Raw genomic sequence first — 52531 nt, 5'->3', positions numbered from 1 at the left:
TGCCGTTCACCGCCACGCCCTCGATCGCCAGCAGGCCGTGCAGCAGCCGCTGCCGCAGGGCGCCGAGCCGCTCCTCGCGCTCCTCCCGGTCGGCCAGGGCGAGCGTGGCGGCCTTGGCCATGCCCACGATCAGCGGCACCGGCAGGGTGCCGGCCCGCAGGCCCCCTTCCTGGCCGCCGCCGTGTTGCTGGGGGTTGAGCGTGAGTCCTTCGCCCACCACCAGCGCGCCGATGCCCTTCGGCCCGTAGAACTTGTGGGCGCTCATGCTGAGCAGATCGATGCCGAGGGCGTCGGGTTGCAGCGCCAGGTGGCCGAAGGCCTGGGCGGCATCGCAATGAAACGCCACACCGCTGGCGCGGCAGAGCGAACCGATCGCCGCCAGCGGCTGCAGCACGCCGATTTCGTTGTTGGCGGCCATCACGCTCACCAGGATCGTGTCGTGGCGCAGCGCCGCCACCAGATCGCCCAGATCCAGCAGGCCATCGGCGCCCACCGGCAGCACGGTGAGAGCAAAGCCGCGCCGTTCCAGCTCGCGCATGGTGTCGAGCACCGCCTTGTGCTCCGTGGCCACCGTGATCAGGTGACGGCCCAGGTGCTGGCGCGCTTCCGCCAGCCCCTTGAGCGCCAGGTTGTTGGCTTCGGTGGCGCCGCTGGTGAACACGACGCGCTCGATCGACACGCCCAGCTGCGCCGCCAGCTGCTCCCGCGCCCGCTCCACCGCTGTTGCCGCCTCCAGCCCCGGCCGGTGCAGGCGGCTGGACGGATTGGCGAACAGCTCGCTCCAGTAGGGCGCCATCGCTTCCACCACCGCCGGCTCGCAGGGGGTGGTGGCCTGGTAGTCCAGGTAGGGATGGGTCACGGGATCGCCTGGGGCTGGGAAGAAGGGTCGGGACGCTGCGGCGACCCCGCTTCCCTTGTAGCAGTGGCGCCGCACGATCACAGCGGCGTTGTGGCTTCGATGTTGGCGCGCTGGCCGGGAAGAAGCGTGGAGAATGGCGGCAGGCGCCAGATCCTTGGCTTGCTGTCCTGCCCCTGCGCTCTCCTGCTGATGCCTCGCTGCGCACTGGCCCTCAGCTCCATGGTCCTGGTGGTGGCCGCGGCCCATGGCCAGGGCGTTCCGGTGCTGATCCCTTCCCAGAACCGCCCGCCGGGCATGGCACTGCTGGTGGAGCGTGTGGTGCCCGGGGGCGTGCAGGCGCTGGGGGTCTATGCCGTCACTGCTGATCCGGCTCGCCCCGGTCTGCTGCGCATCAAGGTGTGGGAGGAGCTGCCGAACGATGTCAAGGTGCGCAGCGAAACGATCGGCTGCTCCGCCACGGCGCCGATGCGGGTCACCAATGACGGCCGCCAGCTGATCCTGCGCCAGCTCAACCCCGGCGGGGTGATCACCAGCGTCAACCGCCGGGACCATCTCGTCTGGTGGGCCTCGTGTCACCCACAGCATGCGGGCCAGGACCCGGAAGGGCTGCGTGCCGTGGCGCTGCAGCTGGGCTACAGCGGCAACCTGCAGGAACGGGAGCAACTGCTGCCCGCAGGATCGCTCTGAAGCCGGCCCGCAGCCGGGTTGGCGGCCCTGGATAGATTTCCGGCACCACCGGTGGGTCCATGAGCCAAGCCATCCCAGCAGCCGCACCCGACGGCGACGCCGCCCCGGACCACCCCTTTGCACAGGGTCTGGAGCCCACTGCCGCGGCCCATTCCGGCGAGGCCAGCGCCGCCACCCCTGTGGCCGCCCAGCCGCCGCGCCTGCTGCTCGTCGACGACGAGCCGGGGCTGCGCACCGCGGTGCAGGCCTACTTGCAGGACGAGGGCTTCGAAGTGGTCACCGCCAACGACGGCGAAGAAGGCTGGAAGGTGGCCCAGGAGATCGTGCCGGATGTGGTGCTCACCGACGTGATGATGCCCCGCCTCGATGGCTACGGCCTGCTCAGGCGCCTGCGGGGCGATGAGCGGCTGGGGGGTACGCCGGTGATCTTCCTCACCGCCAAGGGCATGACCGCCGACCGCATCGAGGGCTTCCAGGCGGGCGTCGACGATTACATCCCCAAGCCATTCGACCCTGACGAGCTGGTGGCCCGGGTGCGCAACATGGTGCGGCGCCAGGAGCGGCTGCTGGCCGAGGCCGCCCGCTACGCCGATGCCGACATCGGCCAGATGGCGCGCCAGATCACCGAGATCCGCTCGCTGCTGCAGGGGGGTGGCGGCAAGAAGGCGCCGACCGGCGTCAAGCTCGACTTCACGCCCCGCGAGGCGAGTGTGCTGCAGCTGGTGGCCGAAGGCCTGATGAACAAGGAGATCGCCCGCCGTCTGGAAACCTCGATCCGCAACGTCGAGAAGTACGTGAGCCGCCTGTTCACCAAGACCGGCACCACCAGCCGCACCGAACTGGTCCGCTACGCGCTCGAAAACAGCCTGGTGGAATGAGATAGCCACCGGCAGCTCCAGCACCGGTCGTGGCCCGGGCAGGGTGTCCTTCTCCTCAATCCCGCGCAAGCCCGTGCCTGCAGGGTCGCTCAACCAGGGCTGGATCTACACCCACCGGGCCGGCAGCGCCGCGGCGGGCCAGAAGATCTCCGCCTTCTACGCCGCCCGCTACCGCCATTCCGATCAACAGGTGTGGCAGGCGCGGCTGGAGGCCGGCGAGATCCACAGGAACGGCCAGCAGCTCCGGGCCGATGGCAGCCTCGCGCCGGGGGATCGGCTGGCGTGGCATCGGCCCCCCTGGCAAGAACCGCCGGTGCCGGATCAGTGGCAGGTCGTCCATGACGACGGCGACATCCTGGTGATCGACAAGCCCAGCGGCCTGCCGGTGCTGCCGGCCGGCGGCTTCCTGGAGCACACCGTGCTGCGTCTGATCGAGCGGAGACAGCGGCACTCGGCCGCCACTGCCACCACCGGCGTGCCCCGGCCCGTCCATCGGCTCGGCCGCTTCACCTCCGGGTTGCTGGTGCTGGCCCGCCAGCCGGCCACCCGCGCCTGGCTCAGCGCCCTGCTCCGCGAGAGCACCGCTGCCCCCGAGAGCGGCTGTCGCAAGCTCTACCGCGCACTCACGCAGGCAGGCCCCCTGCCGATCGCGGTGGGCGAGCGGCTGGAGATCCACACGCCGATCGGCCGCTGGCCCCATCCGCTGCTGGGCCAGGTGTGGGCGGCCGCCTCCGCTGCGGACTCTGCGGCGGCGCCCCTGCCGGCCTGGAGCGAGCTGCACCTGCTGCAGGTGCGCCCGCAGGCCCATCTGGTGGAGGTGGCGATCCGCAGCGGTCGCCCCCATCAGATCCGTATCCATGCCGCCAGCGTCGGCACGCCGCTGCTGGGCGATCCCCTCTACCTGCCCGGCGGCCAGGCCCGCCCCCAGGCCCTGCCGGGCCTGGGGGGCTACCAGCTGCACGCCCACCGGCTCGTGCTGCCCCGGCCCGAAGGCACCTGGCTGGAGCTGGAGGCGCCGCTGCCGCCAGCTCTGGAGCTCGCCCCGGCAGCTGGCGGCTGATGCTCAGTGGCCGGCGCTCAGTGGCCGGCCTCGAACCAGCGGGCCAGCACCGACACATCCTCTTCGGCGTGGCCGGCGGCGATGAGCGTGTCTTCCATCGCGGCCACCTGGGCGGTGAGCGGCAGCTCCAGCCCGGCGGCGGCCGCTTCCGCCAGGGCGATCGCCAGGTCTTTGCGGTGCAGGGCGAGCCGGAAGCCCAGCGGGTAGTGATCGCTGAGCATGTTGCCCGCCCGGTGGCGCAGGGCCCAGGAGCCGGCCGCACCCCCTTCGAGCGCGGCGCACACCTGTGCCATTGGCAGTCCAAGCCGTCGGCCCAGCGCAATCGCTTCGGCCACGGCGGCATAGCTGCCGGCCACCAGCACCTGGTTCACCGCCTTGGCCTGCTGGCCGGCGCCCACGGGGCCGAAGTGGCTGATCGAACTCCCCACCGCCTCCAGCAGCGGCCGTGCCCGCTCCAGCGCCGCCGCGCTGCCGCCCACCAGCACCGCCAACCTGCCGGCGCGGGCCCCCTCGGTGCCGCCGGTCACCGGTGCATCGAGGTAGGTGATCCCATCGGCCTCCAGGCGGTTGGCGAGGGCGCGGCTGGTGGCGGGAGCAATCGTGGAAAAGTCGATCACCAAGGCGCCGGGGGTCAGGGCCGCCAGCGCTTGCTCCAGCAGCACCGCCTGCACGGCCGGTCGTCACTGAGGCAGAGGCACAGCACCGCAGCAGCGGCGGCGGCCTGCGGCACCGAGGCGGCCCGGTGGGCGCCGGCTGCCGCCAGCGGCAGCTCCCGCTGGCGGCTGCGGTTGTGCACGGTGAGCGGGTGGCCCGCCTGCAGCAGCCGGGCTGCCATCGGCGCTCCCAGGGCGCCGAGGCCGATGAACGCCACCGGCTCCCGGTTCGGCGTTGACGCCCCAGCCCCGGCGGTGGCGCTCATGCCCGCTCGAAGGCGATCAGGCGGGAGAAGTAGAAAGGCGCCTGGTTGAGGCTGCGGCGCAGCGGCTGGAAGCCGGCGGCGGCGGCGGCGGCCACGATGCCGTCTTCACGCAGGGTGTAGGCGCGGGTGGTCTTGCTGGGGCCGGGGAACAGCTGGCCGATCCCCTTGAGCAACGCCAGCAGAGGCGTGTAGGGGGCGAAGCTCACGATCAGCCGCCGCTCCGCCAGGCCGGCCAGATGGCGCACCATCTCCTCGGCGGCGGCCTGGGGGTAGTGGATGAACACATCGAGGCACACCACCGTGTCGTAGCGGCCGCTGAGGCTCTCCAGATCGGAGGTGTGGAAGGTCAGCCGGGCGGGATCGATGCCGGCGGCGGCGGCGCGGCGACCAGCTTCCTGCACCATGGCTTCCGAGAGGTCGCTGGCCGAGATGCGGCCGGCCCCCAGCTGGGCCAGCGGCAGGCTGAGGCTGCCCACCCCGCAGCCGGCGTCGCAGAAGCTGCGGCCGGCCAGGTCGCCTTCCTCCTGCAGCCAGGCCAGCACCTGATCCACCGTCTTCTGGTGGCCGATGCGGATGTTGCGCTGCACCTTGTTGACGTCGTCACTGTCGCTGTAGATGCGATTCCAGCGCTCGAAGCCGGTGCTGTTGAAGTAGTCGCGCACCTCCAGCTTCTCCGCTGCCTTCTCGCTGGTGGTGGGCGCCGCGTCGGTGTCCAGCAGCGGTTCGGCGGCCATGCGCTCAGGGGGTGTGGGTGGCCGGATCCTAAGGAGTGCGGGTGGCTGCGCCGGCACGGCGCCAGCGCAGGGGGTCCACGTCGCCACCGCTCCAGCGCAGGGCCTCCGCCAGCGGCTGACCCAGCAGCAGCTCCTGCACGGGGCGGTGATCACCCAGCACGCGCCGGGGCAGCACGGTGGCCGCGGCGATCGCCGCGCCCGGCGCCCGGCTCCAGCCCGCCAGCCGCACCACGCCCTCCAGCAGCGGCAGCGTCACCCCCGCCAGGGTGCCGTCCTCCAGCCGGCAACTGCCGTTTTCCACCAGCAGGCTGCGGCTGTCCCAACGGTGCCGCCCCTCCGGCAGCCCGTAGGGCGCCAGGGCATCACTCACCAGCACAACCTGCCGGGGCGCGAGCCGCTGCAGCAGCACCGCCTGTGAAGGCGCCACATGCACCCCGTCGGCGATCAGGCCCATGGCCACGTCGCCGCGCAGCACCGCCGCCGCCACCGGCCCCGGCGCCCGGTGGTGCAGGCCGGGCATGGCGTTGAAGGCGTGGGTGAGCATGCCCACGCCCGCCTCGAAGGCGTGCTGCGCCTGCCGCTCACTGGCTTCGCTGTGGCCCAGGCTCACCACGATCCCCTGCGCACACAGGGCGGCGATCACCGCTTCGGCCCCGTCCAGCTCCGGCGCCAGCGTCATCAGGGCGATCTCGGATTCGAACCCCTCGATTCGCGCCTGCAGAGCCGCGAGGCTGGGCAGCGCCAGGTGCGCCTCCGGGTGGGCTCCCCGCCGCGCCTTCGCCAGGAACGGACCCTCCAGGTGCGCCCCCAGCAGCCGGGCCCGGCCAGGGGCGGGAAGGGCGCGGGCCGTCCGCAGCACCGCCAGGGCCTGGCGCAGCGGCGCCACGCCGCAGGTCACCAGGGTGGGGCTGATCGCCTCCACGCCATCGCGCCACAGCAGTTCCAGCAGCTCCAGCAGGCGGGGCAGATCCGCGTCGGTGAGCTCCGGAAAGGCCAGTCCCAGCCCGCCGTTGATCTGCAGGTCCACCCCGGCCGGGCTGAGCCAGTCGCCGATCCAGTCGTCGCCGGCGGCGGCGCTGCCCGCCTCCAGTGGTTCAAGGCAGGCGATCGTTCCGGCCGTGTCCACGCCGACGCGCCAGTGCCCTGGGCTGCAGGGCGGCACGGCCTCCGGGAGGCGAACGTTGCTGAGCCAGCGCATCAACGTCAGCGGCGGGCCGCGGTCGGCGGGAGAATGCCATCCTCGCTGCCCTGCCCCCTGTGGTTGCTGTGTCTGCTTCCGCTGCTGCCGCCGGCCCTGGGCAGGCCGCCTGTCCCCGTGTGGCCGTGGTGATGGGCAGCGACTCCGACCTGCCCACGCTGCAGCCGGCGGTGGCCGTGCTGGAGCAGTTCGGGGTGGCGGTGGAGGTGCGCGTGCTCTCCGCCCATCGCACGCCGCTGGAGATGGTGGCCTTCGCTGAAGCCGCCGCCGGCCGGGGGCTCAAGGTGATCATTGCCGGCGCCGGCGGTGCCGCACACCTGCCCGGCATGGTGGCGGCGCTCACGCCTCTGCCGGTGATCGGCGTTCCGGTGCAGAGCCGGGCCCTGTCTGGGGTGGATTCACTCCATTCGATCGTGCAGATGCCGGCCGGCATCCCGGTGGCCACCGTGGCGATCGGTGGCGGCACCAATGCGGGCCTGCTGGCGGCACAGATCCTGGCCACCGCCGATGCCGAGCTGGCTGACCGTGTGCTCGCCCATCGCCGTGCTCTCCACGACCAGGTGACCACCAAGGACCGGCGTCTGCAGGAGCTGGGCAGTGCGGCCTACCTGCAGGGCATGGGGAGCTGATCGATGGCTGAACGCTTCACCATGCCGCTGCCGCTCTGGGTTCGCTTCGGGCTCACTCTGCCGCTGCTGGTGCTGAACATGTTCGTGCTGCGGCAGGTGCTGGTGCCGCTGGCGCCCTTCCCCTCCCTGTTCCTGGGCGCTGCCCTGATCGCCTTCCTGCTGGACATCCCCAGCCGCTGGCTCACGCAGCGCGGCATGCCGCGCGTGTTGGCGCTGCTCCTGGTGCTCGGGCTGGGGCTTGCCCTGCTGGTGCTGGCGAGCCTCTGGCTGCTGCCGCGGCTGGTGCAGCAGCTCGGCGATCTGCTCAATGCCCTGCCCGGCTGGCTGGTGCAGGGGCAGATGCTGCTGGATCAGACCCAGCTCTGGGCCGCCGCCCATGGCCTGCCCGCTGATTTCAGCGATTTCAGCAGCGAACTGCTCACCGGCTCCACCAAGTTCGCCAGCCAGCTCAGCCAGCGCCTGCTTGGGCTGCTCGGCGCCACGCTCAACCTCACGATCAACACCTTGATCGTGGTGGTGCTGGCTGTTTTTCTGCTGGTGGGCGGCGAGGCGATCCCACGCGGTCTGGCCCGCTGGCTGCCCTCCAGTTGGCGGGCGATGGTCCTGAACACCCTGGTCACCACCTTTCGCGGCTACTTCGGCGGCCAGGTGGTGCTGGCCCTGATCCTCAGCGTGGCGCAGATCGTGGTGTTCACCCTGCTGCAGATCCCCTACGGCGTGCTGTTTGCCGTGGCGATCGGCTTCACCACCTTGGTTCCCTATGCCAGCGCGCTGACGATCCTGCTGGTGAGCGGCCTGCTGGTGCTTGAAGACCCCCGCACAGGCGTGGAGGTGCTGGTGGCGGCCATCAGCGTGGGGCAGGTGGTGGATCAGGTGATTCAGCCCCGGCTGATGGGCCAGATCGTGGGTCTGCAGCCGGCCTGGCTGCTGCTCAGCCTGCCGGTGGGTGCCCGGGTGGGCAGCCTGCTGGGGCTCGGTGAATTGCTGGGCCTGCTGCTGGCGGTGCCAGTGGCGAGCTGCCTGAAAACCTTTCTCGATGAACTGGCCCGGCGGCTGGGGCTGCCGGAGCCCCAGCCGCTCACCCCCCCGCCTGCTTCGGTCGGAAGCCCGCTGCCGTAAGCGCTTCCAGCGCCGGCCCTACCTGATCGCCCTGCAGCTCGATCACCCCGTCCTTGAGGGTGCCGCCGGTGCCGGCACGGGCCTTGAGCTGCTTCAGCAGGGTGCGGGCGTCATCTTCCGGCAACTCCAGGCCGGTGATGGCGGTGACGGTCTTGCCGCCTTTGCCCGCCTTGGTGCGCTGCACCCGCACCCGTTGCTGGTTGCGGGGTGCGGCCGGGGACACCGGGCCCGCCGGCCGTGCCGTGCTCTCGGCGCGGCTGAATTCCTGCCAGCTTCCCTTGCCCATGGCGATCGTGGTGGCGACGCTTCCATCACAGCGCACCTGCCGGGCATGGACCTGCCACCCCTCCGTCTGGAGATGCTTCGCCTCGATCTGGACACGCGCCAACCCCTGCCCTGCCCGCCCGCGGGGCTGACTCCCTCGCCGCCGCCAGACGCCGCCATCGGCGGCACCGGACCGCCGGCGCCGGGCCAGGTGCGGGCCTTGCGCTTCGTGGTGCCCGGGCAGGCGCCCTGCGTCCCGCCGGCCGGTCCCCCCAGCCAGCGTGCCCCGTCGACCTGGCCGCGGCTGACGCCGCCACCACCGCTTCCCCCCTGAGCTGGTCAGCAGCGCTGACGCCCGGGAGTGTGGCAGCGACTTCCGCTTCCTAGGCTGGCCCGATACCGCCCGGCACCGGTGACCAGCACCTTCCCCCCGCTCTCCCCTAATCCCGCCGACCTTCAGGTGTCCGTGCGGCCCACTCCCCAGGGGCGCTTCGGACGTTTCGGCGGGCAATACGTGCCGGAAACGCTGATGCCCGCCCTGGCGGAGCTGGAGCAGGCGGCTGCGGAGGCCTGGGCCGATCCCGCCTTCACCAGCCGGCTCGACCACCTGCTGCGCACCTATGTGGGCCGCCCCACGCCGCTCTACGAAGCCGAGCGGCTCACCGCCCACTACGCCCGCCCGGAAGGAGGCCCGCGCCTCTGGCTGAAGCGCGAAGACCTCAACCACACCGGTGCCCACAAGATCAACAACGCCCTCGGCCAGGCCCTGCTGGCCCTGCGCATGGGCAAGAAGCGGGTCATCGCTGAAACCGGCGCCGGCCAGCACGGCGTGGCCACCGCCACCGTCTGCGCCCGCTTCGGCCTCGAGTGTGTGGTGTACATGGGCGCCGAAGACATGCGCCGCCAGGCGCTCAACGTGTTCCGCATGCGCCTGCTGGGCGCCACGGTGCAGCCGGTCACCGCCGGCACCGCCACCCTCAAGGACGCCACCAGCGAAGCGATCCGTGACTGGGTGACCAACGTGGAAACCACCCATTACATCCTCGGCTCGGTGGCCGGCCCGCACCCCTACCCGATGCTGGTGCGTGATTTCCATGCCGTGATCGGCCAGGAGGCCAAGCGCCAGTGCCAGGAGGCCTTCGGCCGTCTGCCCGATGTGCTGGTGGCCTGCGTGGGTGGTGGCTCCAACGCCATGGGCCTGTTCCACCCGTTCGTGGAAGACACCTCCGTGCGGCTGATCGGCGTCGAGGCCGCCGGCGAGGGCGTGGCCACGGGACGCCATGCCGCCACGATCACCGAAGGGCGGATCGGCGTGCTGCATGGCGCCATGAGCTTGCTGCTGCAGGACGGCGAAGGGCAGGTGCAGGAGGCCCATTCGATCAGCGCCGGCCTGGATTACCCGGGCGTCGGCCCCGAGCACAGCTACCTGCGGGATGTGGGCCGGGCGGAGTATGCCGCCGTCACCGACGACGAGGCGCTCACTGCCCTGCGCCTGGTGTCTGAGCTCGAGGGCATCATCCCGGCGCTGGAAACCGCTCACGCCTTCGCCTGGCTGGAGCAGCTCTGCCCCACCCTGGCGCCGGGCACCGAAGTGGTGGTGAACCTCTCCGGCCGCGGCGACAAGGACGTGAACACCGTGGCTGACCGGTTGGGGGATCAGCTGGCCGGCTGAGGCTCCCAGGGCAGCCGGGGCAGGTTGCTGAGCGCATCGCGCTGGCTGTCTGCCCAGATCCGGGCCATCTCGCCGAGCAGCTTGGAGCCCCGCTCCAGGCGCAGGTGCTGGGAGATGGCCAGCGAATTGCGCGGATAGAGCGCCACCTCGAACGGGGGCCCCACCGTGAGGTTGGAGCGCCGGGTGATCACCTGGGAAATCAGGCAGAGGCGGGTGGCATCCTCCAGCGACATCCCGTAGTCACCCACCACATCGAGGGGAGGCTTGCCGTATTTGCTCTCGCCGATCTGCAGGAACGGCGTTTCCGGCGTGGCCATGATCGCGTTGCCCTGGGCGTAGATCCGGTAGAGGCCGTGGTCGTTGCCGGCGATCTGGCCGCCAAGGATGAAGGTGGCCTCACCGCTCGCGCCCACCTGCTTGAGGGCGCTCTCGTTCTCGTTCTGCACCGCCACGCTCAGGCGGCCGATGTAGGCCGCCGCCTCGAACAGATGACGGCAGCTGAGCAGGTCCGGTCCGGCGGTCCGGTCATCAGCTGCAGCGCTGGCCGGCGCCCCCACGGCCGCCGGAGTGGCGGCGGCGCTGAGGTCGCGGCGGATCCAGTTGAGGATCGCCTGGGTGGTGGCCAGGTTGCCCGCCGCCAGAAGTACGAACAGCCGGTCAGGTGCCGGCTGGAACACGTGCAGCTTCCGGTAGCTGGAGATGTAGTCCACCCCCGCATTGGTGCGGGAGTCGGCGCACATCACCAGACCCTCCTTGAGCAGGAAACCGACGCAGTAAGTCATGGCGCCATGCTCTCAAGCCGCCGGCCGCTCAACTGAGCAACCGCTGCAGGCTGGCGGCCACCGAGCGCACCGCCGCCCGGGCGGTGGCGTAGGCCATCCGCATCGGCCCCACCAGGGCCACGTGCCCCTGGCTGCCGTCGCCGGTGCGGTAAGTGGCCTGCACGAGTGCGCAGTCCTGCAGGGCGGGATGGGGATTTTCGGCACCGATCCAGACGCCTTCGCTGGGTCTGCCGTCAGGTTGCAGCAGCAGATGGGGGTCTTCCTCCACCAGCTGCACCAGCGGCCGCAGCGTGGCGGTGCGGCTGAATTCCGGCTGCCCCAGCAATCCCCCCAGCCCGAGCGCGAGGGCGCCGTCGGCATCGCCCGGACGGGCCATGCGGTGGCTGCGGAGCGCCTCGCGCAGCAGCCAGCCGCTGCGCTGCAGCTGAGGCGGCAGGGCGTTCCAGGGGATTGGCTGGCCCGGATGCAGGCTGAGCTGATCCATCACCCAGCGCTCGAGCGGCAGCAGCTCGGGGGCCGCCGCCGGTGGCAGATGCAGGTTCAGGCAGCTGGTCATCACGGCGTTCTCCACCAGGAACACCAGCAGGCGGTCGCCGCTGGGCACCAGGCGCACGGCCTGAAGGGCGGAGCGATCGCCCTGGGGGCGTGTGATCAGGCTCAGCAGGCCGGTGAGATCGGCCAGCCGCCGCGCCAGATGCAGCAGCAGATCGTCGAGGGCAGCCCAGCGCAGGCTCAGCCCCAGCAGTTCCTGCTCCAGTTGCAGCGCTCCGGCACCGGGGGGTGGCAGCAGGCTGTCCACGTAGAGGCGGTAGCCGCGCTGGCTTGGAATACGCCCGGCGGAGGTGTGCGGCTGCACAAGCAGGCCCTGTTGCTCCAGCGCCCCCATGGCCGAACGCACCGTGGCAGGTGAGGTCTGGAAGCCGAAGCGTTGCACCAGGGTGCGGCTCCCCACGGGCTCGACCGTGTCCACGTAATGCTGCACCGTTGCCTGCAACACCTGCTGATGGCGGCGGCTGAGGTGAGGCAACGAGGGGCTAGTCAACGGATGGTGCGCGAACCGTAACCGATACCAACGACGCCGCTGGCCAACAGGAACACCATTTCGTCTGGGCAACAAGGCCGCTAGGTGTTGGTTCGGGTTTCATGGCTGATCGCTTGGATGGCAGCAGGCAGAAGCCAGTGAAGCGTTGGCAGCGGCCGCAGTCGACAGCGAATCCAACCTGACCCTTGAGGACACCAGCGTGCCCAGGATCGCGGAGACCACTCCGCTCACAGGCGCGGCCCCTGTTGCTCATGGAGTGGTGCGGCTGGAGCAGGCGATCGCCCTCCACGATCTCCATCACCAGCACGTGCAAAAGAGGAGCGGGGTCCGAACCCGCCGGGTCGGCCACAACCTGCTCGTTGCGCAGCTCAGCACCATCAGCGCCACAATCGTGGAGCTGCTCCGGCGTCAGGTGATGGAGCCGATCTGGGCCAGCCCGGCTTACCGCCGCCGCTCCGCTGACTGCGGTAAGACGAGGACCTGTACCGCGCCATCGGTCTGGTAGCGCTGCTCAGTAACGCGGCACCGACCGATCGACCTGGACGCTCCAGGCATCGATGCCCCCCTCCAGGTTCCAGACCCGCTCGAAACCCTGCTGCTCCATCAACCAGCAGCCGAACTGCCAGCTGCGCATGCCGGCATGGCAGAGCACCACCACCTCACGCTCGCGGTCGAGCAGCGCGTCGATCCGGCTGACCCATTCCGAGGAGCGGCTCAAGGGCAGATGGATCACTCTCTGCTGCAGCGCGGCCATGGCCAGCTCTGCCGGTTCCCGCACATCCACCAGCTGCAGATCGGCACCCTCGTTGAGCCGCTGCTGCAGCTCCCGTGCCTGCAGCGGGGCCGGGGTGGGGGTGGTTTGGCTTTCCTGGGGCATGGGTGCGGGCATGGGCGTGGTGGCTGGCCGGGTGTGCGTTGACGATGCACGGAGGCGGCTTCATGCATAAGGATGAGGCCATTCCTGCGCGCTACGCATGAAGATCCGCCCATTCCTGGCGGCGATCCTGGCCGTGGCCGTCACGCTGCTGCTGATCGGAGCGGCGGGCTGGGTGGTGCTCTGGCGCAGCAGCCCTCTCGCCCTGCAGCACCAACCCCTCACCCTGCCACTGGCGGCTCGCTTCATCCCCCGGCAGGCCTCGCTGAGCCTGCACCTGCTGGTCCCGCCCGACCAGCTCGGGGCCTACGCCCGGGCCGTGGCGCCGCCCCGCCAACGCCGCCATGCCGCCGCCGCCCTTGAGCAGCTGCGGGACGGGGCCTTCGCCGCTGCCGGCCTCGACTACGCCGAGGAACTGGCCGGCTGGGTGGGGGAGGAGTCCAGTGTCGCGCTGCTCACCCCGGCGGGTGCGTCACAGCCGGCGGGCTGGCTGCTGGCCCTGCGCAGCCGTGAGTCGGAGGGGGCTCGGCGCTTTCTGCAGCGCTTCTGGCAGACCCGCAGCCTGGCCGGCAACGAGCTGCAGGTGAGCACCTATCGAGGCATGGGGCTGATCAGCGGCCGGGGCGCCCTGCTGGGCCAGAACGCCCTGCCCCTGGCCACCGCCTTGATCGACGACCGGCTGGTGCTGATCGCCTCGGGTCGGGGGGTGCTGGAGCAGGCGCTGGATGTCTCCCAGATCGACGAACTCAACCAGGCCGGCGACCCCCGCCTCGCCACCGCCGTGGCCACCCTCGGCCAGGGCGTGGCCCTGGTGGTGGCCCGCCCCGACAGCTTCACCCCTTGGCTGGCTGCTTCCCCTTTCGTCGCAGCACAGCAGGAGGTGCTCGGCCTGGTGGCAGCTCTGGCGCCCCGAGGCCGCACCCTCGACCTCAACGGCCGCCTTGAGCTGCGCCACGCCCCCGCAGCACTGTCGCTCACGCCCACGCCGGATCTGCTGGCGGGCCTGCAGGGTCCCTCGGACAGCCTGGCGATGATCCAGAACCCCGCTCTGCTCTCAGCTCCTGCTGCACCAGGAACAGCTGCCTCAGCGGCAGCCATCGCCGTCGCCCAGGCGATCCCTGAGGCCACCGCCTCCAGCCCGGATTCCGCCGGCTCCGATGGGGACGCCACGGACAGTGCCGCTGCCGATGGTGACGGAGACACCACCATCCCCAGCCCTGAAGCCACCAGCAGCGTCCCCGCCGACATTCCGGATGTCTGGTCGGAGCTGGTGGCACCTGTCCTCGCCCAAGCCCTCGCGAGCCTGCCGGGGGTGCTGCCCCCGCTGGTTGTTGCCCAGGATCCGGGCCCCCTGCTGTTGAGCCATAGCTCCCGCGGCTGGCTGCTGGCCACGGCTCCTGACAGCCCCGCCATCGCCTCGATCAGCGACGTGCTGGCGCGCAAAGGCCTGATCGCTGCTCCGCTGAGCCGCAATGGCAAAACGCTGCAGCTATGGACCCAGCTGACCGCCGGCAATTCCCGCAGCCACCCCGACCAACTGGACGCCGCCATCGCCGGCGCCCGCCTCGACCAGCGCGGTGTGGCCTGGTGGAGTGAGGGCATCACCGCCCTCACCGGTCTGCTGGAGGGGGCCGCGCCGCCCAGCGAGAGGCTGGCCCAGCTTCAGGGCCTGGAGGATCAGGCCGCGCCCCTGCAGTGGGCCATGGCCGCCCCGTCGGCCCGTGCGCTGCTGGCCCGCTGGGACCCCTGGCTGCTGCTCACCGGCCTGGCCGGCGAGCCGCTCGCTCCCACTGTGCAGGGGCTGGCCGTGAGCCTGGAGAGCGATCCTGCAGCCGCGGCCCCGGCACTGCGGCTGCATGGCCGCCTGGAGCTGGGCTGAGGCCATGGCCGCTGCGGAGCTGCTGCTACTGCGCCATGGGGTCGCGATCGATCGCCAGCTGGCGGCCGATCGCGGCCTGGACGACGAGGCACGGGCGCTCACCGCCGCCGGCCGCCGGCGCACCGCCGCCGTGGTGCGCCGTCTCGTGACGCTCGGACTGGCTGTGGATCCACTGCTCACCAGCCCGTTGCTGCGTGCGCATCAGACCGCGGAGCTGGCCCGCGAGGGCGGACTGGCTCTCCACCGCTTCGAGGTCTGCGCGGAGCTGGCCCCGGGTGGTGACCCAGCGCCGCTGCTGGAGCGCTGGTTCAGCGCCGGGGGCGAAGGCGCCGAGCGGCCCAGCCCCTGGCGGCGCCTGGCGCTGGTCGGGCATGAACCCGACCTCAGCGAGCTGGCCTGCCGGCTCTGCGGCGCCCCTCCCGGCGCCCTGCGCCTGCGCAAGGCCGGTGTGGTGGTCCTGGCGCTTCCCTGGCAGGCTCCGGTGCCTTCCGGTGGTTCCGGGGAGGCGCGCGGCTGGGAGGCTGCCCTGGGCCGCACGCGGCTCACCCTGCTGCTCTCCCCCCGCGCTCTGCTGGGGGAGGGCTGAGGCGCGGACGGCGCTGAAACGGGGCCCTGGTGGCCGGTCGGCGGTGTTACGGCGCGGCTGTCAGGAATGGATCTAGGTTTCGATCAACAGCGTGGAAGCTCGGCATGGCAACGGATGGGGCGCCGGCGGTCACGGATTTCTCAGCGGCCGGTGACTCCGCCACAACTCCAGCGGCCACCCCGGTGGCCAGCGAACCTGTCGCGGCCCAGCCGGCCATGCCGGCGTTCCGCCCCGGCCTTGAAGGGGTGCCGGCCACCCAGTCCGCCATCTGTGACATCGACGGCCGCAACGGCGTGCTCACCTACCGGGGCTACCCGGTGGAGCAGCTCGCCAACCACAGCAGCTTCCTGGAAACCACCTACCTGCTGATCTGGGGTGAGTTGCCCACGGGCGAGCAGCTGCGGCGCTTCGAGTACGAGGTGCAGATGCACCGGCGGGTGAGCTTCCGCATCCGCGACATGATGAAGTGCTTCCCGGCCGACGGGCACCCCATGGATGCGCTGCAGTCGAGCGCAGCCTCACTGGGCCTGTTCTATTCGCGCCGTGCCCTCGACGACCCCCAGTACATCGAGGAGGCGGTGGTGCGGTTGATCGCCAAGATCCCCACGATGGTGGCGGCCTTCCAGCTGATCCGCAAAGGCCAGGACCCGATCCAGCCCCGCGACGATCTGTCCTACTCGGCCAATTTCCTGTACATGATCACCGAGCGGGTGCCTGACCCGATGGCGGCCCGCATCTTCGATGCCTGCCTGATCCTCCACGCCGAACACTCGCTCAACGCCAGCACCTTCAGTGCCCGCGTCACCGCCAGCACCCTCACCGATCCCTACGCGGTGGTGGCCTCGGCAGTGGGCACCCTGGCCGGCCCGCTGCATGGCGGCGCCAACGAAGACGTGCTCACCATGCTCGACCAGATCGGCAGCGAAGACCGGGTGGAGGCCTACCTCGAGCGGGCGGTGGCCGAGAAGCAGAAGATCATGGGCTTCGGCCACCGCGAATACCGCGTCAAGGATCCCCGTGCCGTGATCCTGCAGGAGCTGGCCGAGGAGCTGTTCGACCGCTTCGGCCACGACCACATGTACGACGTGGCCCGACGGCTCGAGAAGGCTGCTGAAAGCCGCCTCGGCGCCAAGGGGATCTATCCGAATGTGGATTTCTATTCCGGGCTCGTGTATCGCAAGCTCGGCATCCCCCGCGACCTCTTCACGCCGATCTTCGCGATCGCGCGCGTGGCCGGCTGGCTGGCCCACTGGAAAGAGCAGCTCGGTGCCAACCGCATTTACCGGCCCACGCAGATCTACACGGGGGCGTCCGGCAAGACCTGGTTGCCCATCGACACCCGATCCAGCGGTGCGGGCGCTTAACTTGCCCTCGTCGGTTCGGTTTCGAGTTCGGACGCCGTGGAGATCATGACCACAGCCGCGACCCTGTCGCCTCCCCCGGTCCTCGAGGCGGCGGTGCCCCCCGGCATCGACCTGCAGAGCGGATTCACCACCATCCTGGAGGGCTTCGGCCTCAGCCCCGCCGCCGCCCATCTCATCTGGCTGCCCCTGCCGATGCTGCTGGTGCTGGTGGCCGCCGTGGTGGGTGTGCTGGTGAACGTGTGGCTGGAGCGCAAGATCTCCGCCGCCGTCCAGCAGCGCATCGGCCCGGAGTATGCCGGTGCCCTCGGGGTGCTGCAGCCCCTGGCCGATGGCCTCAAGCTGCTCTTCAAGGAAGACGTGATCCCGAAGCGGGCCGATGGCCTGCTGTTCACGCTCGGCCCCGTGCTGGTGCTGATCCCCGTGATCCTCTCCTGGCTGGTGGTTCCCTTCGGCCAGCACCTGGTGATCAGCGATGTGGGGGTGGGCATCTTTCTCTGGATCGCCCTCAGCAGCATCCAGCCGATCGGTCTGCTGATGAGCGGCTACTCCAGCAACAACAAGTATTCGCTGCTGGGCGGCCTGCGGGCGGCGGCCCAGTCGATCAGCTACGAGATCCCGCTCGCCCTGGCCGTGCTGGCCGTCGTGATGATGAGCAATTCGCTCAGCACCGTCGACATCGTCAACCAGCAGAGCGGCGCCGGCATCCTCAGCTGGAACATCTGGCGTCAGCCGGTGGGCTTCCTGATCTTCTGGATCTGTGCCCTGGCCGAATGCGAGCGCCTCCCCTTCGACTTGCCCGAGGCCGAGGAGGAGCTGGTGGCCGGCTACCAAACGGAGTACGCCGGCATGAAGTTCGCCCTCTTCTACCTGGGCAGCTACATCAACCTGGTGCTCTCCGCCCTGCTGGTGGCGGTGCTCTACCTGGGTGGCTGGGGCTTCCCCCTGCCTGTCGAATGGCTGGCCGGAGCCCTTGGCCAGTCGGTGGACGCTCCGCTGGTGCAGGTCATCACCGGGTCTGTCGGCATCGTGATGACCGTGCTGAAGGCCTACCTGCTGGTGTTCATCGCGATCCTGCTGCGCTGGACCCTGCCACGGGTGCGCATCGACCAGCTGCTGGATCTGGGCTGGAAGTTCCTGCTGCCCATCGCCCTTGTGAATCTGCTCGTCACCGCCGGGCTCAAACTGGCCTTTCCCGCCTTTTTCGGCGGTTGAGCCACGGGCCAGCCATCATGACCCCACCGGCCCTCAGGCCTTGATCCAGGCCCCCTGAGCCCACCCCTTTCCTCCTCCGTCCCTCTCCTCGAATTCCGCCACGCCCATGTTCGGTTTTCTCCAAAAGGTCGGCGACTACGCCAAGGACGCCGTCGGTGCCGCCAGCGCCATCACCCAGGGGCTTTCGGTCACCTTCGATCACCTGCGCCGCCGGCCGATCACGGTGCAGTACCCCTACGAAAAGCTGATCCCTTCGGAGCGCTACCGCGGCCGCATCCACTTCGAGTTCGACAAGTGCATCGCCTGCGAGGTGTGCGTGCGGGTCTGTCCGATCAATCTGCCGGTGGTGGATTGGGCGATGAACAAGCAAACGAAGAAGAAGGAGTTGCGCAACTACTCGATCGATTTCGGGGTGTGCATCTTCTGTGGCAACTGCGTGGAGTATTGCCCCACCAATTGCCTCTCGATGACCGAGGAGTACGAACTGGCGGCGTTTGATCGCCATAGCCTCAACTTCGACAACGTCGCCCTCGGTCGCCTGCCCACCAGCGTCACCAGCGACCCTGCCGTGGTGGCTCTGCGCGAGCTGGCCTATCTGCCCGCCGGCGAGCTCGATCCCCACACGGTGGATCCCGCCAGCCCCCGGGCCGGCAAACTGCCTGAACAGGTGCTGGCCGCGTCCAGCTCCACCACCACCGCCAGCGAGGAAGGGGTCTGATGACGATCGCCTCCACCACCCAGCTGATCTGCTTCGTGGCGCTCTCCATCACCTTGGTGCTGGGAGCCCTCGGGGTCGTGCTGCTGCCGAACATCGTCTATTCCGCCTTCCTGCTCTGCGGTGTCTTCCTCTCGGTGGCGGGCCTCTACCTGCTGCTGAACGCCAGCTTCGTGGCCGCCGCCCAGGTGCTCGTGTATGTGGGCGCAGTGAACGTGCTGATCCTGTTCGCGATCATGCTCGTGAACAAGAAGGAAGACCTCTCCGAGATCCCCCGTCTTGCCCTGCGGCGCCTGCTCTCCGGTGGCGTCTGCCTCGGCCTGTTCCTGCTGCTGCTGCGGGTCGATCTCACCACCCCCTGGGCCGTTCCAGGTCCGGCCTCCCTCGGTGAAGGCGCCACCATCCGTATCGGCGAGCATCTCTTCAGCGACTACCTGCTGCCCTTCGAGCTGGCTTCGGTGCTGTTGCTGATGTCGATGATCGGCGCCATCGTGCTGGCCCGCCGCGATGTGTTCGGCACCGACCTCACCACCGGCGAAGACGTCGATCAGGGCCTGATCGAGAAGGTTCGCCCTCCCCTGCTCCTCGATCCCCCCACCCCATCTCCCTCCGCTCTTCAGGAGACCCTCTGATGCCGATCGAAACACCCATCGATGTGCCGCTCCAGGCCTACCTGGTGCTGGCGGCCGTTCTCTTCTGCACGGGGGTGTGGGGCCTGATCAACAGCCGCAACGCCGTACGCGTGCTGATGAGCATCGAGCTGATGCTCAATGCCGTCAACATCAACCTGATGGCCTTCTCCAGCTACATCGATGGCCAGGAGATCCGCGGCCAGGTGTTCGCCATCTTCGTGATCACCGTGGCGGCCGCAGAGGCGGCGGTGGGGCTGGCCATCCTGCTCTCCCTCTACCGCAACCGCGAAACCGTCGACATGGAGCGCTTCAACCTGCTGCGCTGGTAGCGGCACGGTTCCGTCATGCAGCTCCAGCGGGTCTGGCTGATTGTTCGTGCCCACAGCCAGGCCGCCCAGCGTAAGGCCCGCATCTGCGCGGAGGATCTGCGCAACCAGGGCGTGCATGTGGCCGTGGCCGTCAGTGGTCTCGCCTCCAACCCCTTTCCGGGGCTCCTGGCCAGCGAACCGCTCCTGCCCGATCTCACCGTCGTTCTTGGCGGCGACGGCACGGTGCTGGGGGCGGCCCGCCATCTGGCGCCCCTGCAGGTGCCGATCCTGAGCTTCAACATCGGCGGCCACCTTGGCTTCCTCACCCACGAGCGCAAGCGGCTCGTGCTCAGCTCAGGCTCCAGTGAGGACAACCTCTGGCAGCGGCTGCGCGATGACCGCTTCGCCCTGGAGCGGCGCATGATGCTGGAGGGCCGGGTGGTGCGCAGTGACGGCAGCGTGGATGGCGAGCCGATCCACCGCGCCCTCAACGACTTCTACTTCCGCCCCAGCCTTGATGAGGTGTCGCCCACCTGTGTGCTGGAGCTGGAGATCGACGGCGAAGTGGTGGACCAGTTCCGCGGGGACGGCCTGATCATCGCCACCCCCACCGGCTCCACCGGCTACTCGATGGCGGCGGGCGGTCCGATCCTCCATCCCGGCATCGACGCGATCGTGGTCAACCCGATCTGCCCGATGAGCCTCTCCAGTCGGCCGATCGTGGTGCCACCCCGGGCGATGCTGGCGGTGTGGCCACTGGGGGAAACCAGTCGCCGGGTGAAGCTCTGGAAAGACGGCGCCCATGCCACCGTGCTCGAACCGGGTGACCGCTGCGTGGTGCAGCGCTCCAGCCACGACGCACTGATGGTGGTGCTCGATCAGAGCCCCTCCTACTACCGCACCCTCAGCCACAAGCTGCACTGGGCCGGCGACCTCACCGCTGCGGAGCCGTCGCCGAACTAGGCCGTCGCCCAACGGGTCTGTTGCGGCCCATGCTGGAGGGGTTAGCCCCGGAGAACGGCGTTGGCCCTGGAGATCGAGCGGCGCTTCCTGGTGCATGGCGACGGCTGGCGGCCGCAGGTGCGCTGGAGCCGCCCGCTGCGGCAGGGCTACCTCACGCGCGACGCCGCTGGTGTCACCGTGCGGGTGCGCCTCGGGGAAGACACCGCCACCGACCAGGCCCGGCTCACGATCAAGGCGGCCGCCGCCGGCATCGCCCGCCACGAGTTCGAGTATCCGATTCCCGCCACCGATGGGGAGGCGTTGCTGAATCTGGCGGCCCACCGCCTCGGCAAGACCCGCTATGGCCTCGATCTGCCGGGCGGCGACTGGGTACTCGATGTGTTCGAGGCCCCGAATGCGCCGTTGGTGCTGGCGGAAGTGGAGCTGGAGCGGGCCGATCAGCCCCTGGTGGTGCCGCCCTGGTGCGCCTTGGAGGTCACCGGCCGCCTGGAGCTCAGCAATGCCTCCCTGTCGATCACGCCGCTGTCGCAGTGGCCTGAGGACGAGCGCCGGGCCGTACTGGCGGCGATGGGCCTCAGAGCCCCGGCGACGGGGCCGGCAGATTGCAGCAGTTGAAGCCATCCCGGCAGATCTTGCCGTTGTCCATCGCCCAGTTCAGCAGCGCCACCCGGTTCTTCGCGCCGGTTTTGGTGAAGATGTTGCTGACGTGATTGTCGACGGTGCGTTTGCTGATCATCAGCTGCTCGCCGATTTCCTGATTGGTGAGGCCGGTGGCCACCAGGCTGATGATCTCCAGCTCCCGTTCGGATAAGCCGGTTCGCGGCGCGCTGAGGTCGTCTCGAACGGACATCAACGCACTCCGCCTGACTGGACGCATCCTAGACAGCCCCTCCAACACCTCCCCACGGACGCCCACCGCCACGGTCAGGCCGCACTCGAGCCAGCCGGGGTGCTGCCGGCTGGGTGGCCTGGATGGTGCCGCTCTTCACGCATGATGGGCGCTGGTTGTTTCCCGGTTGTCGTGCTGCTGCAGCGGGCCATCGCGCGTGGAGCGTTCGCGGTCACGGCGGAAGTGATGCCGCCCAGGGGCGGTGATCCGAGCCGCACCCTGGCGATGGCCAGGCTGCTGAAGGGGCGGGTGCACGCGGTCAATGTCACCGACGGGAGCCGTGCGGTGATGCGCATGAGCAGCCTGGCCCTCTGCCGCCTGCTGCTCGACGCAGGGCTCGAGCCGGTGCTGCAGCTGGCCTGCCGGGATCGCAATCGCATTGCCCTGCAGGCAGAGCTGCTGGGCGCTCATGCGCTGGGAATCCGCAACCTGCTCTGCCTCACGGGCGACCCGGTGCGGGCCGGCGATCAGCCGAACGCCCGGCCGGTGAACGAGTTGGAGGCGGTGCGGCTGTTGCAGCAGGTGAGCGATTTCAATGCCGGCCGTGATCCGCTGGGAGGCTCGCTCCCTGATGGCCCTACCGCCTTGTTCGCCGGCGCCGCCGCCGATCCCCAGTCCCCCAGCTGGAGCGGCCTGCGCCGCCGCCTCAGCCGCAAGCAGGCTGCTGGCGCCAAGTTCCTCCAGACCCAGATGGTCATGGAGGCGAGCGTGTTGCGCCGCTTCTGCGAGGAGATCGCCGCGCCGCTGGGCCTCCCGGTGCTGGCGGGGGTGTTTCTGCTCAAATCCGCCCGCAACGCCGAATTCATCAACCGTGTGGTGCCCGGCGCCTCCATTCCCCAGCACGTGATCGAGCGTCTTGCGGCAGCGGCAGATCCGGCCAGTGAGGGGATCAGGATCGCAGCGGAGCAGGTTACGAGTTTCCGTGAGATCGCCCAGGGCGTGCACCTGATGGCTGTGAAGGCCGAAGAGCGGATCCCCAACATCCTCAGCCTCGCCGGCATCGAGGCGATCGATCCGCTCACGGCATGCCCATCCGCCTGACACTGGGGCAGGCCCAGCCAGAGTTGTTCAGCCGCCGCGCTGGCTGGCGGTGAGATCGTTGCCCAGCAGATCGGCGAGGGCCTTTTGCTCGGGGGAGGGTAGAGCCACATCCTGGCGGCGTACATCGGTGATCAGCCAGTCGAGGGCGGCCTCTTGGAGGTCGAAATGGTCACCATTGCTATCCACGCAATAACGGCCAAACACCAACTTCTCGGTGAGCCTGACTCCGGCCCCGATGCGGGAGTAATCGAAGATGATCGAGTTGTCGATCGTGGCGCCTTCGCAGATGTGGCAGCTGGGGCCGATCATGGCTGGGCCGATGATCGTGACCCCCGGTTCGATCCTGCTCATGCCGCCCACGTAAACGGGCCCCTGCACGTTGATCTTGTCCCAGTCGGCCGCTACGTTCAGGCCTGTGAACACGCCGGGCCGCACCTCGCGGCCAGGGATCGAAACCTTGCGAACCTTCCCCAGCAGCACGCTCCGGATCGCCTGCCAGTAATCCGGCACCTTGCCGATGTCCACCCACTCGAAATCCATGGGCAGCGCGTAGAAAGGTGCCCCTGCCGCCACCAGACGGGGAAACAGATCAGCGCCGATGTCGAAGGGCACGCCGGCGGGAACGTGGTCGAGCACCTGGGGCTCGAAGATATAAATGCCGGTATTGATCATGTCGCTGGCGGCCTCTTCCACCGAGGGCTTCTCCTGAAAGGAGAGCACTCGAGAGTTGTCGTCAGTGACCACGACACCGTAGCTGCTGACCTGATCTTTCGGCACCCGCTTGGTGATCAGGCTGGCGACCGCTCCTTTCTTCTTGTGCCGCCGCACCGCTTCGGTAAGGTCGAGGTCGATCAGGGCATCGCCGCAGAGCACCACGAAGGTGTCGTCGAAAAAGGTCTGAAAGGTCTGAATCTTCTTGATGCCGCCTGCAGAACCCATGGCTTCGCCAATCAGTTCGCCGTCGTCCTGAATGTGGCCTTCGAAGCTGTAGGCGATCTCCACGCCGAAGCGCTGCCCATCACGGAAATAGTTCTCGATCTCTGCCGCCAGGTGCGACACATTGACCATGATCTCGTTGAATCCATGCTCCCGGAGCAACTCCAGCAGGAATTCCATCACCGGCTTCTGCAGGATCGGAATCATCGGCTTGGGAATCGTGTGGGTGATGGGCCTCACCCGTGTTCCCTTGCCGGCTGCGAGGATCATCGCCTTCATGGGCGCCTTACTGCTCGGTTGGTTCTGCATGCACCCTAATTAAGGGCGTCAGGCTGCCAGTGCCGGCCTAGCCGGCAAGGGAGCTGGCACGGCCGGCCAGGAGCCTGTGGCGGTTGCGGCAGCGCTCTGACTGGGAAGCGGAAGCGTGCATTCGGCCTCGCGTGCGCGGCGCAGGTGCAGCGGCCCGAACAGGCCCCCTTCCTGCCGCAGATCGATGCGTCCCTGTGAACAGAGGAACAACAGCGCCCAGAACACCCCCACCCGGTCGTGATCAAGATCGGGGGGCGCTGCGTCTTTCCAGGCCTCCACCAGCGCATCGAAGTTCACCCACTCCAGGGCCTCTGGCCACTGCTGCAGGAAGAAGCTCAGGGCGGCAGTGGTTTCAGGCAGTTTCTCCCGGTGGGCCAGGGCGCTCACCTGCTCGATCGCGTCGCGTTCGCTGTAGGGGCGGCTGCGCGGCTTGTGGCGCCGCTGGCCGCTATCGCTCTCCAGCCGCTCGGCGATGTCTTCCAGCTGGCGGATCAACTCGCCGAGGCTCACGGGCCGCTGCAGCGGCGGCGGTGCCACGGGCCTGCGCCAGAGTTGTCGCTCCGGCCGATGGGGCAGCTGGATTCCCAGCGACCAGCTGTCCTCGCCCGGATCCTCGCTCTCGCAAGGATCGGCGACCAGGGCAATGGGCGGAAAGGTCTGGCGTTCCAGCACTTCGGCCTTGAGGCCCACCAGCACTGATGCCGCCAGAAATGCCTCGCTGGTGGCGGCGAGATCCTGCTCATAGCTGCCGCCCTGGCCGGAGCTGAGGGCCACCAGGCGTGGCACCTCGATGCGCTGACGCAGCTGATCGAGGAAACCGTCCACCACGGCGATCACATCGACATCCCAGGGGTCGAGGTCACCGCGCTCGGCGGCCTCCTGCAGCAGGCGGATCGCCAGCCTGGCGCCTGCGTTCGGCACAGTTCTCCCCGATCTGCCGGAAACGTACCCGGTCTGAGGCGACTCAGCCAGCGGCATCCGCTGCCGCGGAACCCCCTGAACTTTCTCCGGCGGCCGGCAACAGGGCCAGCTGGGCGTCCACGGTGGCGCGGTAACGCTGCAGGTCGTCTTCCAGCTCGCGGATGCGCACCTGCTGGGCGTCAATTTCGCTGCGGTCCTGCATCAATTCCACTTTCTTCACCACGCCGATCCACACGGCGAACACCCAGGCGGCGGTGGCGCCGATGCCACCCACCACCAGCAGCAAGGCCGCCAGCGGCAGGGTGACCGCCGCTCCCGGCAGGAAGCGCACGGTGGTGGGATCGGTGTTCTCCAGCGTGAACATCACCGTGGCGAGGCCGAAACTGAAGATCAGCAGGAAATTCAGCTGTCGCATGGCGGGTGGTGGGTCGAGGCTCTGAATCGGGGGCGCATGGCTGGCAGGCCGGTGGCAGCCTCAGCGGAGCGATCCCGTCGACCAGTTTGCGGCACCTGAGCGGAATTGGGCGCAAGCCGTCGCACAGTGCTGGTGATGGTGCTGGGCAGCCGGCAGGATCTCGATTCGCTCAGCCCAGGGCGGGCGCGTGCAGCAGGGGCGGCGCCAAGGCCAGCTGCTTGCCCACCGCCCCCCGGATCAGCCCCTTGGGCGTGGGGCCCACCACCTTGGTGAGGGCAACGTCCTCACGGGCCACGAGCGCTTCGATCGAGGCGCGGTAGCTGTCGGTGACGAGGCGAGGGTAAAGACCGATGCCGATGATCGGCACCAGCAGGCAGGAGATCACGTAGATCTCGCGCGGTTCGGCATCCACCAGGCGGGTGTGGGCCGCCAGCTCCACGTTCTCCTTGCCGAAGAAGATCTCGCGCAGCATCGAGAGCAGGTACACCGGAGTGAGGATCACCCCCACGGCCGCCAGGGCTGCCATCACGATGCGGAAGCTGAGCGCATAGGCCTCACTGTTCACGAAGCCCACGAACACCATCAGTTCCGACACGAAGCCACTCATGCCAGGCAGGGCCAGGGACGCGAGCGAGCAGATCGTCCAGAGGGCGAACATCTTGCGCATCTTCTGGCCCACGCCGCCCATCTCATCGAGCTGAAGCGTGTGGGTGCGGTCGTAGGTGGCGCCCACCAGGAAGAAGAGGCTGGCACCGATCAGGCCGTGGCTCACCATCTGCAGCATGGCGCCGCTGGTGCCGAGGGCACTGAAGCTGCCGATGCCGATCAGCACGAAGCCCATGTGGCTGATCGAGCTGTAGGCGATCTTGCGCTTGAGGTTGCGCTGCGCGAAGGAGGTGAGTGCCGCATAAATGATGTTCACCACCCCCAGCACCACCAGCAGCGGCGCGAACTGGGCGTGGGCCTCGGGCAGCAGCTGAACGTTGAAGCGCAGCAGGGCGTAGCCGCCCATCTTCAGCAGAATGCCGGCCAGCAGCATGTGCACCGGTGCTGTGGCCTCGCCGTGGGCGTCTGGCAGCCAGGTGTGCAGCGGCACGATCGGCAGCTTGACCCCGAAGGCGATCAGCAGGCCCGCGTAGGCCAGCATCTGGAAGCGGGTGCCGAACTCCTTCGCCGCGAGAGTGGTGAATTCGAAGCTGGGCGTGCCGCCGCCATAAAAGCCCATGGCCAGGGCGGCCAGCAGGATGAACACCGAGCCGCCAGCGGTGTAGAGGATGAACTTGGTGGCGGCGTACTGGCGCTTCTTGGCGCCCCAGATCGCCAGCAGCAGATACACCGGCAGCAGCTCCAGCTCCCAGGCCAGGAAGAACAGGAGCATGTCCTGCACAGCAAACACGGCGATCTGGCCGCCATCCATGGCCAGGATCAGGAAGTAGAAGAGTCGCGGCTTGAAGGTGACCGGCCAGGCGGCCAGCACCGCCAGCGCGGTGATGAAGCTGGTGAGCAGGATCAGCGGCATCGACAGCCCGTCGGCGCCCACCGACCAGGCCAGCCCCAGATCAGGCAGCCATTCCACCCGTTCCACCAGCTGGAGCCCCGCCACCGAGGGGTCGTAGCCGTTCAGGTAGGCCCCGGCGGTGACCAGAAAGGTGAGCAGGGCAACGCCGAGGGCGTACCAGCGGATGGTCTTGCCGTCGCCTGGGTCGGGGATGAAGGGGATCAGCAGCGCGGCTCCGATCGGCATCAGGATCGAAACGCTCAGCCAGGGGAAGGCCCCGGTGGAGGCTGTGCCCAGGGCCGCAAGGGCCTCCGGAGCAACGGCAGGGTCAAGCGGCACTGGCCAGGGAATTCAGTTCTGGACGGAGTGTAGAAATGCTCAACTGCCCAGTACCGCCCAGATATGGGATGACACACAGAGCCCGCGCCGAGGCGCGCACGGAGCGGACTCAGAAGCTGCTGAACAGCAGCACCAGGGCGATCACGCCGCCGAACACGATCAGCGCATAGAACTGGGCGCGGCCGGTTTCGAAGTACTTGAGTCCTTCGCCGCTGCCCAGGGTCAGCAGGCCGGTGAGGTTCACCACCCCGTCCACCACCTTGGCGTCCACCTCCAGCACCTGACGCGCCAGCTTGCGGCTGCCTTTCACGAACAGGCGGTCGTTGATCGCATCCAGGTACCACTTGTTGGCCAGGAAGGCATTGATGGTGGGGAAGCGGGCGGCCACGGCGGTGGCCAGATCCAGCTTGTGCAGGGCGTAGGCCAGCACCGCGATGGTGATGCCGATCACGGAGATCGTCACCGAAGCGCCGGCCAGCGGCAGGAACTCGCCCCAGCTGAAGTGTTCGGCCATCTCGGCGGCCTCGCCGGGGTTGAGCAGGGCGGCGAAGCGGCTGTTCCAGGGCGTGCCGAGCAGGCCGATCAGCACCGAGGGAACGGCCAGCACCGCCAGTGGTGCGGCCATCTGCCAGCCCGATTCGTGCGGGTGGGAGGCGTGGGAGCCATGGCCCTCCTCATGGCTTTCCGGAGCCTTGCCGGCAGCCTGGAGCAGGGCACTGCGGACGCTGAGGTCACCGCCGCGGAAGCTGCCCTCGAAGGTGAGGAAGTAGAGCCGGAACATGTAGAAGGCGGTCATGCCGGCAGTCAGGAAGCCCACCGCCCAGAGCAGCGGGAAGGCGTTGAAGGCCTGGCCGAGGATTTCATCCTTGCTCCAGAAGCCCGCCAGCGGCGGAATGCCGCTGATCGCCACGCAGCCGATCAGAAAGGTGGTGGAGGTGACCGGCATGAAGCGGCGCAGCCCTCCCATCAGGCGCATGTCCTGGGCAAGCACCGGCTCATGGCCCACCACCTCTTCCATGGCATGGATCACCGAGCCGGAGCAGAGGAAGAGCATGGCCTTGAAGAAGGCGTGGGTGACGAGGTGGAACATGCCCGCCTCGGGAGCGCCGCAACCCATCGCCAGCATCATGTAACCCAGCTGTGACACGGTGCTGTAGGCCAGGCCCTTCTTGAGATCCATCTGGGTGAGGGCGATCGAGGCCCCCAGGAAGCAGGTGATCGTGCCGATCACGGCGATCACGGCCTGCACCAGCGGGAAGGGTTCGTAGACCGGCTGCAGCCTGGCCACCAGGAACACGCCGGCGGCCACCATCGTGGCGGCGTGGATCAGGGCGGAGATCGGGGTGGGACCCTCCATCGCATCGGGCAGCCACACGTGCAGGGGGAACTGGGCCGACTTGGCCATCGGGCCCATGAACACCAGCAGGCACAGCAGCACCGCCACGCCGTTGGAGAGCGAGCCTTCAGCCACGGCGGCGGAGAGGCCGGCGCCGATCTCCTCGAAGCCGAAACTGCCGGTGGCCCAGAACAGGCCGAGGATGCCGAGCAGCAGGCCGAAGTCGCCGACGCGGTTCACGATGAAGGCCTTCTGGGCGGCATGGGCGGCACCCTCGCGGTCGTACCAGAAGCCCACCAGCAGGTAGGAGCACATGCCCACCAGCTCCCAGAACACGTAGATCTCAAGCAGGTTGGGGCTGATCACCAGCCCCAGCATCGAGCTGCTGAACAGGGCGAGATAGGTGAAGAAGCGCACATAGCCCTTGTCGTGGGCCATGTAGCCATCGGAATACACCATCACCAGCAAGGCGATGGTGGTCACCAGCGACAGCATCACGGCGCCGAGGGCATCAACACGGAACCCCATCTGCAGGTTGAAGGTGCCGGCGCTGGCCCAGTTGAAGAGCACTTCGGTGGCTGGCGCTCCGGCCAGCTGCTCCGCCAGCACGGCGTAACTCAGCACGGCTGCCGCCCCGATCAGGGTGATGAGCAGCAGGGCAACGGGCTTGCGCAGCCGGTTGACGGTGCGGTTGAAGCTGATCAGCCCGAGACCGGTGAGCGCCGCCCCCGCCAAGGGCAGAACGGGAATCAACCAGGCGATTTCAGCGGCCGATGTCATCCAGCTCCAGTTAGCGGCCCCGCGAGTGTAGGCAGCTTCCTGGGCACGGCCGGCCTGTGTGTGGGTGTGCGATCAGCCCAACGTCCGTCCCAGGGGTCCGCTCAGAAAGGCGCTGGCCGCAGGCCCGATGTAGCGATGGCTCCACCAGAACAGGCCGATGGCGATGGCGATCCCCAGCTGGGAAGGCCGCAGGAATTCTGTGAGTTGCAGCGTCTGGCGTCCGTCGATCACCGCCAGGAACGGCACCACGGAGGTGCGCGCCTTGAGCTGCTCGAAGGCCTCGCCGAAGCGCGCCCGCAGGCGTCGGTCGCCGTGCCAGACGGCAAACAGGTGGTGGGCGATCAATCCGGCGCAGGTGACCACCATGAAGCTGCTGCCGATCCAGAGCAGGTGGGTGGCGCACCAGAGGATCTGACCGACGGCCTGGGGGTGGCGGCTGATGCGGATGATCCCGGTTTCGTAGAGGCGCACCTGGGGCTGCAGCAGCGCGGGAATCTCCAGCAGGTTGTAGGTGGCGGGATACAGAAAGAAGAAGCTGATCGCTGTTCCGACCCAGATCACAGGGATGAGTCCGGGGGTGCCCTGCAGGGTCCAGAGCCGCACCCCGTCATAGCGATGGGCGAGGAAGTACCCCACCACCACCACAGCGGCCGGAATGCTCACAGCCGCGAACAGCAGGCGCCAGGCCCGGGCCCCGATGCGCTGCTCCCCCCACACGCGCAGGGCGGCCCCGCCGCTGTGCAGCACCGCAAAGGCCACCAGCAGGGCAACCATCACCAGGCTGGTGTGGTGGAGCGGGGAAAGCACGGGGCAGAAGCTGCAGCGGCGATTCTGCTTCGTCCGCCGCGGCATGGCGTGGAGGGTGGCCCGGGCTTTGCTCCTAAAGTTCTCCGTTCATGCCGGCGTCCAGCCCCGGGGTCGTTCCATGGCTGATCTGCCGTTCACCCTCGATCAGCTGCGCATCCTGCGGGCCATCGCCAGCGAAGGCAGCTTCAAGAAGGCTGCCGACAGCCTTTACGTCACCCAGCCGGCGGTGAGCCTGCAGATCCAGAACCTGGAGAAGCAGCTCGATGTGTCGCTCTTCGACCGGGGCGGCCGCAAGGCCCAGCTCACCGAGGCGGGTCATCTCCTGCTCAGCTACTGCGACCGCATCCTGGGCCAGTGCCAGGAGGCCTGCCGCGCCCTCGACGACCTGCACAACCTCAAGGGTGGTTCCCTGATCGTGGGCGCCAGCCAGACCACCGGCACCTACCTGATGCCGCGCATGATCGGCCTGTTCCGGCAGAAGTATCCCGACGTGTCGGTGCAGCTGCAGGTGCACAGCACCCGGCGCACCAGTTGGAGCGTGGCCAACGGCCAGGTGGATCTGGCGATCATCGGCGGTGAGTTGCCCGGCGAACTCAACGACCTGCTCCAGGTGATTCCTTACGCCAGCGATGAACTGGCCCTGGTGCTGCCGGTGAACCATCCCCTCGCCCGCCTGCCGGAACTCCACAAGGACGACCTCTACCGGCTCAGCTTCGTCTGCCTTGATGCCCAGTCCACCACCCGCAAGATGGTGGACCAGCTGCTGGCCCGCTCCGGCCTGGAAGTGCAGCGTCTCAAGATCGAGATGGAGCTCAATTCCTTCGAGGCGATCAAGAACGCCGTGCAGTCGGGATTGGGTGCCGCCTTCCTGCCGGTGGTGTCGATCGAGCGGGAACTGGCGACCGGATCCCTGCACCGTCCCAACGTGACCGACCTGCTGGTGCGCCGCCAGCTGAAGCTGATCACCCATCCGGCCCGCTACTGCTCCAGGGCTTCGGAAGCCTTCCGCCGCGAGGTGCTGCCGGTGTTCGCCAGCCCCGACAGCCCCTTGCGCCAGACCCCCCGCACCACCCCCCCGGCCGAAGCCGCCACCACGGTGCTTCAGCCCGCCCCTTGAGCCCCCTGCACGAGCCCGGAGGCTCCTGCAGGCGGGGGCTCGGGATCAAACTCAGAACTGGTCGCCTTCCGGGGTGATGCCCACGGCGTCGTCGGCAGCGCCGGCAATGCCCCGGGTCTGAAACTTGTTGCCGCTGATGTCTGTCTGGTAGACGCAGCGGACGATCGGCTTGTCGCGGATCGAGCCGATGTAGGCGAAGGTGTTCATGCGCTGCTTGCACTGGCGCATCTGCTCGGAGGTGACGGCGCCCTCCTTCTGCAGCACGCTCCAGTTCTCGCGGCGGATCACACAGCCCGGCTGCAGCGTCGGCTGGGTCACGAAGCTGCTGCTTGGGTTCATGGTGGTGTAGAGCTCCACGTCCATCACGAAGGCGCTCGCCCCCCACTGCTTGCAGAACTCGGGGTCGGGCACGGCCAGGTCGAGTTGCTGGCTGCTGGCGATGTTCCCCTGGTTGCCCACGGTGTTGCTGGAGAGCGCCGTGCCGATGCCGATGCCCACCACGAGCACCCCGGCCAGCACCGCGATCGTGGCCACGTTGAACACGAAGGGGCCGCCTCCGGGCTTGCCACCACCCCCACCCGGTGTGGCACCACCGCCACCGCCGCCACCCCCGTTGCGGGTGGGGCGGGCGGCGCGGGAGCGGTCGCCGGGATCCCGCTCATCGGCGGCGTCGTAACGGGCGGCGTCGTAGCGGGAGCCGCGGCGGTCGTAGGCGTAGTCGGAGCTGGCGTAGTCCGACCCGGCGTAATCGGCGCTGGAGCGGCCGCGGCTGCCTCTGCCATCGCCTCTGGAGAAGGCGCTGCCATCACGGGAGCGGGTCATGTGGAAGCGGCACTGCGGGGCAGGCCCATGGAGTAGTTGAGAACCCGCGCGTCCGGGTTGTAGCGGAGTTCGCCCGCCTGCAGCAGCTGGCGGATCGTGCCCTCCAGCTCCGAACCGATGCGGCGCAGGTTGTATTCGGTGAGCTCGGCGCCGGCGAAACCGGCCACCAGATCACGGAAACGCTGCTGCACCTTCTGCAGCACGCCGGCGTCCCAGAGGAACTCGTTGTCCGGGTCGAGGTCGAGGGTCAGCTGGTGCGGGTCGGGGACCAGTTCACCCCCCTCGAGCCGTGCCGTGAACAGCCGCACATGACGGGTGGTGGACTTGAGCAGCAGGTCGTCGGCCATGGAACGGAGGCGAACGGACGGAGATGGGCCACCGCAACTCTAGGAACCGCCGGTGCGGGCAGGGCCACGGCAGCCAGGCGCCCGACGTTGGCAGGGGGCATCCTTTTAGGTTGGCGTCTGGTTTTCGTCTTTGCATGCGCGTCGCCATTGCCGGAGCAGGACTCGCCGGCCTGTCCTGTGCCAAATACCTCTGCGATGCCGGCCATACGCCGGTGCTGCTCGAGGGGCGCAACGTGCTCGGCGGCAAGGTGGCGGCCTGGCAGGACGAAGACGGCGACTGGTACGAAACCGGCCTGCACATTTTCTTTGGGGCCTACCCCAACATGCTGCAGCTGTTCGCGGAGCTGGGCATCGAGGATCGCCTGCAGTGGAAGGATCACGCGATGATCTTCAACCAGAAGGAGGCGCCAGGCACCTACAGCCGTTTCGATTTCCCCGACCTTCCCGCCCCTCTCAACGGTGTTGCCGCCATCCTCGGCAACAACGACATGCTCACCTGGCCTGAGAAGATCGCCTTCGGGCTCGGCCTTGTGCCCGCCATGCTCCGCGGCCAGGACTACGTGGAGGAGTGCGACAAATACTCCTGGTCGGAATGGCTGCGCCTTCACAACATCCCTCAGCGAGTGAACGATGAAGTGTTCATCGCCATGAGCAAGGCGCTCAACTTCATCAATCCCGATGAAATCTCCTCAACGGTGATCCTCACGGCCCTCAACCGCTTCCTGCAGGAGAAGAACGGCTCGAAGATGGCCTTCCTCGACGGCAACCCCCCAGAGCGTCTCTGTGAGCCGATCGTGGCCTCGATACGGGAGCGCGGTGGCGAGGTGCACCTCGACAGCCCCCTGCGCGAGATCCGCCTGGCCGCCGATGGCAGCGTGCGCAGCTTCCGGATCGGGGGCATCCAGGGCCAGCCCGGCCGTGAGGTGGAGGCGGATGCCTACGTCAGCGCCCTGCCGGTGGATCCGCTCAAGCTCCTGCTACCGGATCCCTGGCGCCAGCTGCCCTACTTCCAGAAGCTCGACGGGCTCAAGGGGGTGCCGGTGATCAACATTCATCTCTGGTTCGATCGAAAACTCACCGCGATCGACCATCTTCTGTTCAGTCGTTCGGACCTGCTCAGCGTCTACGCCGACATGAGCAACACCTGCCGCGAGTACGCCGACCCCGACCGCTCCATGCTCGAGCTGGTTTTCGCCCCTGCGGCGGAGTGGATCGGCCGCAGCGATGACGACATCGTGGCCGCCACCCTCGAGGAGCTGCGCCGCCTCTTCCCCGACCACTTCAACGGCGACGACCAGGCCAAGCTGCGCAAGGCCCGGGTGGTCAAAACCCCCCTCTCCGTCTACAAGACCGTGCCCGGCTGCCAGCAGCTGCGGCCCTCGCAGCAATCGCCGATCGCCAACTTCTTCCTGGCCGGCGACTACACGATGCAGCGCTATCTGGCTTCGATGGAAGGGGCAGTCCTGAGCGGCAAGCTGTGCGCCGAGGCGGTCAGCCGGCAGGCGTCCGCGCTGGTGCAGCCGGTGGCGGTGTGAGCGTGCTGGCCGCTTCACCCACCGCCGCTTCCCTCCGCTCCGGCCTGAACCTGGAGCACGCCTACGAGGCCTGCCGCCAGGAAACCGCCCAGTGGGCCAAGACCTTCTATCTCGGCACCCTGCTGATGCCCCCCGCCAAGCGGCGGGCCATCTGGGCGATCTACGTGTGGTGCCGCCGCACCGACGAACTGATGGACAGCCCCCAGGCGCAGCGGCTGCCCACTGACCAACTCGCCGAGCGGCTCGATCGCTGGGAAGCCCGCACCCGCCGCCTGTTTGCTGGCGAGGTGCACGATGCGCTCGATCTGGCCATGGTGGACACCATCCAGCGCTATCCCCAGCCGCTCCAGCCCTACCTCGACATGATCGAGGGGCAGCGCATGGACTTGGTCTGCCATCGCTACGCCAGCTTCGATGAACTGCAGCTCTATTGCTATCGGGTGGCTGGCACCGTGGGCCTGATGACCCAGGAAGTGATGGGGCTTGATCCGGCCTACACCACGGCCCCCTGGAGCGAACGGCCCGACACCTCCGAAGCGGCGGTGGCCCTTGGCATCGCCAACCAGCTCACCAATATCCTGCGCGATGTGGGCGAAGACCGCAGCCGTGGCCGCATCTATCTGCCGCAGGAAGATCTGCAGCGCTTCAACTACTCGGAATCCGACCTGATGGCGGGGCTGCTCAATGAAAACTGGCGGGCCCTGATGGCCTTTCAGTTGCAACGCGCCCGCTACTGGTTCGGCCGTTCGGAGGCGGGGGTGCGCTGGCTGGCGGCCGATGCCCGCTGGCCGGTGTGGGCCTCGCTGCGGCTGTATCGCGGCATTCTCACAGTGATCGAGCAACTCAACTACGACGTTTTCAACCACCGGGCCTACGTTCCCAAGCCCTTCAAGCTGCTCGACCTGCCGCTCTCCTACGTGATCTCCCAGGCCCGCTGAACCTCTGCAGTGGCCCCGGCCTCCGCCTGCAGCCAGTCCAGCAGGATCGGATTCACCCGTTCGGGAGCTTCGTCATGAGGGCAGTGCCCCAACCCCGGCAGCACCTTCAGTTCCTGCACGCAGGGGAAGAGGCGCGCCCAGCATTCGGCTTCGGCTGGCGCTTCCCACGGATCCTCTGCTCCCCACAGCATGCGCACCGGCACGGTGAGCTCGGCAAGCAGCTCCGGTGCCAGGTGGTCGTCGAACAGGTTGACGAAGCCGCGGAAGCTCTCGGGCGCTCCGGCATCGGTACTGGGCCGGTGCAGCAGCTCCACCAGGGCGTCGTCGATGTTGGCGCCGCTGGGGTAGGCCCGCTCCAGCACCTGACGGATGAAGGCAGGCCGGGCCAGGGCGCGGAACAGGGGAGCCACCAGCCAGCGCTGCCGCACCAGTTGCTTCACCAGAGGACGGCTCCAGCGCTCCAGCAGCGGCAGTTCCGCCACGCGCTTTTCATCCAACGTGCGCTGGGCGCAGTCGATCAGGATCACCTGGGCCAGCGGAACGCCGCGGGCCATCAGCAGCTGGGCCGCCCTTAGGGCCACCACGCCGCCGATGGAATTGCCCACCAGATGCACGCGGGCGGAGGGAGCGTGCTGCAGGGCCACCTGCTGCACGAAATCCGCCACCTGCTCGGCCCACAGATCGAAGCAGTAGCGCACCGCTCCGGGCTGCTCGGCTTCATCGGCCAGGCGGGAGCGCGGCTTGTCGCTGGCGCCGAATCCGAGCAGATCGATGGCGCACACCGAGAAGCGGCTGGCGATCACCGGCAGGTTGTGGCGCCAGTGGCCCAGGCTCGCGCCGAACCCGTGGATCAGCACCACACGTTGAAGCCCCGCCGGTTCGGGGCCGGCGAGGCAGCGGTAGCGGATGGTGTGACCCTGCCAGGTCCAGGAGGAGGAGGCAGGGCTTGGCGCGGTGGAAGCCAGCGGGTGGGTCAAGGCAGCATCGCCGCCGACCGGCGGAACGGGGTGCTGGCTCAGACCGTGGTGGCTGTCTGGTTGGCCAGCAGGGATTTCAGTTTGGCGAGCTCACCGGCCCAACGCGGATCGGGGGCGCCTTCGGTGATGGTGTCACTGTGCACCACCTTGTTGACGGCCTTGCGGGCCGCCACGGGAGCGGCACCGCCGGCGGTGGGCCGGCGATCGCCGGTGCCGGGGCGGCTGTCACGGCGCTCGGAGCGCTCGATACGCAGGCTGTTGCCGCCGAAGTCGTGGCCGTTGAGCTGCTCGATCACGGTGTCGGCCAGTTTCTCATCCTCGACATTGGCGAAACCGAAACCACGGCAGGCACCCGTTTCCCTGTCCTGAACGGTCTTGAAGCGCACGCCCTCGGCGATGGAAGTGAACAGAGCATCGAGCTCGGCGGCATCGAAAGTCTGCGGCAGATTGCCGACGTAGAGACGAACACTCATGGGAGGAGGGGGGAGAGAAGGGAGGTGGCGGCCTGCGCCATCGGGTGAACGCACCGGCGAAACGCAGGGCAGCGCAGGAGGCGCCAAAGAGCGATCGGGGAGGTGTTTCTGACGTTCAGGAACTGGACGTCAACCGTTGCCGTTCGGGCTTCGATGAAGCGATGGAAGATGCCTGTACACAGAGCAGTCAATCACGGCGCCGGTCCAGCCAGCCAGCGACGCGCCGCCGCCAGGGCCTCCTCGCTGCTCTCCAGGCGGCCGAAGGCGCGCTCGATCGTCAGGTGGGCCAGCAGTTCGCCCAGCCGCCGTGACGGGGCCAGCCCCAGCCGCTGCTGCAGTTCCGTGCCGTCGAGCGGGGGCCTGGGATGAAAGAGAGGATCGCCCGGATCACGCCAGCGGGGCAGCCACTCCCGCGCAAACGGCAGCGGCAGCATGAGCAGCAGGGCGGGCAGGTCGTCCTCCAGGTCGCGGTGAAAGTGCACCTGCTCCCGTTCCGAGCCGAACGGGGCGGCGGGATCCCGCACCCCGCCGGGCCCCTCCAGCTGCGCCCGCCAGCTCCGCAGCAGACCGCAGCGCCGCTGCAGCGCCCGGCTGGCGTGCAGCCGCCCCCAGCTGGCGGCATCAAGCAGCGTGGCCAGGCGCGCCAGGGGCAGGGCCACGCGGGCTTCGTCTTCGCTCAGGCCCCTGGCGTGTGCCGTCGCCGGGGTGAGCTGTCGCAATGCGGCACCGGCGGCTTCATTGCCGGCTGCACTGCCTTCCACAGCGTCCGGCTGGCGCCAGGCGTCCAGCAGGCCGATCGTCAGCACCCGGGCCAGCCCTTCGCCGCCGCCGGCGCACGCCGCCAGCTTCTCCAGCTCCACCCGCACGCGCTCCACGGCTACTTGGTCGATCCGGCGGCTGTGGTGCTGGATCCAGGCTGCGCTGGTGGCGTCGAGGTGAAAGCCCAGTTCCGCGGCCAGTCGCTCACCTCGCAGCAGTCGCAGCGGGTCGTCCAGCAGGTTCGCTTCGCTCACGGCCCGGATCAGTCCCGCCGCCAGATCGGCCAGGCCGCCGCTCGGGTCGAGCAGCTGGCTGCTCGCCGCCAGGGGCAGGGCCAGGGCGTTGAGACAGAAGTCGCGGCGCAGCAGATCGGTGGCCAGGTCCGCGCCGGCCTGGCGGGCCAGATCCACGCTCCAGCCCCGGATCACCAGCCGGGCGATCGAGCGCTCCTGATCCAGCACCACGCAGCGACCACCGTGCTCCCGGCTCAGCCGCTCGCCCAGGGCAATGGCCTCCACCGGCACCACCAGATCGAGGTCGGGCCGCTCCCCCAGCCGCCCGAGCAGGCCATCGCGCACGGCGCCTCCCACCAGGGCGGTGCCCGCAGGGAAGGCCGCCGGAGGCACCGGCCAGCGTTCCGTCGCCAGGCGGCGGCGCAGCAGAGCCGTGGCGGCGGCCAGATCCAGAGGCACGCTGGCCTTGCCCGCCAGAATGGCTGCATTCGGAGACCACTCAGGCATGTGCATCTGCGTGGATTGCCACTGGGTGGACCGCTGCCAGGCCTATCACGCGGTGGAGCGCCAGCACGGCGTCGAGCATCTCGCCGTTGCCCCCGACTTTCGCCCGGTGGATCCACGCATCCATGTGCAGGTGATGGATCTGCCAGAGAACCGCGTGGGCGTGGAATGGGACGTGCGGTCCTGCGCCAGCTTCCAGGCTGAACCGGGCCGCTGGCAACGGCTGCGTCCTCTGGCGGCGGTCCCGCGGTGATGGACGCTCCTGCCTGGGGCCTGGCCCTGCACAGCAGCAGCGAGGTGCTGGGAGTGGCGCTCCAGTCGCTGCTGGAGCCGGAGACGCCGCCCTTGATCCACACCTTCCCGCTGGGGCGCCGGCTCTCCAACGATCTGCTCGCCTGCGTGGAGGAGGTATTGCCAGCCTGCCGCTGGCCGCAGCTGGCACGGCTGGCGGTGGCCACCGGGCCCGGTGGCTTCACTGGCACCCGGCTCACCGTGGTGATGGCCCGCACGCTGGCCCAGCAGCTGGCTCTGCCCCTGGATGGTGTCAGCAGTTTCCTGCTGGTGGCGCGGCGCCTCTGGCAGGACGGAGAGCCGCTGACGGCCGCCGATCCGTTCTGGCTGCTGCACGAGCTGCCGCGCCGAGGTGTGGTGGCGGGTGCCTACGTGCTCGATGCAGGGGCTCCAGGGGGGGTGGTGGAGCGCCAGCCGCCGCGTCTGTTCGCCGACGCCGATGCCGTGCCTCCTGGCCCACGGCTGCCGGCGGTGGTGGAAGCCAGAGCTGATGTGGCCCAGTTGCTCGCCTTCAGCAAGGCGGCGGCGTTGGCCGGCGGGCCGGCCCCCTGGAGCACGGTGCTGCCGATCTATCCCACCAGCCCCGTGGGGGGAGAGGGTTGATGCGCCGCCTGGTGCTGCTGACGTTGCTGACGGCGGGCAGCTTCTGGCTGGGACGTTCCCTGCTGCTGCCGCCGGCTTCGTCGCCCCAGCTCATCCTCGTGCTGGGCGGTGACGTGAAGCGCGAGAAGGTGGCCGGGCGCTTGGCGACTCAATACCGTCTGCCGGTGGTGGTCAGCGGCGGCAGCAACCCGGAATACGCCCGCTGGCTGTTCGATCAGGAAGGCCTGCGGCAGCAGCAATACCGGCTGGATTACCGCGCCCATGACACGCTTTCCAACTTCACCACCGTGGTGGATGATCTGCGCCGGGGCGGCATCCGTCACGTGCTGCTGGTCACCAGCAGTGATCACATGGACCGGGCCCTGCTGGTCGGCCGGGTGGTGGCCGGCAGCCGCGGCATCCAGCTCACGCCCGTGGCGGTCTCCTGCGGGGAGCACTGCCATCCTGAGAGCCTCACCAAGCGCTGGGGCGACGGCCTGCGGGCCGTGGTGTGGGTGCTCAGCGGGCGGGATCTGAAGAACTGGGCGCAAGCGCAGCACGCTCAGACCCGGGCCTGATCAGGCCCTCGTTCAGCAAGGCATTGATCTGGTCCTGGCAGGCCTGGGTGGTCGCCAGGAGGTCTTCACGACGGCGCGAGGCGGGCGGCGGGATCGGCTGGCCGATACGGATGTGGATCGGCACCAGGCGTGGCCAGGTACGGCCTGCGCCCATGGCCCGGTGGCTGTTGACGATCGCCACCGGTAGCAGGGGCACGCCGGCCCGTGCCGCCAGCAGAGCAGCGCCCGCCTGCGGCTGGTTGACGCGGCCGTCCAGCTGCCGGGTGCCATCGATGAACACCCCGGTGGCCCAGCCCTGGGCCAGCCGTGCTGTGGCGACCCGAATGGCTTCGCGGTCGCTGGCCCCCCGCTGCACCGGGTAGGCCCCGCAGGCGCGAATGATCGGGCCCAGCAGGGGGACCCTGAACAGCTCTGCTTTTGCCATGAAGGCCACGGGTCGGCCCAAGGCGTGGCCCAGCAACGGCGGGTCGAAGTGGGAGCCGTGGTTGGCCACCACCACCAGTGCACCCTCCGTGGGCACATTTCGATTGCCGCTGGTGCGCCCACGGAACAGGATCCGGTAGAGCGGGAACACCAGCAAATAGCTGATCAGCCGGTAGGTAAGGCTGGGGCGGGGATTCAACAGCGCCAGCGGATCGGAGGAATCCAGCCCTTTGGATTCGCTCAAAGCGCCAGGTCGGCCGCCGCGCCGATCTGGGCGGTGGCGAGGCCGGGGACTGCCCGGCGCAGCAGGCCGCTCAGCACGTTGCCCGGCCCGACCTCCACCACGGTTTCGATCGCTAGCCGCGGGAACTGGTCCATGGTTTCGCGCCAGCGCACCCCCGTGACCATCTGCTCGCTCAGGCGCTCCTTGAGCAGGGCGCCGTCAGTGGCCGGGGTGGGATCGGTGTTGCTGAGCACCGGAATGGCCGCATTGGCGAATGGGACCTGCTCCAGGAGCTGGCGAAAGGCGGCCGCGGCTTCTGCCATGAAGGGGGAATGGAAGGCCCCCGACACAGCCAAGGGGATCGCCCGCTTGCAGTTGATTCTCTGGCACAGGGCCTGAACTGCCTCGGTGCTGCCGGAGAGCACCACTTGGGAGGCGCTGTTGTCGTTGGCGATCACCACCCCTTCGCTGGCGGCGATCCGTTCGTCCAGCTCCTCCCGGTTGAAGCCGATCACGGCGGTCATCGACCCGCCACCTGCGGCGGCCATCAGCTCGCTTCGCTGCCGCATCAGGGCCAGGCCTGCCTCAAGGTCGAAGACACCAGCGGCGTAGAGCGCCACCAGCTCCCCAAGGCTGTGTCCGGCCACAAGATGGGCGCAGCGGCCCATCCCCTTGAGCGCATCGACCAGCAGGCTTTCCAGCACGAACAGGGCCGGCTGGCTGTTGCGGGTGTCGTTCAGGTCGGCCGGTGCGGTGGGATCACTGAGCGGTTCACCGGCGCAGATCGCCAGCAGATCCCTGCCCAGGAGATCCGAAGCAGAAGCAAACCGCTCGCGCGCTCCGGGCAGGTCGAGCAGATCGCCCACCATTCCCAGCTTCTGCGATCCCTGGCCGGGAAACACCCAGGCAATGCCCATCCTGTTCGTCTTGAACGGAATCTGAGATTACGGCGACGCCCTGGCCAGCCCCCTCAGCCGCCGGGTCCACGCCAGCGGAGCAGCGCCGCTCCCCAGCTCAGCCCGGCGCCGAAGCCACTGCTGGCGATCAGGTGGCCAGGCTGGATGCGGCCATCACGTACCGCTTCATCGAGCATCAGCGGGATCGTGGCGGCAGAGGTGTTGCCGTAGGCCGCCAGGTTGCTGAGCACCCGCTGGTTGGGAATGGCGAAACGCTGGGCCACCGCATCGAGGATGCGCTGGTTGGCCTGATGCAGCAGCAGCCAGTCGAGCTCGGCCGCGGTGGTGCCAGTGGCGGCGAGCAGCTCCTGCAGCACGGCCGGCACTTCCTTGACGGCGAACTTGTACACCTCCTGGCCGTTCATGTGGATCGGCGCGAAGCCTCCGCGCTGGGCCGTGTGGCCGTCGAGCAGCGCCTGCCGCTCCTCCCGCTGCGCCAGGGTCAGGCAGGCGGCGCGGCGGCCGTCAGAACGCATGCGGAAGCCCAGCAGGCCATCCCGCTCGCCTTCACAGGCCTCCACGGCGATGGCGGCGGCGGCGTCGCCGAACAGCACGCAGGTGCGCCGGTCGTCCCAGTCGACCCAGCGGCTGAGCTGGTCGGCCCCGATCACCAGCACCTTGCGCGCGCTACCGGCGCGGATGTATTGGGCTGCGGTGATCAGGGCGAAGAGAAAGCCGCTGCAGGCGGCTGTGAGATCGAAGGCCACGGCGTTGGTGGCCCCCAGCCCCGCCTGCACCCGCGGCGCGGTGCCGAACAGATCGTCCGGGCTGGAGGTGGCCAGCAGGATCAGATCCACCGTCTCCGCCGACCAGCCGGCGTGATCAAGGGCGTTGCGGGCGGCGGCTGTGGCCATCGACGTCACCGTTTCCGTGGGCCCGGCCACACGGCGCGCAGCGATGCCGGTGCGGCTGCGGATCCACTCATCGTTGGTGTCGACGCGAAGGCTCAGCGCGTCGTTGCTGACGATCAGAGCGGGGAGCGAACTGCCGCATCCCACGAGCGCCATGCCTGCGCCCATCCGGCCAAGCGCCACCGACTCACCCACGGTTCGGCTCAGTCAACCACAGGCAGGAACGGAGCTCTCCTCGCTGCTGAGCTTGTGCAGATCTTCCATCACCCCATGGCTGGCGGCCAGGTGCGCCAGACGCAGCGCGCTGACCACCGAAAGGGCCTTGCTGCTGCCGTGGCCGATCACGCAGACCCCATTGACGCCGAGCAGCAGGGCGCCGCCGTGCTCGGCATGGTCGAGGCGCTTCTTGATCCGCACCAGGTTGCTGCGCAGGAAGGCGGAGCCCACCTTGCCGCGCCTGCCCCGGGGCAGTTCGGCCCGCAGCACATCGAGCAGCACGCTGCCCACCGACTCCAGGAACTTGAGCAGCACGTTGCCGGTGTAGCCGTCGCAGACCACCACATCGAAGCTGCCGGAGAGGACGTCGCGGCCTTCGCAGTTGCCGGCGAAGCGCAGCCGCTGCTCGGCAGCGAGCAGGGCGTAGGCCTTGATGGTGAGCTCGTTGCCCTTGCAGGCCTCCTCGCCGATGTTCAGCAGGCCGATGCGGGGCTGGGGGATGCCGAGCACGTCGCGGCTGTAGATGCTGCCCAGCAGGGCGAACTGCTGCAGGTACACCGGCTTGCAGTCCATGTTGGCGCCCACGTCGAGCACAAGCACCTGCCGGCCCGGGTCCTTGGTGGGGAAGAGGGCGCCGATGGCGGGGCGGTCGATGCCCTTGAGCCGGCCGAGCCGGAAGATCGCCGAGGCCATCACGGCTCCGGAGTTGCCGGCGGAGTACACCGCCGCCGCCTCACCGCTCTTGACCAGGTCCATGGCCATGTTGATGCTGGCGTCGCGCTTGCGGCGCACCACCGTGGCTTCCTCGTCCATGCCCACCGAAGGGCCGCTGGCGACCAGCTGCAGCAGCCCGGCCTGCAGGCTCTCGCGCAGGTCGTCTTCCAGGTTCAGGGCGGCCGCGGCCTGCTGCACCGCCGCGGCTTCGGCCACGAAGCGGATCTTCACCGGCAGGCAGCGCACGGCGGCCAGGCAGCCCTCGAGGATCGGGCCGGGGGCATGGTCTCCCCCCATGCCGTCGACGGCCATCCAGATGCGGTCACGGTCGCGGATCGGGGCGGACCCATCGCCACCGGTCTGCAGGCGCCGGCGGGGGTAGCTCATCAGCGGGTGCAGCACTGTGCCGGCAACCGATCCCGCCATGGTGCCGGCGGAGGAGGCCACCGAACCTGCCGCCGAGGCCATCGAGCCGGCCACCGAGGCGGCGGCGGAAGCAGCGGAGGCGGCAGTGCTGGCTGAGGAGGTGGCCGTGTCAACCAGGCTGGTGACCGTCGCATTGCGGCGATACCAGACCACCAGCCGGCGGATCGCGCGGCTGGGTTTGGCGCGGCGTTGTCTCAGTTCTGAATCAGAGTCCTTCGGAGGCAACGGCTTCCACGATGCGCTGGAACAGGTAACCCGTACCCCGTGCGGTGAGGATCAGCTCGGGGTTGGCTGGATCATCTTCCAGTTTGGAACGCAGCCGTGAGATGTGGACATCCACCACCCGGGTGTCCACGTGACGCTCGGGGGTATAGCCCCAGACCTCCTTGAGAATCTCGCCGCGGCTGAAGGGCTCACCCGAACGGCTGACCAGCAGCTCCAGCAGGCTGAACTCCATGCCGGTGAGGCGGATGCGCTCTTCGCCCCGGTACACCTGGCGCTTGTTGGTGTCGATGCGCAGCTCGTTGACCTGGATCACGCCGGAGTTGGGGATGCCTACCACCTGCTCCTTCTCCACCCGGCGCAGCACGCAGCGGATGCGGGCCTCCAGCTCCTTCGGGCTGAAGGGCTTCACCACGTAGTCGTCGGCACCGAGCTCCAGACCGGTGATGCGGTCGGCCACATCGCCCAGAGCGGTGAGCATCACGATCGGCACATCGGATTCCTTACGGAGCTCCTGGCAGACGCCATAGCCGTCGAGCTTGGGCATCATCACGTCGAGCACCACCAGATCCGGGCTGGAATGGCGGAAGGCCTCAAGCGCCTCCACGCCGTCACAGGCGGTGACGACGTCGTAGCCGATCATCGTGAGGCGGGTTTCGAGAATCCTGCGGATGCTCGCCTCGTCGTCAACGACCAGGATGGTTTCCTTGGCGGAGGAGGAAGCCGTCATGGTTGCGCCGGCCTGGGTACACAAGTCCTGACCACTGAACTGGTCGGAGGGGCGGCAAATTCACCCAACGCCACCATTCTTCACACACCGCCGTGGCCCGATCCGCACCGCTGTTCATCTGCCAGGCCTGTGGAGCTCAGACCCGCCAGTTCTTCGGCCGCTGCCATGGCTGCGGTGCCTGGAACACGCTGGTGGAACAGAGCGGCCCCGCCGCTGATGGCCGCCGCCGCCGCGCCGCCCCTGAGGGCGCGCCTGCCCGTACCGGTGCGGGCGAGAAGGCGGCCCTGGCCCCAGGGCGTCCCCGGCGCTCGGAATCGATCCTGATGGCGGTGGAGCGGCCGCTCCAGCGGTTGCCCAGCGGCTTCGCCGAGTTCGATCGGGTGCTGGGCGGCGGGCTGGTGCCCGGGGCGCTGGTTCTGGTGGGGGGCGATCCCGGCATCGGCAAATCCACCCTGCTGCTGCAGAGCGCCCAGGCGCTGGCCGCCATCACCTCGGTGCTCTACGTGAGCGCCGAGGAGTCGGCGCAGCAGGTTCGCCTGCGCTGGAGCCGGCTCGCCCCGCCAGATGCCGGCGCTGCGGAGCAGCCGGTTGGGGCCGATGGGGCCGTGCCGGCGGGTGCCGGGCTGCAGCTGCTGGCGGAAACCGATCTGGAGCTGGTGCTGCAGGAGCTTGAGGCGCTGCGGCCGGCGGTGGCGATCATCGACAGCATCCAGGCCCTGCATGACGACCAGCTCAGCAGCGCGCCGGGATCGGTCGCCCAGGTGCGCGAATGCGCCGGTGCCCTGCAACGGCTGGCCAAGCGCCAGGACACCGCCCTGCTGCTGGTGGGGCATGTCACCAAGGAGGGGATGCTGGCAGGGCCCAAGGTGCTCGAACACCTCGTCGATGCGGTGCTCACCTTCGAGGGCGACCGCTTCGCCAGCCACCGGCTGCTGCGGGCGGTCAAGAACCGCTTCGGTGCCACGCACGAACTGGGCCTGTTCGAGATGCGCGACCGGGGGCTGGCGGAAGTCACCAATCCCAGCGAGCTGTTCCTCGGCCATGACGGCCCCGCCGCCGGCACCGCCACGATCGTGGCCTGTGAAGGCACCCGCTCGCTGGTGGTCGAGCTGCAGGCCCTGGTGAGCACCACCAGCTATGCCAGCCCACGCCGCACGGCCACCGGCATCGGCATCAACCGGCTGCATCAGATCCTGGCCGTGCTTGAAAAGCACATGGGGCTGCCCCTCTCCCGCTTCGATTGCTACCTGGCGGTGGCCGGTGGCCTTGACGTGGAGGAGCCGGCGGCCGATCTCGGCGTGGCCGCGGCGGTGGTGGCCAGCTACCGCGATCTGACCCTGCCGGCCGGCACGGTGCTGGTAGGGGAGCTGGGGCTGGGGGGGCAGCTGCGGCCGGTGGGCCAGCTGGAGCTCCGCCTCCAGGAGGCGGCGCGGCTGGGGTTCCGCCGGGCGGTGGTGCCGCGCGGCAGCGGCCTCGGGGCGATCGCCGCCGGGCTTGATCTCCAGCTGCTGGAGGCCGCCACTGTGGCGGAGGCCCTGGTGGCCGGGCTGGGGTTTGACCCTGCAGCCGACTGAGCCGGGCCGGCGGCTCCACCCTGCCCCGGCCAGGCCACACCCCGCGCCGTGCAACGCCCTGCCCAGGCGCCCCGACGAGGCTCAGAAGTAGACGTCGACGTTGCCGCGCCCGCTGGTCTTGAGCCAGTTCTGGGCTTCGATGTAGTTGTTCGGCGCCATGCGGATCGCCTTGGTCCAGTAGTCGGCGGCGCGGGAGAAGCAGCGGTCCGACTCATCGGTGTCGCCCCGTTCTTCCGCCAGGGAGCCGAGGTGGTGGTGAATCACCGCGATGTTGTTGAGGGCCTGCGGCATGTGCTGGTTGAGATCCAGCGCCTGCTCGTAGAACTCCAGCGCCTTCTGGTGATCGCCGTTGCTGGTGAACACCAGCGCCATGTTGTAGAGGATGAAGGCCTTGTCGTTGGGGTCGTCCTCCAGCTTCAGGGCTTCCTCGTAGTTCTCCAGCGCTTCGGCATATTCGCCGTCGCCCTGGGCGCTCATGCCGTCGCGGTAGTACGCGAAAGCCTCCTTCGCCCGCCGGTTGGTGGGAATCACCTTGAGGATCAGGTCCGCCATGACCGTGAAGCTCTTGTCGATGAAGTTGTCGTTGCGTTGGCTGCGGGGCACGGGAACGGTCTGGTTTGTGGACCCATCCTGACGCCTGCGCGGCGAGCCAGCTTCTGCCGGAGGCCATCCCTAGCCTGAAACCCAGCTGCCGATCCCAGTGGTTCAGGTTTCCCCCGGCCCCGCCGTCTCACCGCTTCCGGCTGCACCGTCTCCCCGCCCCCTGGTGCCGGTGCTGCTCGAGGTGGACGGCATGAAGTGCGGGGGCTGCGTGCGTGCCGTGGAGAAGCGCCTGCTGGCCGTGCCCGGTGTGCACCAGGCAAGCGTGAACCTGCTCACCCACACCGCCTGGGTGGGCCTGGCCGCTCCTGTCGAGGCCGCGCAGCCAGGCCTCGACACCCAGGTGGCGGCCCTGCTGGCCAGCCTGGAGGGGCTCGGCTTTGCGGCACGCCTGCGTGATCAGTCGCTGCCGGCACCCACGGCGGCCGAGCTGGCCCAGCGCCATCGTTGGTGGCTGGAGTGGCGCCAGCTGATCGCGGCGCTGACGCTGCTGGTGGTGTCGGTGCTGGGCCATCTGGCGGAGGCGGGCAGCCTGCCGGCATCGCTGCTGGCGTCCCCGCTCGGAGCCCTGCTGGCGGCGCTCTGGTTCCACGCCCTCGTGGCCACCCTGGCCCTGGCGCTGCCGGGTCGTTCGATCCTGGTGCGCGGCGCCCTGAGCGCCTGGCACCGCATGCCCAGCATGGACACCCTGGTGGGCCTGGGCATGGGCAGCGCCTACCTCGCCAGCCTGGCGGCCCTGCTCTGGCCGGCGGCGGGCTGGCCCTGTTTTTTCAATGAGCCGGTGATGCTGCTCGGCTTCGTGCTGCTGGGCCGCTTCCTGGAGGAACGGGCCCGCTTCCGCACCGGCCGGGCGCTGGAGCAGCTGGCCCAGCTCCAACCCGAAACGGCGCTGCTGCTGGTGGGCGATGGCCCCCCGCGAGAGGTGCGGGTGGGAGGGCTGCGGCCCGCTGATCGGTTGCAACTGCTGCCGGGCGACCGGGTGCCGGTGGATGGGGTGGTGCTGGAGGGCTGCTCGGCGGTGGATGTGTCGAGTCTCACCGGCGAGCCCCTGCCGCTGGAGGCCCGCCCGGGCTGTGAGCTGGCGGCCGGCATGCTCAACCTGCAGGCGCCGCTGGTGCTGGAGGTGACCCGCGCCGGTGCAGAGACGGCCCTGGCCCGGATCATTGCGCTGGTCGAGCAGGCCCAGGCCCGCAAGGCGCCGATACAGCGCCTGGTGGACCGGGTGGCCGGCCGTTTCACCGTGCTGGTGCTTGTTCTCGCCCTGGCCACCTTCCTGTTCTGGTGGCTGTGGGGCACCCGCCTGTGGCCGGACGTGCTGATGGTGGCTCCGCTGCTGGGCCATGGGGCCGGGGCTGCTCACAGCTTCGGTGGGCACGGCCTTGGTGGTATGGGCATGGGAGGTTCCAGCCACGGGCTGGCGGGGGCCGCCGCCGAGACCCCGTTCAGCCTGGCCCTGCAGCTGGCGATTTCCGTGCTGGTGGTGGCCTGCCCCTGTGCGTTGGGCCTGGCCACCCCCACGGCGATCACAGTCGGCTCAGGGCTGGCGGCCCGGGCTGGTGTGCTGTTCCGGGGCGGCGATGCGATCGAGACCGCCGCGCGTCTGCAGGCGGTGCTGTTCGACAAGACCGGCACGCTCACCCTGGGCCGCCCCCTGGTGGTGGCGATCGAACTGTCCCCCACGGATCCAGCTCACCAGCTGGCGGGCGAGCTGGTCGACGCCGATGCCCTGATCCGTGTGGCGGCCAGCCTGGAGCAGCAGACCCGCCACCCGCTCGCCCATGCCCTGCTGCAGGAGGCGGAGCGCCGCCAGCTTCCTCTCTGGCCGGTGAGCACCTGCGTCACCTTCGCCGGGGCCGGGGTGGAGGGGGAACTGGAAGGGGTCAGCGGCCCTTGCCGGGTGGGTCGCCTCGACTGGCTGGAGCGGCGAGGGGTTGCTCTGGGCGCTCCGCTCCGCCAGCGGCTCACAGCACTGGAGGCCGACGGCGGCTCGGTGTTGGCCGTGGCGGTCGGCAACCACCTGCTGGGCCTCGTGGCGGTGCACGACCAACCGCGCGCCGATGCGGTCGCCACCGTGCAGGAGCTCGGTGCCATGGGGCTGAACCTCGGCGTGCTCAGCGGTGACCGGCAGCCTGCCGTGCGGCGCCTCGGTGAACGGCTCGGCTTGCCGGACGACGCCCTTGCCTGGGAACTGCGCCCCGAGCAGAAGCTCGACCAGATCGTGCGCTGGCAGCAGTTGGGGCCGGTGGCGATGGTGGGCGATGGCATCAACGATGCGCCCGCTCTGGCGGCGGCCGATCTCGGCATCGCCGTGGGCACCGGCACCCAGATCGCTCAGGACACCGCCGATCTGGTGATCCTTGGCGACCGCTTGTCCTCGCTCGTGCTGGCGCTGCAGCTGGCGCGGCGCACGCTGGCCAAGGTGCGCCAGAATCTTTTCTGGGCCTTCGGCTACAACCTTGTGGTGCTGCCGATCGCCGCCGGCGCCCTGCTGCCAGGCTTCGGTGTGGTGCTCTCCCCACCCCTGGCGGCCCTGCTGATGGCGATGAGCTCGATCACCGTGGTGGTGAACGCGCTGCTGCTGCATGGTCCAGCCTGACCCCGATCGCCCCAGGGGGCGCTTTCTCGTGCTGGAGGGCATCGATGGCTGTGGCAAGACCACCCAGCTCGAACGCCTGCAGGCCTGGTTGCCCAGCAGCGGCCTGCTGGCGCCCGGGGCGGAGCTGGTGGTGTGCCGCGAGCCGGGAGGGACGCCGCTGGGCCAGGCGCTGCGGCAGCTGCTGCTGCATCCGCCGGAGGCGGCCAGCCCCTGCCCCACCGCGGAACTGCTGCTTTATGCGGCCGACCGCGCCCAGCACGTGGAGGCCCGCATCGCGCCCGCCCTGGCGGCGGGCCACTGGGTGATCAGCGACCGCTTTGCCGGCTCCACGGCCGCCTACCAGGGCTATGGCCGTGGCCTGGATCTCGCGTTGATCGGCCAGCTGGAGGCCATCGCCACCGCCGGCCTGACGGCCGACCTCACCCTCTGGCTGGACCTGCCCCTGCCGCTCTCACTGGAGCGTCGCGGCCACCGGCCCGCCGATCGGATCGAGTCGGCGGGACTGCCCTTCCTGCAGCGGGTGGCTGGAGGATTCGCCCAGCTGGCGGCGCAGCGGGGCTGGGCGCGGGTGGAGGCTGCCGCTGCTCCCGAACAGGTGGCGGAAGCGATTGCGACACTGCTGCGGTGCCGTTTCGCCGCTGCTGGTGGCTGCGATGGCTGATCTGTTCGCCGACCTGATCGGCCAGCCCCAGGCCGTGGCCCTGCTTGCCGCGTCGCTGCAGCGCCAGCGGCTGGCGCCGGCCTACCTGTTCAGCGGGCCGGATGGGGTGGGACGGCGCCTGGCGGCTCTGCGCTTCCTCGAGGGCATTCTGGCTGGGGTCGCTGGCTCAGCCCCGCTGCGACGCCGGCTGGAGGAGGGCAACCACCCGGATCTGCTCTGGGTGGAGCCCACCTACCAGCACCAGGGCCAGCTGATCCCCCGTTCGGAGGCGATCGGCCAGGGAGTGGCGAAGCGGTCGCTGCCCCAGCTGCGCCTGGAGCAGGTGCGGGCGATCAGCCGTTTCCTGGCCCGTCGGCCGCTGGAGGGCGACCACTGCCTTGTGGTGATCGAGGCGGTGGAGATGATGGCGGAGGGGGCGGCCAATGCCCTGCTCAAAACCCTGGAAGAGCCCGGCAACGGGCTGCTCGTGCTGCTGACCAGCGCGCCCGAGCGCCTGCTGAGCACGATTCGCTCTCGTTGCCAGCAGATCGTGTTCAGCCGGCTGGATCCGGCCTCCCTGCAGGCGGTGCTGCACCGCCGCGCCGATCTCTCACCCGTGGCGGAGGGGCCAGAGGCCGCCGGCCTGATCGCGCTGGCGGCCGGCTCGCCGGGGGCGTTGCTGCGCCACCGGGAGCAATGGCAGGCCCTGCCACCGGGGCTGGCGGAGCGGCTGCTGGAGCGGCCGGGCCAACCGCTGGAGGCGCTGGCCCTGGCCCGTGAGCTCACCGAAGCCCTGGATCTGGATCTTCAGCTGTGGTTGCTCGATTGGTGGCAACTGCAGAGCTGGCGCCGCGATCTCTGTCAGGCCGATCAGCAGCGGATCGAGCGCCTCCGGCGCCAGTTGCAGGGGGCTGTGCAACCCCGGCTGGCCTGGGAAGTGGCACTGCTGGAGCTGGGCGGATCGCTGGTGTGAGCCTGGAGTTCCAGGGGGATCTGACCGCCACCTGCGCCACGCGCCCCTTGACGGACAACAGCGCGAAGCTCTCATCGGCGCCTGGGGAGTCTCTGAAGCAGCGCTCCGGCTGTGTCGGTGCCGCTTCAGCAGCAGATGGTCGGTGGAATCAGGCGGATTCGAGCGAGCGCAGCTGGTCGCGCGTGTCCTGCCGAAGCTCTCGCACCAGCCGCTCCTGCTGTTCCAGCTGGGGGCCAGTGGGCAGTTCCAGGCAGTAGCCGGCTCCGTAGACCGTTTTGATGAACCGGGGTTTGCGCGGTTCGGGTTCGAGCTTGGTGCGCAGGTGGCGCACGTGTACCCGGATGGTCTCGATGTCGTCGTCGGGCTCGTAGCCCCACACTTCCTTGAGGATGAGCGAGGGGGCCACGGTCTGACCGTGACGCTGGAGCAGGCAGTGGAGCAGTTCGAACTCCAGGTGGGTGAGCCGGACGGCTTGATCGAACCAGATGGCCTCGAACCGCTCGGGCACCAGGGTGAGAGGCCCGAAATTGAGAATCTCGTTGTGTTTTTCGGCCAGAGGGGCGCGATCGATGCGCCGCAGCAGTGCTTTCACCCGCACCAGCAGCTCTTCGAGATCGAAGGGCTTGGTCAGGTAGTCGTCGGCGCCGGAGTTGAAGCCGCTCACCTTGTCTTTGGTGCCGCCGAGCGCCGTGATCATCATGATCGGGATCCCGGCCGTGCGCTCATCGCGGCGCAGGCGCTGGCAGAGGGTGAGGCCATCCACCTTGGGCAGCATCAGATCGAGCAGGATCAGGTCGGGATGGGCCTGCAGGGCCAGGGCCTGGCCCTTGATGCCGTCTTCGGCGCATTCCACCTGGAAGCCGCCGTGCATCAGATGGGCAGCCACCAGCTCACGCATGTCCCTGTCGTCTTCGATCAGCAGGATGCAGGGCTTCATGGGCGGCGCAGGGCGGGTGACAGCGGCAATCCGTTGGATTCGAAGAGGCCGTATGAGCTGCTTTCGCAGAAGTATGGAACACGATCCTGGCAACCGCTCCACTGGAACGTGAACAACCGGCAGGCAGCGCTGCGGCAAGGCGAACAGGAACTCCCCGGGCAGGATTCGAACCTGCGACCAATCGGTTAACAGCCGACCGCTCTACCGCTGAGCTACCGAGGATGGCAACCCGGTGAACCTACCCCTCGGTCGCGCCGCCAGGCAAGAGGGAGACCCTGCCGCGAAGGCGCCGGCACAGTTCCGGCCCGTCCTGCCAGCGGCCCATGCGCCCGCTTTCCATCAGCACGGCCCCGTCGCAGCGCTCGAGTTCCTCCAGCCGATGGGTGATCCAGAGGGCGGTGAGGGGTCGCTCCTGCCGGTGGCAGAGGCGATGGATCAACTCCAGAACCTCCGTCTGGCTGATTGGATCGAGCAGGGCGGTGGGTTCGTCGAGCAGCAGCAGGTCGGCACCGCTGGCGAGGGCACCGGCGATGGCCACCCGCTGTTTCTGGCCGCCGCTGAGCGTGTGGATCGGCCGCCCTTCCAGGCCAGGTAAGCCGACCTGGGCCAGGGCTTCGGCCACCCGCCAGCGCCGCTCCTCACGGCTGAGGCCCTCCGCCAACGAGAGCTGGAGGTCGGTGCCGCAGCTGGGCAGCAAGAGTTGGTGGTCGGGGTTCTGGAACACCAGAGCCGGCGTGCGCTGGCGGTGAATCCGCCCTCGCTGCGGATCGAGCAGCCCGGCGATCAGCCGCAGCAGGGTGCTCTTGCCGCTGCCGTTGCCCCCCACGAGCATCCACAGCCCTGGACGGGGCACCTCGAGGTTGATGTGGTCAAGGGCGAGGCTGCCGTTGGGCCAGCGGAACCCCAGGTTCTCCACCACCAGCGGAGGATCAGGGGCGGAGAAACCGGCGCTGGCATGGGCCGGTGGCGAGCTGGTCAACTGTCGACGCTGAAGCCGGGACGTTTGGTGCCGGTGCCACCCGCGGCCGAACGTTCGTAGAGCTGAACGGCCACCAGCTCACTGCTCAGCAGGCTGACCCGTTTCTCCTCGGCTTTCTCGCAGCTGAGTTCGAGCACGCGCGGTTGACCGCTCTCCAGGACCGCCTTGATCTGGCCATACAGGGCCTGGGCGTCGGCCAGTTCCTTGCGCTGGACCGAGACGGGCATGGGGCTGAGCTTGAGCGAGAGCTCGACGACGTACACGGCGGTTTCGGTGAGGGCAGCCGCCACTCTGGCGAATGGCGCGGCGCTGCGGTTTCCGCTGAAGGGCCGGCCGGCTCCCGGTTGGCTCCGGTTTGGCTCGGGGCTGGATTCAGGGCTGCTTCCGGTGCGGTTCAGACGACCGGGGCGGCCGCAAGGCCTGGGGCTGACAGAGCCGGTGAGTGCAAGTACTCATTGCCCCCGGGCCAGGGCGGCGGAAGCCCCGGCCACCGGCTGATTTCCGTACAGTGCCCTTGTAAAGCTTCATGAAGCCTCTTCATCATGACGATTGCTGTAGGGCGCGCGCCTTCGGCTCGGGGATGGTTCGACGTCCTCGATGACTGGCTCAAGCGCGACCGCTTCGTGTTTGTCGGCTGGTCCGGTCTGCTGCTGTTCCCCACGGCCTAT

56 protein-coding genes, 1 tRNA gene and 2 pseudogenes (1 of these 59 cut by a window edge) are annotated in these 52531 nt (G+C 69.0%); 29 read left to right on the top strand and 30 right to left on the bottom strand.

The features are described from left to right. Positions 1-859, bottom strand: the 5' portion of a protein-coding gene (locus tag KBZ19_RS05250) for a cysteine desulfurase family protein (protein WP_255100091.1). Its footprint begins 329 nt before the window's first position; the window shows 859 of its 1188 coding nt (coding positions 1-859); the start codon lies at positions 857-859; its stop codon lies off the left edge, out of view. A gap of 189 nt (positions 860-1048) precedes the next feature. On the opposite strand from KBZ19_RS05250, the gene KBZ19_RS05245 reads away from it, so the two are divergent. The 3 genes from KBZ19_RS05245 to KBZ19_RS05235 are packed head-to-tail and all read left to right on the top strand — an operon-like array spanning position 1049 to position 3484. Next, positions 1049-1546: a hypothetical protein gene (locus tag KBZ19_RS05245; protein ID WP_255100090.1), complete on the top strand. Its 498-nt coding sequence runs from the start codon at positions 1049-1051 to the stop codon at positions 1544-1546. A gap of 59 nt (positions 1547-1605) precedes the next feature. After that, a complete protein-coding gene (locus KBZ19_RS05240; protein WP_094511746.1) occupies positions 1606-2424 on the top strand; it encodes a response regulator transcription factor in 819 nt (272 codons plus the stop codon). 43 nt (positions 2425-2467) lie between these two features. After that, a complete protein-coding gene (locus tag KBZ19_RS05235; RefSeq protein WP_255100089.1) occupies positions 2468-3484 on the top strand; it encodes a pseudouridine synthase in 1017 nt (338 codons plus the stop codon). Between the two features lie 17 nt (positions 3485-3501). On the opposite strand, the pseudogene KBZ19_RS05230 reads toward KBZ19_RS05235, so the two are convergent. From KBZ19_RS05230 to KBZ19_RS05220, 3 genes and pseudogenes are all read right to left on the bottom strand, one after another. Continuing rightward, positions 3502-4319 (bottom strand): annotated as a pseudogene (locus tag KBZ19_RS05230) (NAD(P)-dependent oxidoreductase). An 80-nt stretch (positions 4320-4399) separates the two neighbouring features. Then, positions 4400-5137, bottom strand: a complete 738-nt coding sequence (gene bchM / locus KBZ19_RS05225; RefSeq protein ID WP_255100088.1) for a magnesium protoporphyrin IX methyltransferase — start codon at positions 5135-5137, stop codon at positions 4400-4402. A 28-nt stretch (positions 5138-5165) separates the two neighbouring features. Then, positions 5166-6335: an N-acetylglucosamine-6-phosphate deacetylase gene (locus tag KBZ19_RS05220; protein ID WP_255100087.1), complete on the bottom strand. Its 1170-nt coding sequence runs from the start codon at positions 6333-6335 to the stop codon at positions 5166-5168. 131 nt (positions 6336-6466) lie between these two features. On the opposite strand from KBZ19_RS05220, the gene purE reads away from it, so the two are divergent. After that, on the top strand, positions 6467-6964 hold the full coding sequence (gene purE, locus KBZ19_RS05215; RefSeq protein WP_094512368.1) for a 5-(carboxyamino)imidazole ribonucleotide mutase: 498 nt from the start codon (positions 6467-6469) through the stop codon (positions 6962-6964). Between the two features lie 3 nt (positions 6965-6967). Beyond that, positions 6968-8083 carry an AI-2E family transporter gene (locus KBZ19_RS05210; protein ID WP_198948263.1) on the top strand — a complete coding sequence of 372 codons (1116 nt, stop codon included), beginning with the start codon at positions 6968-6970 and terminating at the stop codon, positions 8081-8083. Here KBZ19_RS05210 and KBZ19_RS05205 read toward each other — a convergent pair. After that, positions 8043-8369: a translation initiation factor gene (locus KBZ19_RS05205; protein ID WP_094511722.1), complete on the bottom strand. Its 327-nt coding sequence runs from the start codon at positions 8367-8369 to the stop codon at positions 8043-8045. The two genes, KBZ19_RS05210 and KBZ19_RS05205, sit on opposite strands and share 41 nt — an antisense overlap. Positions 8370-8414: 45 nt before the next feature. Here KBZ19_RS05205 and KBZ19_RS05200 point away from each other — a divergent pair, with 45 nt between their 5' ends. Beyond that, positions 8415-8681, top strand: coding sequence for a hypothetical protein (locus tag KBZ19_RS05200; protein ID WP_094511718.1), 267 nt, complete (start codon positions 8415-8417; stop codon positions 8679-8681). Between the two features lie 78 nt (positions 8682-8759). Then, entirely contained in the window at positions 8760-10019 is a 1260-nt protein-coding gene (gene trpB / locus KBZ19_RS05195; protein ID WP_094511713.1) for a tryptophan synthase subunit beta, read from the top strand. On the opposite strand, the gene KBZ19_RS05190 is transcribed toward trpB, so the two are convergent. Together KBZ19_RS05190 and KBZ19_RS05185 are read right to left on the bottom strand one after the other, a co-directional pair. Continuing rightward, the gene (locus tag KBZ19_RS05190) at positions 10004-10801 is read right to left on the bottom strand and encodes a 20S proteasome subunit A/B (protein ID WP_094511708.1); all 798 of its coding nucleotides are present in this window, start codon (positions 10799-10801) and stop codon (positions 10004-10006) included. The two genes, trpB and KBZ19_RS05190, sit on opposite strands and share 16 nt — an antisense overlap. Positions 10802-10829: 28 nt before the next feature. Further along, entirely contained in the window at positions 10830-11843 is a 1014-nt protein-coding gene (locus KBZ19_RS05185) for a heat-inducible transcriptional repressor HrcA (protein WP_255100084.1), read from the bottom strand. A 145-nt stretch (positions 11844-11988) separates the two neighbouring features. Between KBZ19_RS05185 and KBZ19_RS05180 the strand changes: the two genes are divergently transcribed. Beyond that, positions 11989-12348, top strand: a complete 360-nt coding sequence (locus KBZ19_RS05180; RefSeq protein WP_255100083.1) for a hypothetical protein — start codon at positions 11989-11991, stop codon at positions 12346-12348. 6 nt (positions 12349-12354) lie between these two features. Here the strand turns inward: KBZ19_RS05180 and KBZ19_RS05175 are convergent, their stop codons facing one another. Further along, positions 12355-12720 carry a rhodanese-like domain-containing protein gene (locus KBZ19_RS05175; RefSeq protein ID WP_094511692.1) on the bottom strand — a complete coding sequence of 122 codons (366 nt, stop codon included), beginning with the start codon at positions 12718-12720 and terminating at the stop codon, positions 12355-12357. A 97-nt stretch (positions 12721-12817) separates the two neighbouring features. Between KBZ19_RS05175 and KBZ19_RS05170 the strand changes: the two genes are divergently transcribed. The 9 genes from KBZ19_RS05170 to KBZ19_RS05130 all read left to right on the top strand — a co-directional run bounded on the left by KBZ19_RS05170 (position 12818) and on the right by KBZ19_RS05130 (position 20991). Then, positions 12818-14596: a DUF3352 domain-containing protein gene (locus KBZ19_RS05170; RefSeq protein WP_255100082.1), complete on the top strand. Its 1779-nt coding sequence runs from the start codon at positions 12818-12820 to the stop codon at positions 14594-14596. After that, positions 14574-15182 carry a histidine phosphatase family protein gene (locus KBZ19_RS05165; protein ID WP_255100081.1) on the top strand — a complete coding sequence of 203 codons (609 nt, stop codon included), beginning with the start codon at positions 14574-14576 and terminating at the stop codon, positions 15180-15182. The genes KBZ19_RS05170 and KBZ19_RS05165 overlap by 23 nt, the downstream gene beginning before the upstream one ends. A gap of 215 nt (positions 15183-15397) precedes the next feature. Next, on the top strand, positions 15398-16546 hold the full coding sequence (locus tag KBZ19_RS05160) for a citrate synthase (RefSeq protein ID WP_255100683.1): 1149 nt from the start codon (positions 15398-15400) through the stop codon (positions 16544-16546). A 93-nt stretch (positions 16547-16639) separates the two neighbouring features. Beyond that, on the top strand, positions 16640-17758 hold the full coding sequence (nuoH, locus tag KBZ19_RS05155; RefSeq protein ID WP_198948273.1) for an NADH-quinone oxidoreductase subunit NuoH: 1119 nt from the start codon (positions 16640-16642) through the stop codon (positions 17756-17758). A gap of 106 nt (positions 17759-17864) precedes the next feature. Then, positions 17865-18476 (top strand): NAD(P)H-quinone oxidoreductase subunit I, encoded by a 612-nt coding sequence (gene ndhI, locus KBZ19_RS05150; protein ID WP_255100080.1) that lies wholly within the window; start codon positions 17865-17867, stop codon positions 18474-18476. After that, the gene (locus tag KBZ19_RS05145) at positions 18476-19105 is read left to right on the top strand and encodes an NADH-quinone oxidoreductase subunit J (RefSeq protein WP_094511677.1); all 630 of its coding nucleotides are present in this window, start codon (positions 18476-18478) and stop codon (positions 19103-19105) included. Before ndhI ends, KBZ19_RS05145 begins: the two co-directional genes overlap by 1 nt. Further along, positions 19105-19434, top strand: coding sequence for an NADH-quinone oxidoreductase subunit NuoK (nuoK, locus tag KBZ19_RS05140; protein ID WP_094511673.1), 330 nt, complete (start codon positions 19105-19107; stop codon positions 19432-19434). Before KBZ19_RS05145 ends, nuoK begins: the two co-directional genes overlap by 1 nt. 15 nt (positions 19435-19449) lie before the next feature. Then, positions 19450-20376: an NAD(+) kinase gene (locus tag KBZ19_RS05135; protein WP_094511669.1), complete on the top strand. Its 927-nt coding sequence runs from the start codon at positions 19450-19452 to the stop codon at positions 20374-20376. A gap of 60 nt (positions 20377-20436) precedes the next feature. After that, the gene (locus tag KBZ19_RS05130; RefSeq protein WP_255100079.1) at positions 20437-20991 is read left to right on the top strand and encodes a CYTH domain-containing protein; all 555 of its coding nucleotides are present in this window, start codon (positions 20437-20439) and stop codon (positions 20989-20991) included. Here KBZ19_RS05130 and KBZ19_RS05125 read toward each other — a convergent pair. Beyond that, positions 20951-21226 (bottom strand): response regulator transcription factor, encoded by a 276-nt coding sequence (locus tag KBZ19_RS05125; protein WP_094512353.1) that lies wholly within the window; start codon positions 21224-21226, stop codon positions 20951-20953. The two genes, KBZ19_RS05130 and KBZ19_RS05125, sit on opposite strands and share 41 nt — an antisense overlap. A 141-nt stretch (positions 21227-21367) precedes the next feature. On the opposite strand from KBZ19_RS05125, the gene KBZ19_RS05120 reads away from it, so the two are divergent. Further along, positions 21368-22306 carry a methylenetetrahydrofolate reductase gene (locus KBZ19_RS05120; protein WP_255100078.1) on the top strand — a complete coding sequence of 313 codons (939 nt, stop codon included), beginning with the start codon at positions 21368-21370 and terminating at the stop codon, positions 22304-22306. Between the two features lie 27 nt (positions 22307-22333). Here KBZ19_RS05120 and KBZ19_RS05115 read toward each other — a convergent pair whose 3' ends face one another. The 6 genes from KBZ19_RS05115 to KBZ19_RS05090 form a co-directional block, all read right to left on the bottom strand. Further along, positions 22334-23521, bottom strand: a complete 1188-nt coding sequence (locus tag KBZ19_RS05115) for an NDP-sugar synthase (protein WP_094511658.1) — start codon at positions 23519-23521, stop codon at positions 22334-22336. A gap of 48 nt (positions 23522-23569) precedes the next feature. After that, a complete protein-coding gene (locus KBZ19_RS05110) occupies positions 23570-24472 on the bottom strand; it encodes a segregation/condensation protein A (protein WP_255100077.1) in 903 nt (300 codons plus the stop codon). 43 nt (positions 24473-24515) lie between these two features. Beyond that, complete coding sequence (locus KBZ19_RS05105) at positions 24516-24887, bottom strand: lipopolysaccharide assembly protein LapA domain-containing protein (RefSeq protein WP_094511648.1); 372 nt, start codon at positions 24885-24887, stop codon at positions 24516-24518. 169 nt (positions 24888-25056) lie between these two features. Beyond that, complete coding sequence (locus KBZ19_RS05100) at positions 25057-26631, bottom strand: NAD(P)H-quinone oxidoreductase subunit 4 (protein WP_233132916.1); 1575 nt, start codon at positions 26629-26631, stop codon at positions 25057-25059. A 202-nt stretch (positions 26632-26833) separates the two neighbouring features. After that, positions 26834-28840: an NAD(P)H-quinone oxidoreductase subunit 5 gene (locus KBZ19_RS05095; RefSeq protein ID WP_094511643.1), complete on the bottom strand. Its 2007-nt coding sequence runs from the start codon at positions 28838-28840 to the stop codon at positions 26834-26836. 72 nt (positions 28841-28912) lie between these two features. Next, positions 28913-29692, bottom strand: coding sequence for an NnrU family protein (locus KBZ19_RS05090; protein ID WP_399220101.1), 780 nt, complete (start codon positions 29690-29692; stop codon positions 28913-28915). A 73-nt stretch (positions 29693-29765) separates the two neighbouring features. On the opposite strand from KBZ19_RS05090, the gene KBZ19_RS05085 reads away from it, so the two are divergent. After that, entirely contained in the window at positions 29766-30764 is a 999-nt protein-coding gene (locus tag KBZ19_RS05085; protein WP_255100076.1) for a LysR family transcriptional regulator, read from the top strand. A gap of 51 nt (positions 30765-30815) precedes the next feature. Here the strand turns inward: KBZ19_RS05085 and KBZ19_RS05080 are convergent, their stop codons facing one another. Both KBZ19_RS05080 and KBZ19_RS05075 read right to left on the bottom strand, forming a co-directional pair. Beyond that, positions 30816-31586 (bottom strand): DUF3172 domain-containing protein, encoded by a 771-nt coding sequence (locus KBZ19_RS05080; protein WP_255100075.1) that lies wholly within the window; start codon positions 31584-31586, stop codon positions 30816-30818. Beyond that, entirely contained in the window at positions 31583-31933 is a 351-nt protein-coding gene (locus tag KBZ19_RS05075) for an NAD(P)H-quinone oxidoreductase subunit M (protein WP_094511629.1), read from the bottom strand. Before KBZ19_RS05075 ends, KBZ19_RS05080 begins: the two co-directional genes overlap by 4 nt. A 134-nt stretch (positions 31934-32067) precedes the next feature. On the opposite strand from KBZ19_RS05075, the gene pds reads away from it, so the two are divergent. Beyond that, positions 32068-33468, top strand: coding sequence for a 15-cis-phytoene desaturase (gene pds, locus KBZ19_RS05070; protein WP_094511624.1), 1401 nt, complete (start codon positions 32068-32070; stop codon positions 33466-33468). Further along, complete coding sequence (locus tag KBZ19_RS05065) at positions 33465-34406, top strand: phytoene synthase (RefSeq protein ID WP_094512340.1); 942 nt, start codon at positions 33465-33467, stop codon at positions 34404-34406. Before pds ends, KBZ19_RS05065 begins: the two co-directional genes overlap by 4 nt. Here the strand turns inward: KBZ19_RS05065 and KBZ19_RS05060 are convergent. From KBZ19_RS05060 to KBZ19_RS05050, 3 genes are all read right to left on the bottom strand, one after another. After that, positions 34382-35383 (bottom strand): alpha/beta fold hydrolase, encoded by a 1002-nt coding sequence (locus tag KBZ19_RS05060; protein WP_255100074.1) that lies wholly within the window; start codon positions 35381-35383, stop codon positions 34382-34384. The genes KBZ19_RS05065 and KBZ19_RS05060 overlap by 25 nt on opposite strands. A 38-nt stretch (positions 35384-35421) precedes the next feature. Continuing rightward, complete coding sequence (locus tag KBZ19_RS05055) at positions 35422-35856, bottom strand: RNA-binding protein (protein WP_255100073.1); 435 nt, start codon at positions 35854-35856, stop codon at positions 35422-35424. A gap of 191 nt (positions 35857-36047) precedes the next feature. Then, positions 36048-37307: a CCA tRNA nucleotidyltransferase gene (locus KBZ19_RS05050; protein WP_255100072.1), complete on the bottom strand. Its 1260-nt coding sequence runs from the start codon at positions 37305-37307 to the stop codon at positions 36048-36050. Positions 37308-37353: 46 nt separating this feature from the next. Here KBZ19_RS05050 and KBZ19_RS05045 point away from each other — a divergent pair, with 46 nt between their 5' ends. From KBZ19_RS05045 to KBZ19_RS05035, 3 genes are read left to right on the top strand one after another with little or no spacing between them, the layout of a single operon-like run. Beyond that, the gene (locus KBZ19_RS05045) at positions 37354-37605 is read left to right on the top strand and encodes a Ycf34 family protein (RefSeq protein WP_094511615.1); all 252 of its coding nucleotides are present in this window, start codon (positions 37354-37356) and stop codon (positions 37603-37605) included. Continuing rightward, complete coding sequence (gene tsaB, locus KBZ19_RS05040; RefSeq protein ID WP_255100071.1) at positions 37605-38246, top strand: tRNA (adenosine(37)-N6)-threonylcarbamoyltransferase complex dimerization subunit type 1 TsaB; 642 nt, start codon at positions 37605-37607, stop codon at positions 38244-38246. The genes KBZ19_RS05045 and tsaB overlap by 1 nt, the downstream gene beginning before the upstream one ends. Beyond that, a complete protein-coding gene (locus tag KBZ19_RS05035; RefSeq protein WP_255100070.1) occupies positions 38246-38803 on the top strand; it encodes a YdcF family protein in 558 nt (185 codons plus the stop codon). The genes tsaB and KBZ19_RS05035 overlap by 1 nt, the downstream gene beginning before the upstream one ends. Here the strand turns inward: KBZ19_RS05035 and KBZ19_RS05030 are convergent. Genes KBZ19_RS05030 through rpaB form a run of 5 tightly spaced genes read right to left on the bottom strand, consistent with a single transcriptional unit; the run spans position 38745 to position 43564 of the window. After that, positions 38745-39470, bottom strand: a complete 726-nt coding sequence (locus KBZ19_RS05030) for a 1-acyl-sn-glycerol-3-phosphate acyltransferase (RefSeq protein ID WP_094511609.1) — start codon at positions 39468-39470, stop codon at positions 38745-38747. The two genes, KBZ19_RS05035 and KBZ19_RS05030, sit on opposite strands and share 59 nt — an antisense overlap. Beyond that, the gene (gene fabD, locus KBZ19_RS05025) at positions 39467-40366 is read right to left on the bottom strand and encodes an ACP S-malonyltransferase (RefSeq protein WP_094511607.1); all 900 of its coding nucleotides are present in this window, start codon (positions 40364-40366) and stop codon (positions 39467-39469) included. The genes KBZ19_RS05030 and fabD overlap by 4 nt, the downstream gene beginning before the upstream one ends. Positions 40367-40419: 53 nt before the next feature. Continuing rightward, the gene (locus tag KBZ19_RS05020) at positions 40420-41412 is read right to left on the bottom strand and encodes a beta-ketoacyl-ACP synthase III (protein ID WP_094511605.1); all 993 of its coding nucleotides are present in this window, start codon (positions 41410-41412) and stop codon (positions 40420-40422) included. 51 nt (positions 41413-41463) lie between these two features. Beyond that, on the bottom strand, positions 41464-42837 hold the full coding sequence (plsX, locus tag KBZ19_RS05015; protein WP_255100069.1) for a phosphate acyltransferase PlsX: 1374 nt from the start codon (positions 42835-42837) through the stop codon (positions 41464-41466). After that, the gene (gene rpaB / locus KBZ19_RS05010; protein ID WP_094511601.1) at positions 42818-43564 is read right to left on the bottom strand and encodes a response regulator transcription factor RpaB; all 747 of its coding nucleotides are present in this window, start codon (positions 43562-43564) and stop codon (positions 42818-42820) included. Before rpaB ends, plsX begins: the two co-directional genes overlap by 20 nt. Positions 43565-43656: 92 nt before the next feature. Between rpaB and radA the strand changes: the two genes are divergently transcribed. Further along, positions 43657-45138 (top strand): DNA repair protein RadA, encoded by a 1482-nt coding sequence (gene radA, locus KBZ19_RS05005; protein WP_255100068.1) that lies wholly within the window; start codon positions 43657-43659, stop codon positions 45136-45138. Between the two features lie 81 nt (positions 45139-45219). On the opposite strand, the gene KBZ19_RS05000 is transcribed toward radA, so the two are convergent. Further along, positions 45220-45741 carry a photosystem I assembly protein Ycf3 gene (locus KBZ19_RS05000; RefSeq protein ID WP_094511597.1) on the bottom strand — a complete coding sequence of 174 codons (522 nt, stop codon included), beginning with the start codon at positions 45739-45741 and terminating at the stop codon, positions 45220-45222. A 160-nt stretch (positions 45742-45901) separates the two neighbouring features. Between KBZ19_RS05000 and KBZ19_RS04995 the strand changes: the two genes are divergently transcribed. From KBZ19_RS04995 to KBZ19_RS04985, 3 genes are read left to right on the top strand one after another with little or no spacing between them, the layout of a single operon-like run. Further along, on the top strand, positions 45902-48334 hold the full coding sequence (locus KBZ19_RS04995; RefSeq protein WP_399220122.1) for a heavy metal translocating P-type ATPase: 2433 nt from the start codon (positions 45902-45904) through the stop codon (positions 48332-48334). Then, positions 48321-48995, top strand: a complete 675-nt coding sequence (gene tmk, locus KBZ19_RS04990) for a dTMP kinase (protein ID WP_255100066.1) — start codon at positions 48321-48323, stop codon at positions 48993-48995. Before KBZ19_RS04995 ends, tmk begins: the two co-directional genes overlap by 14 nt. After that, entirely contained in the window at positions 48988-49947 is a 960-nt protein-coding gene (locus KBZ19_RS04985; protein ID WP_255100064.1) for a DNA polymerase III subunit delta', read from the top strand. Before tmk ends, KBZ19_RS04985 begins: the two co-directional genes overlap by 8 nt. 148 nt (positions 49948-50095) lie before the next feature. Here the strand turns inward: KBZ19_RS04985 and KBZ19_RS04980 are convergent, their stop codons facing one another. The 4 genes from KBZ19_RS04980 to KBZ19_RS04965 form a co-directional block, all read right to left on the bottom strand. Beyond that, complete coding sequence (locus KBZ19_RS04980) at positions 50096-50884, bottom strand: response regulator transcription factor (RefSeq protein WP_094511593.1); 789 nt, start codon at positions 50882-50884, stop codon at positions 50096-50098. A gap of 150 nt (positions 50885-51034) precedes the next feature. After that, a tRNA-Asn gene (locus KBZ19_RS04975) sits at positions 51035-51106 on the bottom strand. Between the two features lie 16 nt (positions 51107-51122). Further along, entirely contained in the window at positions 51123-51863 is a 741-nt protein-coding gene (locus KBZ19_RS04970; RefSeq protein WP_094511591.1) for an ABC transporter ATP-binding protein, read from the bottom strand. Beyond that, a complete protein-coding gene (locus KBZ19_RS04965; RefSeq protein WP_255100680.1) occupies positions 51860-52126 on the bottom strand; it encodes a hypothetical protein in 267 nt (88 codons plus the stop codon). The genes KBZ19_RS04970 and KBZ19_RS04965 overlap by 4 nt, the downstream gene beginning before the upstream one ends. Before the next feature lie 279 nt (positions 52127-52405). Between KBZ19_RS04965 and KBZ19_RS04960 the strand changes: the two are divergent. Continuing rightward, positions 52406-52531, top strand: a pseudogene (locus KBZ19_RS04960) (photosystem II D2 protein (photosystem q(a) protein)); the annotation flags it as partial.

It is taken from the genome of Synechococcus sp. L2F, assembly GCF_024345695.1.
Classification (GTDB): domain Bacteria; phylum Cyanobacteriota; class Cyanobacteriia; order PCC-6307; family Cyanobiaceae; genus MW101C3.
Note: the sequence above shows the minus strand (reverse complement) of the source record. Positions and strands in the feature narration are given on the sequence as shown.

What these genes read in the sequence shown, in the direction of transcription:
- KBZ19_RS05220 (WP_255100087.1), bottom strand. Translation starts at nt 6,335, where the DNA reads ATGCGCTGGCTCAGCAACGTTCGCCTCCCGGAGGCCGTGCCGCCCTGC.
- purE (WP_094512368.1), top strand. Translation starts at nt 6,467, where the DNA reads ATGGGCAGCGACTCCGACCTGCCCACGCTGCAGCCGGCGGTGGCCGTG.
- KBZ19_RS05100 (WP_233132916.1), bottom strand. Translation starts at nt 26,631, where the DNA reads ATGCCGATCGGAGCCGCGCTGCTGATCCCCTTCATCCCCGACCCAGGC.
- KBZ19_RS04980 (WP_094511593.1), bottom strand. Translation starts at nt 50,884, where the DNA reads ATGAAGCCCTGCATCCTGCTGATCGAAGACGACAGGGACATGCGTGAG.
- KBZ19_RS05090 (WP_399220101.1), bottom strand. Translation starts at nt 29,692, where the DNA reads ATGCCGCGGCGGACGAAGCAGAATCGCCGCTGCAGCTTCTGCCCCGTG.
- KBZ19_RS05085 (WP_255100076.1), top strand. Translation starts at nt 29,766, where the DNA reads ATGGCTGATCTGCCGTTCACCCTCGATCAGCTGCGCATCCTGCGGGCC.
- KBZ19_RS05035 (WP_255100070.1), top strand. Translation starts at nt 38,246, where the DNA reads ATGCGCCGCCTGGTGCTGCTGACGTTGCTGACGGCGGGCAGCTTCTGG.
- KBZ19_RS05095 (WP_094511643.1), bottom strand. Translation starts at nt 28,840, where the DNA reads ATGACATCGGCCGCTGAAATCGCCTGGTTGATTCCCGTTCTGCCCTTG.
- KBZ19_RS05245 (WP_255100090.1), top strand. Translation starts at nt 1,049, where the DNA reads ATGCCTCGCTGCGCACTGGCCCTCAGCTCCATGGTCCTGGTGGTGGCC.
- KBZ19_RS05240 (WP_094511746.1), top strand. Translation starts at nt 1,606, where the DNA reads ATGAGCCAAGCCATCCCAGCAGCCGCACCCGACGGCGACGCCGCCCCG.
- pds (WP_094511624.1), top strand. Translation starts at nt 32,068, where the DNA reads ATGCGCGTCGCCATTGCCGGAGCAGGACTCGCCGGCCTGTCCTGTGCC.
- KBZ19_RS05125 (WP_094512353.1), bottom strand. Translation starts at nt 21,226, where the DNA reads ATGTCCGTTCGAGACGACCTCAGCGCGCCGCGAACCGGCTTATCCGAA.
- KBZ19_RS05105 (WP_094511648.1), bottom strand. Translation starts at nt 24,887, where the DNA reads ATGCGACAGCTGAATTTCCTGCTGATCTTCAGTTTCGGCCTCGCCACG.
- KBZ19_RS04985 (WP_255100064.1), top strand. Translation starts at nt 48,988, where the DNA reads ATGGCTGATCTGTTCGCCGACCTGATCGGCCAGCCCCAGGCCGTGGCC.
- fabD (WP_094511607.1), bottom strand. Translation starts at nt 40,366, where the DNA reads ATGGGCATTGCCTGGGTGTTTCCCGGCCAGGGATCGCAGAAGCTGGGA.
- rpaB (WP_094511601.1), bottom strand. Translation starts at nt 43,564, where the DNA reads ATGACGGCTTCCTCCTCCGCCAAGGAAACCATCCTGGTCGTTGACGAC.
- KBZ19_RS05120 (WP_255100078.1), top strand. Translation starts at nt 21,368, where the DNA reads ATGATGGGCGCTGGTTGTTTCCCGGTTGTCGTGCTGCTGCAGCGGGCC.
- KBZ19_RS05115 (WP_094511658.1), bottom strand. Translation starts at nt 23,521, where the DNA reads ATGAAGGCGATGATCCTCGCAGCCGGCAAGGGAACACGGGTGAGGCCC.
- KBZ19_RS05135 (WP_094511669.1), top strand. Translation starts at nt 19,450, where the DNA reads ATGCAGCTCCAGCGGGTCTGGCTGATTGTTCGTGCCCACAGCCAGGCC.
- bchM (WP_255100088.1), bottom strand. Translation starts at nt 5,137, where the DNA reads ATGGCCGCCGAACCGCTGCTGGACACCGACGCGGCGCCCACCACCAGC.
- KBZ19_RS05200 (WP_094511718.1), top strand. Translation starts at nt 8,415, where the DNA reads ATGGACCTGCCACCCCTCCGTCTGGAGATGCTTCGCCTCGATCTGGAC.
- KBZ19_RS05160 (WP_255100683.1), top strand. Translation starts at nt 15,398, where the DNA reads ATGCCGGCGTTCCGCCCCGGCCTTGAAGGGGTGCCGGCCACCCAGTCC.
- KBZ19_RS05145 (WP_094511677.1), top strand. Translation starts at nt 18,476, where the DNA reads ATGACGATCGCCTCCACCACCCAGCTGATCTGCTTCGTGGCGCTCTCC.
- KBZ19_RS05055 (WP_255100073.1), bottom strand. Translation starts at nt 35,856, where the DNA reads ATGAGTGTTCGTCTCTACGTCGGCAATCTGCCGCAGACTTTCGATGCC.
- KBZ19_RS05080 (WP_255100075.1), bottom strand. Translation starts at nt 31,586, where the DNA reads ATGACCCGCTCCCGTGATGGCAGCGCCTTCTCCAGAGGCGATGGCAGA.
- KBZ19_RS05175 (WP_094511692.1), bottom strand. Translation starts at nt 12,720, where the DNA reads ATGCCCCAGGAAAGCCAAACCACCCCCACCCCGGCCCCGCTGCAGGCA.
- ndhI (WP_255100080.1), top strand. Translation starts at nt 17,865, where the DNA reads ATGTTCGGTTTTCTCCAAAAGGTCGGCGACTACGCCAAGGACGCCGTC.
- nuoK (WP_094511673.1), top strand. Translation starts at nt 19,105, where the DNA reads ATGCCGATCGAAACACCCATCGATGTGCCGCTCCAGGCCTACCTGGTG.
- KBZ19_RS05075 (WP_094511629.1), bottom strand. Translation starts at nt 31,933, where the DNA reads ATGGCCGACGACCTGCTGCTCAAGTCCACCACCCGTCATGTGCGGCTG.
- KBZ19_RS05190 (WP_094511708.1), bottom strand. Translation starts at nt 10,801, where the DNA reads ATGACTTACTGCGTCGGTTTCCTGCTCAAGGAGGGTCTGGTGATGTGC.
- tmk (WP_255100066.1), top strand. Translation starts at nt 48,321, where the DNA reads ATGGTCCAGCCTGACCCCGATCGCCCCAGGGGGCGCTTTCTCGTGCTG.
- tsaB (WP_255100071.1), top strand. Translation starts at nt 37,605, where the DNA reads ATGGACGCTCCTGCCTGGGGCCTGGCCCTGCACAGCAGCAGCGAGGTG.
- KBZ19_RS05170 (WP_255100082.1), top strand. Translation starts at nt 12,818, where the DNA reads ATGAAGATCCGCCCATTCCTGGCGGCGATCCTGGCCGTGGCCGTCACG.
- KBZ19_RS05210 (WP_198948263.1), top strand. Translation starts at nt 6,968, where the DNA reads ATGGCTGAACGCTTCACCATGCCGCTGCCGCTCTGGGTTCGCTTCGGG.
- KBZ19_RS05165 (WP_255100081.1), top strand. Translation starts at nt 14,574, where the DNA reads ATGGCCGCCTGGAGCTGGGCTGAGGCCATGGCCGCTGCGGAGCTGCTG.
- KBZ19_RS05045 (WP_094511615.1), top strand. Translation starts at nt 37,354, where the DNA reads ATGTGCATCTGCGTGGATTGCCACTGGGTGGACCGCTGCCAGGCCTAT.
- KBZ19_RS05020 (WP_094511605.1), bottom strand. Translation starts at nt 41,412, where the DNA reads ATGGCGCTCGTGGGATGCGGCAGTTCGCTCCCCGCTCTGATCGTCAGC.
- KBZ19_RS05205 (WP_094511722.1), bottom strand. Translation starts at nt 8,369, where the DNA reads ATGGGCAAGGGAAGCTGGCAGGAATTCAGCCGCGCCGAGAGCACGGCA.